67 protein-coding genes and 2 pseudogenes (2 of these 69 running past the window's edge) are annotated in these 51,747 nt (G+C 69.7%); 41 read left to right on the top strand and 28 right to left on the bottom strand.

Annotation, left to right across the window (positions count from 1 at the left end; genetic code table 11):
* Positions 1-666: the 5' portion of an NAD(P)H-binding protein gene (locus tag FVE25_RS50030; protein ID WP_157254454.1), read on the bottom strand. Its footprint begins 192 nt before the window's first position; the window shows 666 of its 858 coding nt (coding positions 1-666); its start codon is at positions 664-666; the stop codon falls past the left edge of the window.
* Between the two features lie 271 nt (positions 667-937).
* A complete protein-coding gene (locus FVE25_RS50025; protein ID WP_157254453.1) occupies positions 938-1,243 on the bottom strand; it encodes a hypothetical protein in 306 nt (101 codons plus the stop codon).
* 118 nt (positions 1,244-1,361) lie between these two features.
* On the opposite strand from FVE25_RS50025, the gene FVE25_RS57280 reads away from it, so the two are divergent.
* A complete protein-coding gene (locus FVE25_RS57280) occupies positions 1,362-1,733 on the top strand; it encodes a GrpB family protein (RefSeq protein ID WP_425489534.1) in 372 nt (123 codons plus the stop codon).
* Here FVE25_RS57280 and FVE25_RS50015 read toward each other — a convergent pair.
* Positions 1,618-2,199, bottom strand: a complete 582-nt coding sequence (locus tag FVE25_RS50015) for a hypothetical protein (RefSeq protein WP_219825998.1) — start codon at positions 2,197-2,199, stop codon at positions 1,618-1,620. The two genes, FVE25_RS57280 and FVE25_RS50015, sit on opposite strands and share 116 nt — an antisense overlap.
* A 53-nt stretch (positions 2,200-2,252) precedes the next feature.
* On the opposite strand from FVE25_RS50015, the gene FVE25_RS50010 reads away from it, so the two are divergent.
* On the top strand, positions 2,253-2,810 hold the full coding sequence (locus FVE25_RS50010) for a TetR/AcrR family transcriptional regulator (RefSeq protein WP_246268702.1): 558 nt from the start codon (positions 2,253-2,255) through the stop codon (positions 2,808-2,810).
* 105 nt (positions 2,811-2,915) lie between these two features.
* Here the strand turns inward: FVE25_RS50010 and FVE25_RS50005 are convergent, their stop codons facing one another.
* The gene (locus FVE25_RS50005) at positions 2,916-3,581 is read right to left on the bottom strand and encodes a LysR substrate-binding domain-containing protein (protein WP_157254451.1); all 666 of its coding nucleotides are present in this window, start codon (positions 3,579-3,581) and stop codon (positions 2,916-2,918) included.
* 24 nt (positions 3,582-3,605) lie between these two features.
* On the opposite strand from FVE25_RS50005, the gene FVE25_RS50000 reads away from it, so the two are divergent.
* Both FVE25_RS50000 and FVE25_RS49995 read left to right on the top strand, forming a co-directional pair.
* Positions 3,606-4,049 carry a 2-oxoadipate dioxygenase/decarboxylase family protein gene (locus FVE25_RS50000; RefSeq protein ID WP_157254450.1) on the top strand — a complete coding sequence of 148 codons (444 nt, stop codon included), beginning with the start codon at positions 3,606-3,608 and terminating at the stop codon, positions 4,047-4,049.
* Between the two features lie 39 nt (positions 4,050-4,088).
* Positions 4,089-4,868, top strand: a complete 780-nt coding sequence (locus tag FVE25_RS49995) for a helix-turn-helix transcriptional regulator (protein ID WP_157254449.1) — start codon at positions 4,089-4,091, stop codon at positions 4,866-4,868.
* A 5-nt stretch (positions 4,869-4,873) separates the two neighbouring features.
* On the opposite strand, the gene FVE25_RS49990 is transcribed toward FVE25_RS49995, so the two are convergent.
* Complete coding sequence (locus tag FVE25_RS49990; RefSeq protein ID WP_157254448.1) at positions 4,874-6,412, bottom strand: long-chain-fatty-acid--CoA ligase; 1,539 nt, start codon at positions 6,410-6,412, stop codon at positions 4,874-4,876.
* Positions 6,413-6,438: 26 nt separating this feature from the next.
* Between FVE25_RS49990 and FVE25_RS57275 the strand changes: the two are divergent.
* The 6 genes and pseudogenes from FVE25_RS57275 to FVE25_RS49965 all read left to right on the top strand — a co-directional run.
* Positions 6,439-6,666, top strand: a pseudogene (locus tag FVE25_RS57275) (FAD-dependent oxidoreductase); the annotation flags it as partial.
* Between the two features lie 31 nt (positions 6,667-6,697).
* Positions 6,698-7,162, top strand: a pseudogene (locus FVE25_RS57270) (FAD-dependent monooxygenase); the annotation flags it as partial.
* On the top strand, positions 7,051-7,368 hold the full coding sequence (locus tag FVE25_RS49980; RefSeq protein ID WP_425489536.1) for an aromatic-ring hydroxylase C-terminal domain-containing protein: 318 nt from the start codon (positions 7,051-7,053) through the stop codon (positions 7,366-7,368). The pseudogene FVE25_RS57270 and the gene FVE25_RS49980, both read left to right, overlap by 112 nt.
* Positions 7,369-7,408: 40 nt before the next feature.
* Positions 7,409-8,017 (top strand): TetR/AcrR family transcriptional regulator, encoded by a 609-nt coding sequence (locus FVE25_RS49975; RefSeq protein WP_157254446.1) that lies wholly within the window; start codon positions 7,409-7,411, stop codon positions 8,015-8,017.
* Between the two features lie 42 nt (positions 8,018-8,059).
* On the top strand, positions 8,060-9,514 hold the full coding sequence (locus tag FVE25_RS49970; RefSeq protein WP_157254445.1) for a hypothetical protein: 1,455 nt from the start codon (positions 8,060-8,062) through the stop codon (positions 9,512-9,514).
* A 33-nt stretch (positions 9,515-9,547) separates the two neighbouring features.
* Positions 9,548-10,783, top strand: a complete 1,236-nt coding sequence (locus tag FVE25_RS49965; protein WP_157254444.1) for an RICIN domain-containing protein — start codon at positions 9,548-9,550, stop codon at positions 10,781-10,783.
* A gap of 93 nt (positions 10,784-10,876) precedes the next feature.
* Here the strand turns inward: FVE25_RS49965 and FVE25_RS49960 are convergent, their stop codons facing one another.
* Positions 10,877-11,047 carry a hypothetical protein gene (locus tag FVE25_RS49960; RefSeq protein ID WP_157254443.1) on the bottom strand — a complete coding sequence of 57 codons (171 nt, stop codon included), beginning with the start codon at positions 11,045-11,047 and terminating at the stop codon, positions 10,877-10,879.
* 206 nt (positions 11,048-11,253) lie between these two features.
* Here FVE25_RS49960 and FVE25_RS49955 point away from each other — a divergent pair, with 206 nt between their 5' ends.
* The gene (locus tag FVE25_RS49955; protein ID WP_157254442.1) at positions 11,254-11,601 is read left to right on the top strand and encodes a hypothetical protein; all 348 of its coding nucleotides are present in this window, start codon (positions 11,254-11,256) and stop codon (positions 11,599-11,601) included.
* 103 nt (positions 11,602-11,704) lie between these two features.
* On the opposite strand, the gene FVE25_RS49950 is transcribed toward FVE25_RS49955, so the two are convergent.
* On the bottom strand, positions 11,705-12,082 hold the full coding sequence (locus tag FVE25_RS49950) for an STAS domain-containing protein (RefSeq protein WP_157254441.1): 378 nt from the start codon (positions 12,080-12,082) through the stop codon (positions 11,705-11,707).
* Positions 12,083-12,236: 154 nt separating this feature from the next.
* Between FVE25_RS49950 and FVE25_RS49945 the strand changes: the two genes are divergently transcribed.
* Complete coding sequence (locus FVE25_RS49945) at positions 12,237-12,542, top strand: helix-turn-helix transcriptional regulator (protein WP_219825997.1); 306 nt, start codon at positions 12,237-12,239, stop codon at positions 12,540-12,542.
* A 10-nt stretch (positions 12,543-12,552) separates the two neighbouring features.
* Here the strand turns inward: FVE25_RS49945 and FVE25_RS49940 are convergent, their stop codons facing one another.
* Positions 12,553-14,049 carry a BTAD domain-containing putative transcriptional regulator gene (locus FVE25_RS49940; protein WP_157254439.1) on the bottom strand — a complete coding sequence of 499 codons (1,497 nt, stop codon included), beginning with the start codon at positions 14,047-14,049 and terminating at the stop codon, positions 12,553-12,555.
* Positions 14,046-14,210 carry a hypothetical protein gene (locus FVE25_RS49935; protein ID WP_157254438.1) on the bottom strand — a complete coding sequence of 55 codons (165 nt, stop codon included), beginning with the start codon at positions 14,208-14,210 and terminating at the stop codon, positions 14,046-14,048. Before FVE25_RS49935 ends, FVE25_RS49940 begins: the two co-directional genes overlap by 4 nt.
* 499 nt (positions 14,211-14,709) lie before the next feature.
* On the opposite strand from FVE25_RS49935, the gene FVE25_RS49930 reads away from it, so the two are divergent.
* The 7 genes from FVE25_RS49930 to FVE25_RS49900 all read left to right on the top strand — a co-directional run bounded on the left by FVE25_RS49930 (position 14,710) and on the right by FVE25_RS49900 (position 18,378).
* Positions 14,710-15,132: a hypothetical protein gene (locus tag FVE25_RS49930; protein WP_157254437.1), complete on the top strand. Its 423-nt coding sequence runs from the start codon at positions 14,710-14,712 to the stop codon at positions 15,130-15,132.
* Between the two features lie 422 nt (positions 15,133-15,554).
* On the top strand, positions 15,555-16,043 hold the full coding sequence (locus tag FVE25_RS49925; protein WP_157254436.1) for a peroxiredoxin family protein: 489 nt from the start codon (positions 15,555-15,557) through the stop codon (positions 16,041-16,043).
* A 5-nt stretch (positions 16,044-16,048) separates the two neighbouring features.
* Entirely contained in the window at positions 16,049-16,579 is a 531-nt protein-coding gene (locus tag FVE25_RS49920) for a MauE/DoxX family redox-associated membrane protein (RefSeq protein ID WP_343046192.1), read from the top strand.
* Entirely contained in the window at positions 16,576-17,148 is a 573-nt protein-coding gene (locus FVE25_RS49915; protein ID WP_157254434.1) for a TlpA family protein disulfide reductase, read from the top strand. The genes FVE25_RS49920 and FVE25_RS49915 overlap by 4 nt, the downstream gene beginning before the upstream one ends.
* The gene (locus FVE25_RS49910; protein WP_157254433.1) at positions 17,126-17,620 is read left to right on the top strand and encodes a hypothetical protein; all 495 of its coding nucleotides are present in this window, start codon (positions 17,126-17,128) and stop codon (positions 17,618-17,620) included. Before FVE25_RS49915 ends, FVE25_RS49910 begins: the two co-directional genes overlap by 23 nt.
* Complete coding sequence (locus FVE25_RS49905) at positions 17,620-17,796, top strand: hypothetical protein (RefSeq protein WP_157254432.1); 177 nt, start codon at positions 17,620-17,622, stop codon at positions 17,794-17,796. Before FVE25_RS49910 ends, FVE25_RS49905 begins: the two co-directional genes overlap by 1 nt.
* A gap of 78 nt (positions 17,797-17,874) precedes the next feature.
* Entirely contained in the window at positions 17,875-18,378 is a 504-nt protein-coding gene (locus FVE25_RS49900; protein ID WP_157254431.1) for a hypothetical protein, read from the top strand.
* A 35-nt stretch (positions 18,379-18,413) separates the two neighbouring features.
* Here FVE25_RS49900 and FVE25_RS49895 read toward each other — a convergent pair whose 3' ends face one another.
* Complete coding sequence (locus FVE25_RS49895) at positions 18,414-18,887, bottom strand: hypothetical protein (RefSeq protein ID WP_157254430.1); 474 nt, start codon at positions 18,885-18,887, stop codon at positions 18,414-18,416.
* 390 nt (positions 18,888-19,277) lie between these two features.
* Complete coding sequence (locus FVE25_RS49890) at positions 19,278-20,483, bottom strand: serine hydrolase domain-containing protein (RefSeq protein ID WP_219825996.1); 1,206 nt, start codon at positions 20,481-20,483, stop codon at positions 19,278-19,280.
* Between the two features lie 150 nt (positions 20,484-20,633).
* On the opposite strand from FVE25_RS49890, the gene FVE25_RS49885 reads away from it, so the two are divergent.
* The 3 genes from FVE25_RS49885 (at position 20,634) to FVE25_RS49875 (ending at position 24,042) form a co-directional block, all read left to right on the top strand.
* Positions 20,634-22,106 (top strand): FAD-binding oxidoreductase, encoded by a 1,473-nt coding sequence (locus tag FVE25_RS49885; RefSeq protein WP_157254429.1) that lies wholly within the window; start codon positions 20,634-20,636, stop codon positions 22,104-22,106.
* 239 nt (positions 22,107-22,345) lie between these two features.
* A complete protein-coding gene (locus FVE25_RS49880; protein ID WP_181019964.1) occupies positions 22,346-23,344 on the top strand; it encodes an NAD-dependent epimerase/dehydratase family protein in 999 nt (332 codons plus the stop codon).
* A gap of 71 nt (positions 23,345-23,415) precedes the next feature.
* Positions 23,416-24,042 carry a hypothetical protein gene (locus FVE25_RS49875; protein WP_157254428.1) on the top strand — a complete coding sequence of 209 codons (627 nt, stop codon included), beginning with the start codon at positions 23,416-23,418 and terminating at the stop codon, positions 24,040-24,042.
* A 6-nt stretch (positions 24,043-24,048) separates the two neighbouring features.
* On the opposite strand, the gene FVE25_RS49870 is transcribed toward FVE25_RS49875, so the two are convergent.
* Positions 24,049-25,119: an MBL fold metallo-hydrolase gene (locus tag FVE25_RS49870; protein WP_157254427.1), complete on the bottom strand. Its 1,071-nt coding sequence runs from the start codon at positions 25,117-25,119 to the stop codon at positions 24,049-24,051.
* Between the two features lie 87 nt (positions 25,120-25,206).
* Positions 25,207-26,109, bottom strand: coding sequence for an NmrA family NAD(P)-binding protein (locus FVE25_RS49865; RefSeq protein WP_157254426.1), 903 nt, complete (start codon positions 26,107-26,109; stop codon positions 25,207-25,209).
* 101 nt (positions 26,110-26,210) lie between these two features.
* On the opposite strand from FVE25_RS49865, the gene FVE25_RS49860 reads away from it, so the two are divergent.
* Entirely contained in the window at positions 26,211-26,768 is a 558-nt protein-coding gene (locus tag FVE25_RS49860; protein ID WP_157254425.1) for a TetR/AcrR family transcriptional regulator, read from the top strand.
* Here FVE25_RS49860 and FVE25_RS49855 read toward each other — a convergent pair.
* The gene (locus tag FVE25_RS49855) at positions 26,765-27,193 is read right to left on the bottom strand and encodes a VOC family protein (RefSeq protein ID WP_157254424.1); all 429 of its coding nucleotides are present in this window, start codon (positions 27,191-27,193) and stop codon (positions 26,765-26,767) included. The genes FVE25_RS49860 and FVE25_RS49855 overlap by 4 nt on opposite strands.
* An 83-nt stretch (positions 27,194-27,276) precedes the next feature.
* Entirely contained in the window at positions 27,277-28,548 is a 1,272-nt protein-coding gene (locus FVE25_RS49850; RefSeq protein WP_157254423.1) for a DUF6585 family protein, read from the bottom strand.
* 216 nt (positions 28,549-28,764) lie between these two features.
* Between FVE25_RS49850 and FVE25_RS49845 the strand changes: the two genes are divergently transcribed.
* A complete protein-coding gene (locus tag FVE25_RS49845) occupies positions 28,765-29,502 on the top strand; it encodes a phosphotransferase family protein (protein WP_157254422.1) in 738 nt (245 codons plus the stop codon).
* Between the two features lie 83 nt (positions 29,503-29,585).
* Here the strand turns inward: FVE25_RS49845 and FVE25_RS49840 are convergent, their stop codons facing one another.
* The 3 genes from FVE25_RS49840 to FVE25_RS49830 all read right to left on the bottom strand — a co-directional run bounded on the left by FVE25_RS49840 (position 29,586) and on the right by FVE25_RS49830 (position 31,117).
* A complete protein-coding gene (locus FVE25_RS49840) occupies positions 29,586-29,822 on the bottom strand; it encodes a hypothetical protein (protein WP_157254421.1) in 237 nt (78 codons plus the stop codon).
* A gap of 130 nt (positions 29,823-29,952) precedes the next feature.
* Entirely contained in the window at positions 29,953-30,435 is a 483-nt protein-coding gene (locus FVE25_RS49835) for a GbsR/MarR family transcriptional regulator (protein WP_157254420.1), read from the bottom strand.
* A gap of 52 nt (positions 30,436-30,487) precedes the next feature.
* The gene (locus FVE25_RS49830; protein ID WP_219825995.1) at positions 30,488-31,117 is read right to left on the bottom strand and encodes a TetR/AcrR family transcriptional regulator; all 630 of its coding nucleotides are present in this window, start codon (positions 31,115-31,117) and stop codon (positions 30,488-30,490) included.
* Positions 31,118-31,363: 246 nt separating this feature from the next.
* On the opposite strand from FVE25_RS49830, the gene FVE25_RS54165 reads away from it, so the two are divergent.
* From FVE25_RS54165 to FVE25_RS49805, 6 genes are all read left to right on the top strand, one after another.
* Positions 31,364-31,510 carry a hypothetical protein gene (locus FVE25_RS54165; protein ID WP_181019968.1) on the top strand — a complete coding sequence of 49 codons (147 nt, stop codon included), beginning with the start codon at positions 31,364-31,366 and terminating at the stop codon, positions 31,508-31,510.
* Positions 31,507-32,085, top strand: a complete 579-nt coding sequence (locus tag FVE25_RS49825; RefSeq protein WP_219825994.1) for a TetR/AcrR family transcriptional regulator C-terminal domain-containing protein — start codon at positions 31,507-31,509, stop codon at positions 32,083-32,085. Before FVE25_RS54165 ends, FVE25_RS49825 begins: the two co-directional genes overlap by 4 nt.
* Before the next feature lie 9 nt (positions 32,086-32,094).
* Positions 32,095-32,421, top strand: a complete 327-nt coding sequence (locus tag FVE25_RS54765) for an FAD-dependent monooxygenase (protein ID WP_343046191.1) — start codon at positions 32,095-32,097, stop codon at positions 32,419-32,421.
* Positions 32,418-33,587, top strand: a complete 1,170-nt coding sequence (locus FVE25_RS49815) for an SGNH/GDSL hydrolase family protein (protein WP_157254419.1) — start codon at positions 32,418-32,420, stop codon at positions 33,585-33,587. Before FVE25_RS54765 ends, FVE25_RS49815 begins: the two co-directional genes overlap by 4 nt.
* Before the next feature lie 27 nt (positions 33,588-33,614).
* Positions 33,615-34,493 (top strand): aldo/keto reductase, encoded by an 879-nt coding sequence (locus tag FVE25_RS49810; protein WP_157254418.1) that lies wholly within the window; start codon positions 33,615-33,617, stop codon positions 34,491-34,493.
* A 110-nt stretch (positions 34,494-34,603) separates the two neighbouring features.
* Positions 34,604-35,398 (top strand): alpha/beta fold hydrolase, encoded by a 795-nt coding sequence (locus tag FVE25_RS49805; protein WP_157254417.1) that lies wholly within the window; start codon positions 34,604-34,606, stop codon positions 35,396-35,398.
* A gap of 224 nt (positions 35,399-35,622) precedes the next feature.
* On the opposite strand, the gene FVE25_RS49800 is transcribed toward FVE25_RS49805, so the two are convergent.
* Both FVE25_RS49800 and FVE25_RS49795 read right to left on the bottom strand, forming a co-directional pair.
* The gene (locus tag FVE25_RS49800) at positions 35,623-35,970 is read right to left on the bottom strand and encodes a PRC-barrel domain containing protein (protein WP_157254416.1); all 348 of its coding nucleotides are present in this window, start codon (positions 35,968-35,970) and stop codon (positions 35,623-35,625) included.
* A gap of 54 nt (positions 35,971-36,024) precedes the next feature.
* The gene (locus FVE25_RS49795; RefSeq protein WP_157254415.1) at positions 36,025-36,582 is read right to left on the bottom strand and encodes an SRPBCC family protein; all 558 of its coding nucleotides are present in this window, start codon (positions 36,580-36,582) and stop codon (positions 36,025-36,027) included.
* A 97-nt stretch (positions 36,583-36,679) separates the two neighbouring features.
* Here FVE25_RS49795 and FVE25_RS49790 point away from each other — a divergent pair, with 97 nt between their 5' ends.
* Together FVE25_RS49790 and FVE25_RS49785 are read left to right on the top strand one after the other, a co-directional pair.
* Positions 36,680-37,555, top strand: a complete 876-nt coding sequence (locus FVE25_RS49790) for a glycosyltransferase family 9 protein (protein ID WP_157254414.1) — start codon at positions 36,680-36,682, stop codon at positions 37,553-37,555.
* A 49-nt stretch (positions 37,556-37,604) separates the two neighbouring features.
* Complete coding sequence (locus tag FVE25_RS49785) at positions 37,605-39,602, top strand: catalase (protein ID WP_157254413.1); 1,998 nt, start codon at positions 37,605-37,607, stop codon at positions 39,600-39,602.
* 29 nt (positions 39,603-39,631) lie between these two features.
* Here FVE25_RS49785 and FVE25_RS49780 read toward each other — a convergent pair whose 3' ends face one another.
* On the bottom strand, positions 39,632-41,176 hold the full coding sequence (locus FVE25_RS49780; RefSeq protein ID WP_157254412.1) for an FAD-dependent oxidoreductase: 1,545 nt from the start codon (positions 41,174-41,176) through the stop codon (positions 39,632-39,634).
* 74 nt (positions 41,177-41,250) lie between these two features.
* On the opposite strand from FVE25_RS49780, the gene FVE25_RS49775 reads away from it, so the two are divergent.
* Positions 41,251-42,108, top strand: coding sequence for an SDR family oxidoreductase (locus FVE25_RS49775; RefSeq protein ID WP_246268700.1), 858 nt, complete (start codon positions 41,251-41,253; stop codon positions 42,106-42,108).
* 57 nt (positions 42,109-42,165) lie between these two features.
* Here FVE25_RS49775 and FVE25_RS49770 read toward each other — a convergent pair whose 3' ends face one another.
* On the bottom strand, positions 42,166-43,263 hold the full coding sequence (locus FVE25_RS49770; RefSeq protein WP_157254411.1) for a carboxylate-amine ligase: 1,098 nt from the start codon (positions 43,261-43,263) through the stop codon (positions 42,166-42,168).
* A gap of 113 nt (positions 43,264-43,376) precedes the next feature.
* Between FVE25_RS49770 and FVE25_RS49765 the strand changes: the two genes are divergently transcribed.
* Together FVE25_RS49765 and FVE25_RS49760 are read left to right on the top strand one after the other, a co-directional pair.
* Positions 43,377-43,802: an EF-hand domain-containing protein gene (locus FVE25_RS49765; protein WP_157254410.1), complete on the top strand. Its 426-nt coding sequence runs from the start codon at positions 43,377-43,379 to the stop codon at positions 43,800-43,802.
* Between the two features lie 178 nt (positions 43,803-43,980).
* A complete protein-coding gene (locus FVE25_RS49760) occupies positions 43,981-44,409 on the top strand; it encodes a cytochrome P450 (protein WP_219825992.1) in 429 nt (142 codons plus the stop codon).
* On the opposite strand, the gene FVE25_RS49755 is transcribed toward FVE25_RS49760, so the two are convergent.
* The gene (locus tag FVE25_RS49755) at positions 44,399-44,953 is read right to left on the bottom strand and encodes a hemerythrin domain-containing protein (protein ID WP_157254409.1); all 555 of its coding nucleotides are present in this window, start codon (positions 44,951-44,953) and stop codon (positions 44,399-44,401) included. The two genes, FVE25_RS49760 and FVE25_RS49755, sit on opposite strands and share 11 nt — an antisense overlap.
* A gap of 126 nt (positions 44,954-45,079) precedes the next feature.
* Between FVE25_RS49755 and FVE25_RS49750 the strand changes: the two genes are divergently transcribed.
* A complete protein-coding gene (locus FVE25_RS49750; RefSeq protein WP_157254408.1) occupies positions 45,080-45,313 on the top strand; it encodes a DUF4235 domain-containing protein in 234 nt (77 codons plus the stop codon).
* Between the two features lie 39 nt (positions 45,314-45,352).
* On the opposite strand, the gene FVE25_RS49745 is transcribed toward FVE25_RS49750, so the two are convergent.
* Positions 45,353-45,826 carry a pyridoxamine 5'-phosphate oxidase family protein gene (locus FVE25_RS49745; RefSeq protein WP_219825991.1) on the bottom strand — a complete coding sequence of 158 codons (474 nt, stop codon included), beginning with the start codon at positions 45,824-45,826 and terminating at the stop codon, positions 45,353-45,355.
* 320 nt (positions 45,827-46,146) lie between these two features.
* Between FVE25_RS49745 and FVE25_RS49740 the strand changes: the two genes are divergently transcribed.
* A complete protein-coding gene (locus FVE25_RS49740) occupies positions 46,147-46,497 on the top strand; it encodes a helix-turn-helix transcriptional regulator (RefSeq protein ID WP_157254407.1) in 351 nt (116 codons plus the stop codon).
* Between the two features lie 12 nt (positions 46,498-46,509).
* Here the strand turns inward: FVE25_RS49740 and FVE25_RS49735 are convergent, their stop codons facing one another.
* Positions 46,510-46,878 carry an STAS domain-containing protein gene (locus tag FVE25_RS49735; protein ID WP_157254406.1) on the bottom strand — a complete coding sequence of 123 codons (369 nt, stop codon included), beginning with the start codon at positions 46,876-46,878 and terminating at the stop codon, positions 46,510-46,512.
* 343 nt (positions 46,879-47,221) lie between these two features.
* Entirely contained in the window at positions 47,222-47,797 is a 576-nt protein-coding gene (locus tag FVE25_RS49730) for a TetR/AcrR family transcriptional regulator (protein ID WP_219825990.1), read from the bottom strand.
* 111 nt (positions 47,798-47,908) lie between these two features.
* On the opposite strand from FVE25_RS49730, the gene FVE25_RS49725 reads away from it, so the two are divergent.
* The 3 genes from FVE25_RS49725 (at position 47,909) to FVE25_RS49715 (ending at position 49,954) form a co-directional block, all read left to right on the top strand.
* The gene (locus tag FVE25_RS49725) at positions 47,909-48,664 is read left to right on the top strand and encodes an SDR family oxidoreductase (RefSeq protein WP_246268699.1); all 756 of its coding nucleotides are present in this window, start codon (positions 47,909-47,911) and stop codon (positions 48,662-48,664) included.
* A gap of 20 nt (positions 48,665-48,684) precedes the next feature.
* Positions 48,685-49,530: an SDR family NAD(P)-dependent oxidoreductase gene (locus FVE25_RS49720; protein WP_157254405.1), complete on the top strand. Its 846-nt coding sequence runs from the start codon at positions 48,685-48,687 to the stop codon at positions 49,528-49,530.
* A gap of 163 nt (positions 49,531-49,693) precedes the next feature.
* Complete coding sequence (locus FVE25_RS49715; RefSeq protein ID WP_157254404.1) at positions 49,694-49,954, top strand: hypothetical protein; 261 nt, start codon at positions 49,694-49,696, stop codon at positions 49,952-49,954.
* Between the two features lie 80 nt (positions 49,955-50,034).
* Here the strand turns inward: FVE25_RS49715 and FVE25_RS49710 are convergent, their stop codons facing one another.
* A complete protein-coding gene (locus FVE25_RS49710; protein WP_157254403.1) occupies positions 50,035-50,787 on the bottom strand; it encodes an SDR family oxidoreductase in 753 nt (250 codons plus the stop codon).
* Between the two features lie 15 nt (positions 50,788-50,802).
* Complete coding sequence (locus FVE25_RS49705; RefSeq protein ID WP_246268696.1) at positions 50,803-51,321, bottom strand: carboxymuconolactone decarboxylase family protein; 519 nt, start codon at positions 51,319-51,321, stop codon at positions 50,803-50,805.
* A gap of 187 nt (positions 51,322-51,508) precedes the next feature.
* Between FVE25_RS49705 and FVE25_RS49700 the strand changes: the two genes are divergently transcribed.
* On the top strand, positions 51,509-51,747 hold the 5' end (the start) of the coding sequence (locus FVE25_RS49700) for an RNA polymerase sigma-70 factor (protein WP_157254402.1). It continues 700 nt past the right edge of the window; only the first 239 of its 939 coding nucleotides appear in the window; its start codon is at positions 51,509-51,511; the stop codon falls past the right edge of the window.

Below are 51,747 nucleotides of genomic sequence, written 5' to 3'. Positions count from 1 at the left end.
CCCGTAGGTCAGCGCCTCGAATGCGATGGCACGGCCGAGCCCGGTGCCGATCGCCTCCGCCTGCTGCCGGTGGGTGAGCGGCTGCGGCCCGGTCAGGTCGTAGGCCCGGCCCGCGTGACCGTCCTGAAGGAGCGCGATCGCGGCGACGTCGGCGATGTCGGCCTCGTGGATCGGCACGCCGATGCCGTCGGGGTAGGCGTTGCGGACCAGGTTCTCGGCCCGGATGGACGCGCCCCACACGTCGAGCTTGTTGACGGCGAACTCGCCGGGCCGTATGTGGGTCCAGGCCGCCCCGGACTTCTCCACGAGGTGTTCCACCGCGCGCAGCGTCTTGTAGAAGCCGGCCCGCCGGCCCGTGACGCCGGAACTGGTCAGGGACACGATCCGGGCGGCGCCGGCCGCCGTGGCGCGGCCGGTGAAGGTTTGTGCGAGGTCGCTGGCGTGCTCGGGGTCGAAGAGGCCGGGGATGAGGAACACGGCCGTGACCCCGTCGAACGACAGCTCGCCCGGCCGGTTCAGGTCACCTGAGACGACGTCGACGCCGTCGGGCAGGCCGGCGGCGTCCGGGTTGCGGGTGAGCGCCCGCACGGGCTGTCCGGCCGCGAGGAGCCGATCGACCACGTGCCTGCCCACGGTGCCGGTCGCTCCGGTCACGAGGATGGTCATGGAGAACCTCTCTGTGGAAACGAACGATGGGTGCGGGCCCGCTGCCGAAGACGGTAGGACAGGTCTGGCAGACCTCGCACATGGAACGTTCCCGCCTGGGCGTTTGCAGCCGTTCGATCAGAGGCTCAACCGGCGGGAAACCATCTCGTCGCCGGGGCTGCACGGCACAGCCCAACCCGCCCAAGCAAGCAAGGGTGCAGGTCCGGCCGTACCGGCCGGCGCACATCCGGGTGTGCGCCGGCGGCCTCATCGGCTTGCCCTACGTGCTTCGTCAGAACGGCTCCGCCCACGTGTGCATGACCTGGCCGCCCCTGCAGTAGACGTAGGAGGTCTCGCCGGTCGCCTTCCTGATCTGCCCGTAGGAGGTCCAGTAGAAGTTGCTCGCATCCCGGCACTTCGCCGCCGCGGCGAACCAGACGTCCCCGCCGAAGCACCGCCAGGCGGCGCTGCCGCTGTTGCCCGTGTCCACGCGCGAGCACGGCTCGATTCCGGCCGCCGACGCCTGGGCGGCCGGGGCGCCCGTGAGCACGGCCGACGCGAGCGCGATCCCGGCCAAGAGCGCAGAAGTCCTGGTCATGGAGTTCCTCCTCGGGTGAGTCACCGCAGTTCGAACTCGTCCAGGGTCGTGAGCGGGGGCGGCCGCGATCAAGGTCTTTCGACCGTGGTGCAAATTCACAGCTCAACGCTCTGGCAGGATGACGGCCATGCCCGAGCAGAGCATCCAGATCGTTCCTTACGACCCGGTTTGGCCGACGCTCGCCGGTGCCGCTGTCCGGGACCTCCGGGAGACGCTGCCTGACGTGCTCCCGGAGATCGAGCGCATCGGCTCGACTGCGGTCCCGGGACTTGCGGCCAAGCCGATCATCGACCTGATGGCCGCGGCGGAGGACTACCTGCGCGCACGCCCGCGGGACGCGGCACGGTACGCCGAGCTCAAGCGGGCGCTCGCCGCTACCGGGATGGACGCGGGCGACTACGCACGGGCGAAGACGGACCTGGTTCAGGAGTTGACGGACCGTGCTCGCGGCGAGCTCGGGCTGCCCCCGGTTCCCGTCTGGGAGAAATGACGGCCGCGGCCTTGCGGAGCACCCCGGGCGTGAGGCACCGGTGGACGGCGGACAGCGGCGGCCACACGATCCGGCCCCACAGCCGCCTGTAGTGCAGGAACGTCCCCAGCGACACCTTCCCGGCGGCCGTCTGGACGAGGAGGTTGCAGGTCAGGAACCACGAGGCGGTCTCGAGCAGGATCCAGTCGTCGCCACGGCCGGCGATCCGCCATCCGGCCACGGTGGCCGGCGAACGTCCTCGGCTGAGCCGGAGCCCGAGGAGCCCGCGCCAGATGAACCGCTCGCCGGGGCTGGGGACGTCGCCGAACATCGCCCTGGCCCACCGCTCCGGGACGGCGTCCGCGCCGGTGGTGAGGGCGAAGTGGTCGGCGTAGTCGATCGCGGGCAACGAGCTGAGCGTGAGCACGGATTCGGGGAGGTTGCGTGCGCCGACGCGGCTGGTGATCATCTCGCTGTTTCCCTTCATGTATACGCTACCGTATAACAGCAGGCTAGCCTAAGTTATACGGAGGCGTATAGATGATGGGCGCGATTCGGACGACCCGTGACAGGTGGATCGAGGAGGGCTTGCGGGCCCTGGCCGCCGGCGGCCCCGATGCCGTCCGCGTCGAGGCGCTGGCCAAGGGGCTCGGCGTCACGAAGGGCGGCTTCTACGGGTACTTCGCCGACCGCGACGCGCTGCTGGAGGCCATGCTCGACACCTGGGAGCGCGAGAGCACCGACGAGGTGATCGAACGCATCGAGCGCGAGGGCGGCGACCCGAAGAGCAAGATCCAGCGCGCGGGCGTGCTGACGTTCTCCGGCGGGCGCCTGCTGCCGATCGATCTCGCGATCCGCGACTGGGCCCGGCGCGACGAGGCGGTCGCCGAACGCCTGCGACGGGTGGACAACCGGCGCATGGCGCTCCTGCGCCAGATGATCGGCACCTTCTGCGACGACCCCGACGAGGTCGAGGCTCGCAGCCTGCTCGCCTTCTGCGCGGCGATCGGGCACCACTCGCTCGCCGCCGACCACGAGGGCCGCACCCGGGCCCAGGTCCTCGCCCGCGCCACCGACCTGCTGCTCAACCGCCCCTGAACCCGCCGCTCAACCGCTGCGAAAGCTTCTGCTCAACCGCCTGACCCTGCCGTCTCCACCGCTCCTGATGAGGGTACGGCGCCGCCGTACGCTCATCAGGAGGACTCACAGGGCCAGGCGGCCGGCGGTGTGGCGGACCATGGCCAGCATGTCGCCGAGCAACGGGTTGCTGTTGCCGTCCCGGTGGAGCGCGACCACGTGCCGGCGCGCGGACGGCAGGTCCAGCCGGGTGGCCAGGATCCGGTCGTCCGGCACGTGGCCGAGGGCGGGGACGAGCGCCACGCCGAGTGCCGCGGCGACCAGTTGCCGGACCACGTCGTAGTTGTTGCTGCGGAAGCTCACCGCCGGCGTGAACCCGGCCGCCGCGCAGAGCCGGGTGAGGGATCGCGCGCCGCCGGTCCCTTCGCCGCTGGTGATCCACCGCGCGCCCGCGAGTTCCGGCAGCGTCGCCTTGCCCTGCTGGAGCAGGAACAGGTCCTCTTCGAGAAGGCGGTGTACGGCCAGCCCGTCCGGCCAGCGGCGCGGGGTGAGCGCGTATTCGTAGGCCAGCGCCAGATCCAGGGTCCCGTCGACGACCATGGGGAGCAGGTCGTCCGGTTCGCCCTCGTCCAGGAGGATCTCCGCCCGGGGGTGGCGGTGGACGAAGGCCGACAGGGTGTCGGGCACCAACCGGACGCTGGCGGTCGGGAAGCTGCCCAGCCGGAGCCGCCCGGTGCTGCCGGTGGCCAGGTCGCGGACGTCCTGGCCGAGGTCTTCGAGCGTGGTCAGCATCCGCTTGCTCAGTTCGACGAGGCGATGGGCGGCGGCGGTGGCCCTGACGCCGCGGGCCGCGCGCTCGAACAGCGCGCCGGCGCCGCGGAGTGGGCGCGGGAGTTCCCGGGCACCGAGCGCGAGCTGGCGGTCGGGCGGCTGGGCTTCTTCACCTACCGGCCCGTGCCGGAGCGGGCCCGCGACGGGCGCCTGCCGGGCGGCGGCCTGGCCGGTCTGCTCGAGGACGGCTGGGTGCGCGCCGAGCCGATCGTCTACGAGGACTTCCTGCCGCGTTCGGCGGCCGGGATCTTCCAGTCCAACCTCAGCGGGGAAGGCCGCAAGGACGGCAGCCGCGCCGCCGCCGGCTACGACGGCGCCTGGTTGTCGGGCGCGATGGGGCGCGAGGTGCTGGATCCGTTCGCCCTGTACGAGGCCCAGCAGGATCGATCGCTGCGCGAGGTCGCCGGGACCTTCGGCCCGCTGGTCTAGTCTTCAGGGGAGCCATGCGGCGAGCGGAAGGACCGTGTGATGTGGCGGGGCTGGTGTTTACTCCGCCCCGGCCTCCTGCTGTACGGCGGGACGGTCGGGACCAACGCCCTGCACGCGCATCACGCGGTGCAGTTGATCGTTTCCTCCGAGCCCTTCACCATGGCCGACGCCCGGGGCGGGCGGGTGACCGCCAAGATCACCGTCGTTCCCCCCGGCGCCCGCCACACGGTGCTCACCGGAGCCCGCGTGGCCCTGCTGGCGCTCCTGGATCCCCGCAGCTCACCGGGGCGTTCCCTGCTCGCGCGCCTGGGCCGGGGGTCCAGGGCCGCGGATTGGGCGACGCCCGCGCCTTCGGCGCAGACGGCGACGCGGGCCCGGCCGCTCATGTTCGCCGCGCCGCCGATGGGCCATGCGCGCTCGGCCGAGGCGGCGTCCGCGCTCCGGACCGTCGAGGAGTGGACCGGCCATGGCGGCGCCGGAGCCGTACCCCTCCATCCGGCGGTGGAGGGGGCGATCGCCGTGATCCCCGCGCTCCTGAAACGCGGGCCGGTGCGCCTGCACGCGGTGGCGGACGCCGTGCATCTGTCGCCGAGCTGGCTGGCGCACCTGTTCAGCGCGCACGTGGGCATCCCGCTGCGGCCCTACGTGCGGTGGCTGCGCCTGCAGCACGCCATTCACCAGGTCGCCGGGGGCGCGACGTTGACGGCGGCCGCGCACAGCGCCGGGTTCACCGACAGCCCGCACTTCACCCGCGTCTTCCGGGAGAGCTTCGGGACCGCGCCCTCCGAGCTGGCCGCCGCGATCGACTGGGTGCCCTGAACCGGCTACGGGCGTAGCTCGCGCTTGAGGATCTTCCCGGTGGCCGTCATCGGCAGGCTCTCGCGGAACTCGACGACGCGCGGGTACTTGTAGGCCGCCATGTTCTCCTTACCCCAGGCGACCAGCTCCTCCTCGCCGATCGTCGCGCCGGGCGCGGGGATGACGTACGCCTTGACCTCCTCGCCGTGCGAGGGGTGCGGCACGCCGACGACCGCCACCAGCGAGACCGCGGGATGCGTCATCAGCACCTCCTCCAGCTCGCGCGGGTAGACGTTGAAGCCGCCCCGGATGATCATGTCCTTGGTCCGGTCGATGACGGAGTAGTAGCCGTCCTCGTCCCGCGTGGCGATGTCGCCGGTGCGGAACCACCCGTCCCGCAGGACCTCCGCGGTGTCCTCGGGCCGCCCGTAGTAGCCCTTCATGACGTTGTGCCCGCGGATGGCGATCTCGCCGGGCCCTTCGCCCTCGACAGTGTTCCACTCGTCGTCCACCAGCCGCATCTGCACGCCCCAGACCGGGAAGCCGATGGTGCCGGGCTTCGTGGGCCGGCTGAGCTGGTTGAAGCTGGCCACCGGTGAGGTCTCCGACAGCCCGTACCCCTCCAGGATCGCGATCCCGAAGGTGGACTCGAAGTCCTTGAGCACCTCGACCGGGCAGGCGGCGCCGCCCGACACCGCCACCCGGAGTGTTCTGGGCGCTTCGCCCCCGTCAGCATGGATCTTCGACAGAAGCGCCCAGAACATCGTCGGCACCCCGGCGAACATGGTCACCTTCTCCTCGCGCATGAGCTCCAGCGCCTGGCCGGGCTCGAAGCGCGGCTGGAGCACGAGGGTGGCGCGGCGGCGCACGCTCACGTTCATGACCGCGGTCTGGCCGAAGGAGTGGAAGAGCGGCAGTACGGCCAGCGACACGTCGCCTTCGGGATCGGCGGGGAACATCTGGTCGGCGACCAGGGTGTTGGTCAGCATGTTCATGTGGGTCAGCTCGGCGCCTTTGGGCAGGCCGGTGGTGCCGGAGGTGTACAGGATGGCCGCGACGTCGTCCGGCGACGTCTGCACCGTCTCGAACTCCCCGGACATCCCGTCCAGCGCCGCCCACAGGGCTTCGCCGTACTCCGACTCGGTCGCCAGCGGGGTGGCGGGCAGCACGAAGAAGTGCTCGCAGCCGGGGACGGCGTCGACGCCCTCCCGCCCCCGCGCGCCCATGGGCAGCTCGGGGGAGCCCTCGAAGCAGAACAACGCCTTGGCGTCGCTGTCGGTCAGGTGGTAGGCGATCTCGCGCGGAGTCAGCAGCACGTTGAGCGGCACCACGGTCGCTCCGGCCTTGAGGATCCCGAAGTAGACGAAGGGGAAGTACGGCACGTTCGGGCACAGCAGCGCCACCTTGTCCCCTCTGCCGATCCCCCGGGCCGCCAGAAGGTTCGCCACCTGGTTCGCGATCGAGTTCACCATGCTGTACGGCAGGCGCAGCGCACCGAAGACCAGGGCGGTGCGGTCCGGCGCATGGTGGGCGCTGTCTTCCAGGACGATCGACAGATTGAGCATCGCGGCCCCTTTCTCGTGCTCCCAGGATGCGGCAGGCGATCAAGGCGGGACTTGTACGAACGTGTCGAACACCATGCCAGAAGATACGCTACTGTCTCTTAATAAGAGATACAATCGCATCTAAAGGAGTCGGCATGGAAGTCCCGGTCCTGATCGTGGGCGGTGGAATGAGCGGCCTGTCCGCGGCCCTGTTCCTCGCCGGCCACGGCGTGCCCTGCCTGCTGGTCGAGCGGCACGCCGACCACTCCCCGCACCCCGGCGCGGTCTGCGACCAGGACCAGGTCGAACCCCCTGCTCCGGGCGCGGGCGAGCGAACTCGGCGCAGACATCAGGTTCTACACCGAACTGGTCGGCTTCCAGCAGGACGACGACGGCGTGACCGCGGTGATCCGCGACGGCTCCAGCGGCGCCACCGCCACGGTTCACGCCGCGTACCTGCTGGCCTGCGACGGCGACCGCAGCCCGATCCGGGAAAGCCTCGGCATCGACCGGCAGGGCCCGGGCAAGCCGGTGGACCGGCTCGGCATCCTGTTCCGCGCCGACCTCAGCGCGGCCCTGCGCGGGCGGCACGTCCGGATCTTCCTCCTCGGCGACGCCGCCCACGTCTGGCCCGCCACCGGCGGGTTCGCCGGCCAGGCGTGCGTGCTCGACGCGCACAACCTCGCCTGGAAGCTCGCCGCCACCCTGGACGGCACCGCCGGACCCGGTCTGCTCGACTCCTACGCCGACGAACGCCTGCCGATCGCCCGGATCAGCATGGACGATTCGCTGCGCCGTATGGCCTGGTTCCACACGGCGGCGGGCGGCGCCGACAAGCCCCGCGACCACACAGGTACGGTGTGCGCCCCGGCGGGGCGGTCCTGGTCCGGCCCGACGGGCACATCGCCTGGCGGGCGGCCGACGACCGGGTTCCGGCCGATACGCTGAAGCCCGTCCTGGCCCGGCTGCTGCGATGAACCGCCTCCGGGCACTGACGGCCTGATGGGGGAGTTCCGCGTGTCCGAGCAGGTGAAGAAGGCCAGGCGGCGCGGCCAGGCCCTGCTGGACGCGATCTACCAGGCGGTCCTCGCCGAACTGGCCGAGGTGGGTTTCCGCAGGCTCACGATGGAGGGCATCGCGGCCCGCGCTGGGACCGGCCGCATGCCGTTGTACCGCCGCTGGGACACGCCGGAGGCGCTGGTGCTCGACGCGCTGGCCGCCGCGCTGGCGGCCACCCGCGCCCCCGTGGACACCGGCGACGTGCGCGAGGACCTGCTGGCCCACTTCAGGACGATGACCGGGCAGATCATGGCCGGCGATCTCGGCGCCGCGCTCGGCGCGGTGATGGGGGAGCGCCTGCACCACCCCGAGCTCGTCGCGACCGTGCGCGACCGGCTGCTGCGGCCGCACCTGGACGCGATCGAGGCGAGCCTGCGCCGCGCCGTGGCCCGCGGCCGGCTCGCCGAGGGCGTCGTCTCCGCCGAGGTCTGCGCCGCGGGACCCGCGTTGATCACCGTGCACCACCTGATCAACGGGACGCCACCGGGGGAGGCGGAACTCGCCGCCATCGTGGACAACCTGGTCCTGCCCGCCCTGGGAATGACCTCCGCGCGATCTTCCGGCTAGGGTGAGGCGCTCGAATCCCTGCAAGATCCCTGGAACGGTGCCGTGCGTCGCCATCGGTTAGGCATTCCCGCCCTCCTCCTCGCGGCCGGATACATGGTGACGCTCGTGGTCGCCGCGGTGTCCGCGCTGGTCGGTGATGACATCCGCCTTCTGCTGCGGCTGACGCTCTTCTACGAGCTGGAGACGGACACCGAGCCGACGCTGCGGCAGCTCCTGTCGGGCGCGGCGACGGCGACGGCCACCTGGCCGAAGGTGATCGTCCTGCTCGCGGCGGGAGGCATGTGGGCCTGGGCGCTGTGGCAGGGCCTGCGGGGCCCGGTGAAGGGAGCCCGCCCGGCGCCTGACCGGGACGTGCGCCTGCTGCGGGTGGCGCTGTACACGTCGGTGGCGATCTGGCTGGTGTACATCGGCGTGCCGGAATGGCCGTGGTGGGCCGCGGCGCTGGAGTACCTGGTGATGCTCGGGGTCGCCGTCGCCTTCTACCCGCTGATGCGGCCGACTACGGGCCTGGCCGGGCTCGCGCTCTTCGCGGGCGTCACGGCCAACGTGGTCCTGATCGTCACGGAGGTGTTCTACGCGCTCGGCTGGCGCGCCGCCGAGCGGATGCTCGACTCCACCGCCCTGGCCGCCATCGCGCAGGTGCTCTGGACGGTCCTGGTGCTCGTGGCGCAATGGCGAGCCGGCCGCTGGCGCCCCGCCACCGTCCGGTACGGCGTCGCCGCCCTGCTCGTGCCCCCCGCCCTCATCCTTGTCGGGATCCTTCCGCTCGCCGTCCTGGGCATCAGGGGCGTGTACGGCGATGCGGTCAGCTCGGTCGAAGGCGCCCTGATGATGATCTGGCTGGCCAGGTCCGCCCACGACCTCGCCGATCCGGACAGCCGCCCGGCCCCGCCGCGCCCGCTGCCGTTGCCCCTGCCGGCTCGGCCGTACACGCACGCCATGACGGTCCGGCTGGTCGTGGCGGCCAGGGTGGCGGCGTGCGCGGTCCTGCTCGTCCCGGTGCTGGTCAACCTGAGCAACGGCTACCTGCTGTGGATCACTGCCCACGTGCCCATGAGCTTGGTGAAGCGCCTGGGGGACGTTCCGCCGATGATCTGGTGGATCTTCGAGGCGGCTGTCGGAGCGGGCGGGCTGGCCGTCCTGGTCCTGGTCGCGGCGCACCGGGGGACCCTTCGGGCCTTCCGGGTGGCCATGACCGCCCTGTTCCTGACCGCGGGGGCCGGGTCCGCCGCCGTCGTGGGCGTGGTCGCCATGCCCTTGCTGCGCAGCGACCCCTTCCTCCGCGGCGGAGACGTTTACTCCGCGGTCCGCTTCTTCAGCCGGGGGTGGGACGTGGTGCCGGCCGTGTCCCCGCTCTGGTTCACCGTCGTCTGCCTCGTCTCGGCCGTGCTGCTGTCGTGGGCCCGCATCATGAAGGAGGCGTATTCCGCGGACATGCTTCTGTGGAGAGAGCGCTCTCTTGACAGCGACATGACAATGCTGGACAGTCGCGGTTAATCCACACCCTGTGAATTCGGTGAGGTAACCCGAATGGATCGCACCCCCCGTTCCAGACTGTTACTCGCTTTCGCCGCCGCCATCGCGATGCTGATCCCGATGACCGGCCCCGCCCAAGCCGCCCACGCCGCTCCGCCGCCCGGCCCCCTGGTCTGGTCCGACGAGTTCAACGGGCCCTCCGGCGGTGCCGTCGACCCGTCGAAGTGGCGCTTCGACATCGGCGGCAGCGGCTGGGGCAACAACGAGCAGCAGTACTACACCGGCAGCACCCGCAACGCCGCCCTGGACGGCAGCGGAAACCTGGTCATCACCGCACGCCGGGAGAACCCCGCCAACTACCAGTGCCACTACGGCACCTGCCAGTACACCTCGGCCCGGCTGCTCACCGCCGCCACCTTCACCCGCGCGTACGGGCGGTTCGAGGCCCGCCTGAAAATACCCCGCGGCCAGGGCATCTGGCCGGCGTTCTGGATGCTCGGCGACGACATCGGCTCCGTCGGCTGGCCCAACAGCGGCGAGATCGACATCATGGAGAACATCGGCCGCGAGCCCAGCACCGTGCACGGAACCATCCACGGCCCGGGCTACTCCGGCGCCGGCGGCATCGGCGCCGCGTACTCGATCAACGGCGCCTTCGCCGACGCCTTCCACACCTTCGCCGTCGACTGGTCGCCGAACCTGATCGTCTGGTACGTCGACGGCAACGAGTACCAGCGCCGCACCCCGGCCGCCCTCGGCGGCAACCGGTGGGTCTTCGACCACCCCTTCTTCATGATCACGAATGTGGCCGTGGGCGGGCACTGGCCCGGCTACCCCGACGCCACCACCACCTTCCCGCAGACGCTGACCGTCGACTACGTCCGCGTCTACGCCCCGCCCACCGGCGGAGGCGGGCAGATCACCGGTATCGGCGGCAAGTGCGCCGACGTGGCCGGCGCCAGCCCCGCCAACGGCACCGCCGTACAACTGTGGGACTGCAACGGCTCCGGCGCGCAGAGCTGGACGTGGAACGGCGACGGCTCCGTGCGCGCCCTCGGCACGTGCATGGACGTCACCGCCGCCGGCACCGCCAACGGCACGAAGGTGCAACTGTACGAGTGCAACGGCACCGGCGCCCAACGGTGGACGTTCACCTCCGGCACCGGCCAGATCGTCAACCCGCAGTCCGGCAAATGCCTCGACGCGACCGGGGCGAGTTCCGCCAACGGCACCCGGCTGCAGATCTGGGACTGCACCGGAGGCGCGAATCAGCGGTGGAACAGAACCTGAATTCCAGCAAGTGAGAACGCGCTCTCTCATGCTATGTGAATAGGGCCGGAACGCCTGCTGGAGTTCCGGCCCTGGTCTGCTTGCGCGACGTGGCTACCCGGCGGGCGTCAGGGACCCCGTGGCCCCCTGCGGAATGCTGACGAGCAGGGTGATGATCTGACCCAGCGCGGAGGAGGGCTGCAGCGAATCGGCGTAAACCGGTCCGGCCATGGTGACGACGAGCGACGCGGAGGCCAGCAGGACACCGAGGCGGGCAAGACGCATGGAATGTGCTCCTTTCCAGGAATGAGGAGTCCATCCATAACGCGTCAGGGGTGCCGGGCCTGCGCATCCGGGGCCGGGACAACGGCGATCTTGGTGCAGATTTGAGCGTCCGAACAGGCACGTGCGGGTCTGGGTTTCGGGGAGTAGGTGACCCCCGTCCAGCTCACGTCGATCGTTCGTCAAGATCGACTCCCTAGCCTGTCGCCATGATCAAGAGCATTCTGCTGGCCGCGGTCCTGGTCGCTGCGGGCGGGCCCGCGGGCGGCGACCAGAACGCCGGCCACGTCTGCCTCACCAACACCAACTGGATCGCGGCCGAGGAGACGGCGGACCCCGAGCGGGACGGTGACGCGGCGGCCTACTACGCCGGCATCGGACGGCGGCTGGGCGTCCTGGCGGGCATCACCACCTCGAGGAGCCTGGCGGCCGACCTGGCCAAGGGGCGCGAGCTCAGCCGGAAGGCCGCCGCGCTGTCCTCGGCGGGGAAGAGCACCACGGCGATCGACAAGCGGCTCGGCGACATCGAGACAAGGCTGCTGGCTTACTGCGCGTAAGGCTTAAGGCTTTTCGGGCGTGCGGGCTTTTCGGGCGTGCGGGCTTTTCGGGCGTGCGGGCTTTTCGGGCGTGCGGGCTTTCGGGCTTCAGGCTTTCGGGCTTTCAGGCGACGCGGTCGGCAGTCGCGGGGGCGGTCAGGCCGGTGGCGGCCAGCGCCTGGTCGAGTGTGGGGTGGGTGTGCAGCAGGCGGTCGGTGCCGGTGATCTGGAGTACCCGGCTCACCCGCTCGTGCGGCGCGGCCAAGTGCAGGCTGCCGCCGCCGGCCTCCGTGCGGTGGTGCAGGTCGATGAGCAGGTGCAGGCCGGAGCTGTCCATGAAGGTGACCGCACTCAGGTGCAGCACCAAGGGGAGGGCGGCATCGGGGTGTTCACCGATGATGTACGCCTCCAGCTCGGCGGCATTGGTGCAGTCCAGCTCGCCGGCAACACCGATCAGAGTGCCCCCGTCCAGGGGGCGGCGGATCAGATGCAGCGCCGTCATAATGCCCTCGTCCCTGGGAGTCTCTGTCCCTCCAACACGGTAAACCCTGAAGTGCATTACATGAAAGACCTTTCTCTCCAAAACCAGGACGGAAGCCCTCCAAGCCCACCCAAGCCCGGTACGGCCCGCCGCCGGAACCGATAGCGTGAAGAGTGTGAGCTCAGACAGCCCCAGCTGGACCTTTCTCACCCACCACGCCCGGGTGCTGCTGGAGATCGCCCGCGACCCCGAGGCGCGGCTGCGCGACATCGCCGCCAGCATCGGCATCACCGAGCGCACCGTGCAGACGATCGTCAACGATCTGCACGAGGCCGGCTATCTCTCCCGCGAGCGTGTCGGCCGCCACAACCGCTACCAGCTCAACGCCGACCTGACCTTCCGCTATCCCACCGAAGCCGGGATGCCGGTACGCCGCCTGATCGACATGTTCGCCGAACGCGACCTGCCCACTCGCTCGTAGCCGGTCGTGGCTAGCTGAGGGTGATGGCATCGAGCGCCGGGTCGCACCCGAGAATCAGGGTGTAGAGCTCCTGAAGCCCCATCCCGGGAAACAGTCCCAATTCCTTGTCCAGGGTGTCTCTTATCTCGTGATAGGCGGCCAATGCCTCCGCGGTGCGGCCGGCACGGTGGTAGGCGAGCATCAGCCGTTGCGTGAGCGCCTCGTTGAGCGGCTCCTTTCCCCTGATGTGCCGGACGAGCCGAGGTATCAGCTCACGATGATGGCCCAGGCGCAGTTTCACATCACAGAAGCTCAGGAAGGCGGCGTTGTGCTCCTCCTCGAGTTGGCGGCGCCGTCCAGCGGCCCATTTGCCCGCCACTCCGGCGAGGACGGTTCCCTCCCCCCACAGCCGCAGCGCGCTGTCGAGAAGCTGCGCCGCGCGAATGTGATCACTGAGGCCGTTCGACGCGGCCACAAGCCCGCGGAACCGGACCACGTCCACCTGCTCGTCGGCCACCTGGAGCACGTAGGCATGATGCAGGTAGTCGATCGAGACGGGGAAGTCGGCGCCCGACTCCAGGGAACGGCGTAGTCCGCTGACGTAGGAGTACAACATGGTGGTGGCCGAGCCGGGGATGTTGCCGCCCCAGAGGTGTTCCATCAGCCGCTCATGGCTGACCGGGCTGCCTTCGGCGAGGATGAGTATCGCGAGAATGAGTTTGGACTTGGGCGGCCCGAGATCGATCTCCGTGCCGTCCATGTGCGCGCGGAACTGGCCGAGCACCTCGAACTGAAGAGTGCCGTACGGCAGGCCGCGCTGCGGCTCCTCGGCGGGTGACCGTGATGGCGGCGGAGGTGCGACATGAACGAGGGCGGCCGCCTTCCGGGCGAGTTTCTCCGGCATGAGGACGGTGAGCCGGCGGCCGGCGCCGATGATTCCCTTCCGCCTGAGGCTGCTCAGGGCGCGCCCGACGGTGGCCCTGGAGGTCCCGCTCCAGGAGACGAGGTTCTGCTGGGTGACGGGGAAGGGGAAGCTCACGGAGCGGTCCGGATGCGTGATGCCGGTCCGCTCCGCCAGGTCGTTCAGGAGCCGGATGATCCGCTGGTTTCCATCACCGTTCGACAGGTTCAGCACGCGCTGTTCCATGTTGTGCTCACGCGTCCTGAGATCGGCGACCATGGCGGTGGTCACTCTGCTGCTCAGGGCCGAGGTGCCGAACAGATCGCAGTCCACCAGGAGCGCCCTGATGGGCGACAACGCGACGACGGTGTGCGTGTGGAGCACCGGATCCGCTGACGGGAACCCGATGAGGCTGTGCGGGCCGTAGATGTGCAGGAGCGGCTCGGTGTCCTGAGTCCGGAGCACCGCCTTCGCCCAGCCCTCGAGCAGAACCAGGACATGTTCGCTACGCCGCCCGGCTGTCACCAGGATCTGCCCCGGGTCGTAGGAACGCGTTTCCGCCAGCAGCATCAGCCGGCGCCGATCCTCTGTGCTCAACGCGCTCCAGAAGCCGGTTCCCGTGTTCACGGCGTCGGAACCTGAACGCCCTGGAGGGCGAAGATGACGGCGGTCAGCGCGATGAGCAGGCCGGCGATGGCACCCAGGGTGCCGACGAGACGCTTGTCCGCCTTCGCGTGGGACAGCGTGCGCACCACATAGGCGAGGAGCGCGAAGAATGCCAGAGTCACGATGACTCCGGCTGCCACCGATAAGGGGGCAGGCACGGCGGTTCTCCTTCGGGAGTCATCTGGCTGGGGACGTGGACTTGTTGCGCACTCCGGTCCGCGAGAAGGGGAGAAACCCTCGCAAGAGGGGGTGGAAGCCTCGCCCTCAAGCTCGCCGACAGCGCGATGCTTCCAAACGCTACCAGCGACCTCGAAGGCTAGAAGGGCCTCATTTGAGGCATGGAAAGGCGGCCCCTCGGGCTTCCACCTCCGAAGGGCCGCCTATGGGTGGCGCCACGTCCCCAGCCAGAGGAGACTCACGCCGTGTGCCCCACTCCATCACTCGAGCAGGACCGAGGGAGGAAGCCGAGCGGGAGGACCACCAAGACCAGCAACGCGTCCTCGACGGCTTGACCAGCGGCCAGGCCCGCGATCCCGCGGCGCTTCGGGGAGGTTCTCCCTCTCCCGCCCTCATGGTTGTTAGCATCCGCGCTGCGACTGGAGAAAACCTGGGAGAAGTCCTATGGGTCTGGCGGCAGCGTCGCAGTATGTAGATTTCTCCCTTGTCGGCCTGAAGGCGGAAGCGGGTGGAGCGATGACCCCCATCGCCGGTCAACTCCGCGACCTGCGGCGGTGGATCTGGTGCGGGTGGGCGGGCTGGATCGCGGAACGCATCGAAACGGGCGACGACCTGGCGGCGCAGCTACGAGCCGTCTGGGATCAGCCGGACCGCCACGCCGCCTTGCGATGCTTCCTGAACCCGGTGCCGATCGGTCTGATCGGCGAGTATCTGGCCGGTGACGAACCGGCCAGATACTCGCCCCTCACGGCCGCGGTGCAGGAGGCCCTCCTCCTGATCGCCGCCTGCCGAAGCGCACTCCCATCGGTGATATCCAGTGGGAGGGGTTCGCCGAGGCGTTCGACGACCAGGGGTTCCGCTACCTGATGCACCGCGCATCCGAGGACGCGCAGCTGAGTCCTGTCGCCCAGTTTCGCCGGGAAGGGATCCTGAGCAGGAGCCACCGGCAATACCTGCGGCAAAACGTCTACCCGTGCCCGCCGGAGGGAACCGCGGCCCTGACGCTCGTCTCTCGCGGACACTCCCGAGCCGAATACTCAGGGCCGGAGATGATCCTGCACGCGGAACCGGATCCGGCCGAGGTCACGATTCCCGTCATCGGATAATACGCCTTGCCCATTTCTATATGGACAAGCAGCAAGGCATATGCGACTCTCACACAAGATTGATCAACTTCGCCCAGCCATTCCGTGACGTATTGACTCCATGGCGTCCCCATTCGGGCAGTGAGAGCGAGACCCGTGGTATCCAGCTGGTTATTTGTCGTATGCGCATCGGTCCTAGTCTTCATGGCGCTACTGGCCATCATCGAAATCGGTAAGCAGGGGATGCTCGGCCATCAGGGTGTCGAGCGTGACGGTCTCAGATCCGGCACCAGGGCGCCGGCCTGGCAGGCCGTTGATCTGGACGGGCGGGTCCATGTTTCACCGGCGCCGGGCCGCTGGCAGGTTCTGGTTTTCGCCGACCATTCGCTCAGGGAATTCACCGAGGTCGTCGAGGGGCTGCGCGCACTGGACGCGAGAGGCGGTGTCGAGCTGCTCATCCTGGCCAGGAGGTATGCCGCGGCCATGGTGGGCGTGCTGCCGGAACTCGGCGTGCCGTGCCCGGTGGTGCTCGTGGATCCCGCGATCTACCACCGTTACAACGTGCGGGTCATGCCTTTCGTGGTCATCGTCGATCCCGCCGGCCGTATCGCGGTGTCGAGCCTGGTCAATCAGCAATGGCAATTGGCGCGGCTGTGCCAGTTGGCCGGCGTCCATGAAAGGACGGACGCGTGACGGAAATGTTCGGCGCGGCGGCGGCCGTGGTTGTGGCCGTGGTGTTACTGGCGGCCGGTTGTGCCAAGCTGGCGACCGCCGGTGAATTCGCGACCACAGTTCAGGTGTTCATTCCCGTGCCGCGGCGCGCGGCGAAAGTCCTGGCCTGGTTCCTGGCGTTCTGGGAAGCCGGGCTGGGGGCGTCGACACTGCTGCGGCCCGGCCTGGTCTGGCTGGCGTTCACCGTGCTGGCGTTCTGCGGAGGACTTCTGCTCGTGGCGATTCTGGGGCTCCTTCGCCATCGCGGCCGTGAGTGCAATTGTTTCGGTGGACTCAGCCGAGGGCGTTTCGGCGGGTGGGGCGCGGGACGAGCGCTCGCGCTGTTTCTCGCCGCTGCTCTTCACACGTGGTACGTGAATGGCTCGGCCGGGTCGCCGGGCCTCGGGGATTCCGCTTACTCCATGGCGCTGGTTCCCGTCGTCGTCCTCGTGGGGTTCGCGGTGATGCAGGCCGCGGACACCTTGACGGCGATACGCACATCGGGGGTGCTCGAATGATTCAGGTTCCTGTCTTTCTCGCCGTGACCCAGTGGGTGCTGCTGTTCCTTCTCGGCCTGCTGGTGATCATCATGTACCGGCAGCTCGCCAGGGTGCTCGGGGTGACCAAACGCGACCGGGAACACGCGCACGGTCTGCCGGCGGGCACGACCCCGCCGCGCTTCGCTTACACGGACGCCACCGATGCCGCGCGCACGTCGGCTTTCGAGCCGGGCAACGGGCGCGCCGCACTGGTGGTCTTCGCCGACCCGTCCTGCTACGCCTGCGAGGAGGCGATGGGCAGGCTGCAGACGGTCATTGGCCAGAAGGCGTGGGACGCGCAGATTCTCGTCGTCACCAGCGAGCCCGCACAGTATGTGGCCCGTGTTCCCGCATTCGCCCGACTCGGCGCCGGCGTCGCTGTCATCGGTCATCACGTGAAAGCCGACTGGCAGGTGGACGCCACGCCGTACTTCTTCTTGCTCGGACGCGACGGAAAGGTTCTCACGTCGGGCACAGCATGGTCAGCCGACCAGATCGCCACCGCTCTCGAGGAAGGACAGCCGCGTGTGGTTCAAACGCACCAGTAGCAAGATCGAGAAGTATACGACGGACGCAACAGACCAACTGGCTCGCCAGGTGAGCCGACGTGAAGGGCTCAAGCGGGCTCTGGCCGGCGCCACCACGCTGATCGCGGGAGTCGCGGTTGGCCAGTTCGCCGGGGCGAAGTCCGCGGCGGCCGCGGTGGATTGCCCCTGCGCCCCGCCGCGGGGCGTTTACTGCTCTGGCTGCCCGACGAACGGGTGCCCGTCGGGACATGTGATCTGCAAAACCAGCCACGGCTGCGACCCCTGCATCTACTCCGACGGTTACTGGGTTTCCTGCACCGGTCTCGGATCCTGCGGAGGCGGCTTCCGGCTCTGCTACGACTGCAAGAAGAGCAGCGGCACCTGCAGCACCACCTGCGGGTGCAGAACGGGCATTCTGTGCTCCGGATGCTGCACCGCCGACGAGGTCAAGGCGGAGATGGCGCGCGTCCAGCAGGAAGCCGCCGCCGCCTGATGCCGATCCCGCCGGCTCGCCGGGCGGCCGGGAGACCGCTGGTCATCGCGGCGGCGCTGGTTCTCGGGGCCTGCGCCGCCGTGCTGACCCGGCTGGGCCTGGGGCCCCTCTTGGTGCTCCTCGCCGCTCCGGTCCTCGCCGCGACCAGCGGTTACGGCAAGAGCGACTCCCCTTGAGGCGTCAACGCGGCCGCCACCCTGGCGGTCCCCTCCTCCGGGCGAGGAGCTCTGGTGGTACGGCGGGCGTGGATGCTTGTGGCGTTCACCGTGCCTGCCGCCGTTTTCTGGGGATCGGTCACCATGGGTGTCGCCTTCTTGGTGCCGCGCCCGGTCATCGTCTGGGCGGCGGTGATCTACACGGTCGCGTACGCGGTGGCCCAGGTACTGGCGCTCCCGCTCCGCGCGCCGGGACGGTCCTGGCAGGTGCCGTCGCAGTGGCTGGTGGGGCGGTCATTCGCCGTCCGCACGGCGATCTGGGGAATGACGCTCGGGCCCGGAGTGATGACGAGAAACGCCTTCGCGGGCAGTTGGCTCTTTCCCTTGCTCGCCGCGGCCTCGGCAGAGCCACTCGTCATGGGTGCGGCAAGCGGCGCCCTGCACGCCGCGGGCAGAGTGGCCGGCATCATGCGGCAGATGGACAGGAAGAACGCCGGCGGTTTCTTTGACGCGATGGCGCGGACAATGCGCTGGCGCACCGTGGACGGCGTTCTGTTGTCCTTCCTCGCGGGGCTTCTCATCGTGTTCGCGGGGTACTCCTGAATTCCGCCCCGGCCATTTTCCGGGCGGGGCGGAATTCAGCCGCCCGGCGCCCGCACCTCGACGACGATCGAAACACTGAAATTCAGCCCGTCGGCCTGCAGGCCATAACAGCCCGGCGATCGCACCCACGTCGAACCCGGCCAATGCCGGTATCCGCCGCTGTTGTTCACCCCCGGCCCCGGTGGGATCTGAACCGCCAGGGAGCGGGGCTCCTCACCGAAGGCCACCTCGCCCGGCTTGTCCAGGCGCGTGCCGCGAAGGAGCACGGGGCCCTGGTAGGACGGTTCGGCGAACCACAGGGACTTCTTGCCGTACCAGCCGTCGCGGCGCACCGGATCGACGGTGATGCGCGCTCCTGCCTTGGCGCCGACCAGCACCACACGCACCCGCCCCTCGCCGAAGGCCGTTCCGCCGAAGGGCAGGCCGGGCGGCAGGCGTCTGCCCTTGGTCACCGGGCAGGACGACGACGCCGCCGGATGACGCAGGGGCCGCCAGAGCTCCGCGGGCACGGCTCCCTGTTGCGGCTGGCAGATCTGCGCGTGCTTGGCGCAGGACTGGGCGTAGTCGGCAGGCGTGGCCAGACCGGTGGGCGCGGGAGTCGACGGTGCCGGGGTCGACGGTGCCGGAGTCGGGGGGCTCGGGGCGGATGCCGTACTGCCCGTTGTGCACCCGCTTGCGGCGAGCAAGGTGAGCAAGGTGAGCGCCGTCATCGGGACGATTCTGGTATCCATATCCCCTCGAGAGGTTGGCAGGATAACCGCGTGAAAAATGTAGCGAGAAAAGGATGGTAGTTCAAGGAATCCCTCGATTATCGGAATCGAGAGGTGCCGGACTATCGTTTCCCGATAACGCCGTGAACGGCTCTCGTCCTGGGTGACGAACGCCATCGCCCGCAAGGTTCAGCCGGCGACCGCGGTGATCGCCTCCCGTTCCTTGCCGAGGATCTCCATGAGCAGCTTCGTCTCCAGGTCGTAGTTGCTGAGGACCACGCCGGTCCAGTCGTGCCCCATGTAGACGTTCCAGTTGGCGTTGCCGCCGCCCACGCCGCCACCGTGCCCGATCACCCGGAAGTCACCCATGATGGTGGAGTTCAGGCCGTACGCCTGGAACGCCGCACGCCGGGCCCCGCCGGGCGACGGCGCCCCCGGCGGAGGAGGGGAGGGGAACTTGGGGCCGACGTACAGCTCGGTGTACGGGGCGGTCAGGAGGGTGTGGTTCTCCAGGGCCTGCCCGAGCCGGATGAGATCGGGTGCGCTGGCGAAGGCGTGGCCGCTGGGCATGCCGATGAACGGCCGCCCCGGATTGGTGCCGGGTCCGCCGATGACCGCGCTGGCCTTCAGATCGCGCAGGGCGTCCACCCGCGAGCCGTCGGCCTGCAGCATGTACGGGTGGGCGATGCCGCTGTCGGCCAGCCACTCCGTCCTGGTGTAGTACCGCGAACCGGTCATGCCGGCGGCGTCGAAGATGTGCTCGTGCACGTAGTCCCAGTACGACATGCCGGTCACCTTGGTCACGATCTCGCCGAGCGCGTCGAGCCCGGCCCCGCCGTACTGGCTCTGAGTCCCGGGCGTGAACTGGAGCTCGCCCCCGCGCAGCGCCTTCGCGTTGATCTCCAGGAGCTCTTCCTTGCTGTAGGTGATCAGCTTGGGATCCAACGGCAGGCTGCTCATGCCGGAGGTGTGGGTGAGCATCTGGTGCATGGTGACCTTGTCGGCCACTTCCGGGCGGAAGCCGGTCAGATACTTTCCGAGCTTGTCGTAGAACTCGACCTTGCCCTGCTCGGCCAGCTGGACGATCGCCAGCGTGCTGAACGGCTTGGACGCCGACCCCAGGTTGAACCGCGTGTTGAGACGGTTGCGGATGCCGCGCTTCTTGTCCGCCATGCCGAACGCCTCGGCCACGACCGGCCTGCCGCGATGGGCGATCATGATGACGCCGGAAAACTGATCCTTCTTCGCCAGCTCGCTGACGTACTCCTTGTACGCGCGCAACGGCTCGCTCTGCCGCGCGTGCGCGGCACCGCCCGAGGCGGCTACCAGCCCTGAGGCGGCCAGCGGTGTGACGGCAAGCATGCCGAGCACGGATCTCCTGGATGCCTTGGACATGTCGTCTCCCTTCGATGCTGAGGCCAGAGGGTTCCAGCGGGGGAGTTAAATCTCTGTTCGAGGCTTCCTCGAAGACCGGATGCCGTCACGGCCGGGACGCGGGCCGCTGCCTACCGTGGCGCTGCAGGTCATCGAGGGTGAGGGAACGATATGGCGGTCAGCCGACGAGATCTTCTACGGGCCGGAGCCGGGGTTGCGGCGGGGGCCGCGCTGGCGCCGGAGTGGTTCACCCGGCCGGAGCCCGCCGCCTGGCGGCAGCTGCGCGCGAGGCTGAGCCCCGCCGCCCGGCTGTATCGGCCGGGCGAGCGCGAATATCCCTCCCTGGCCACGGTCGACAACCAGCGCTACGCGGCGGTACGGCCGGCCGGGGTGCTGGCCTGTGCCACCGAGCACGATGTGCGGGCCGCGCTGGGCTGGTGTGCCGAGCACCGGATACCGTTCGCGGCCCGTTCCGGCGGCCACAACTACGCCGGGCACTCGGCCACCACCGGGCTGGTCATCAGCGTGCGGCCGCTGAACCAGGTGGCCGCGCGCGGGCGGCGGCTGCATCTCGGCGGCGGCGCCACCAACTCCGACGTGTACGCCGCCCGCGAGGCGGGCCTGTACTTCCCCGGCGGGCGTTGCCCCGGCGTCGGGGTGGCCGGTCTCACGCTGGGCGGAGGACTCGGTTTCAACGACCGCAAATGGGGCCTGACCTGCGATCATCTGGTCGAGACCCGGCTGGTGCTGGCCGACGGCAGCATCGTGCGGGCCGCCGAGGACGAAAACCCGGATCTGCTGTGGGCCTGCCGCGGCGGCGGGGGCGGCAACTTCGGGATCAACACCGCCTTCGTCTTCGACGCCGTACGCGTGGACCGCCAGCGCGTCACCGTCTTCGACCTGGTCTTCCCCCTAGCCTCCGGGGTGCGCGTGGCCGAGGAACTGCAGCACGTCCTGCACGCCGACGAGTCGGGCGAGTTCGACGTGCGCATCGGCGTCAAGCAGACCGGCGTGGGGGTGCTCGGCCAGCGCCTCGGCGACGAGCCCGGCCTGCGACGGCTGCTGGCCCCGCTGCTGGAGCTGCGCCCGAGCGTCGCCCGCATCCAGGAGTCCGGCTTCTGGGCCGGGCAGGACTACCTCATGGAGCGTCCCGGCCAGAAGGACTGTTACGCCAGCAGGTCGCTGGTACCCGACAGGTGGCTGGACGCCGAAACGCTCACTCACATCGTCGAATGGGCGCGCACCTTCCGGCCCGGCCCCGCCCGCGCCTCCGGCTACCTCACCCTGTTCGCCATGGGCGCCGCCGGTGCCGCTCCCCGCCCGGACGAAAGCGCCTACCCCCATCGAGCGGCCACCTACGTCATCGACATCGGCACCCACTGGAGCCCCGGCACGCCCACCGGCCAGGTGCACGCCCTGCTGGCCCAGACCGGCGCCCTGCACCAGCTCCTGCGCGGCCGGTTGGGCACCGACGCCGCCTACGTCAACTTCCCCGATCCCGACCTGCCCGGCTGGCAGCACGCCTACTACGGGGCCAACTACGCACGCCTGGCCGAGATCAAGGATCGCTACGACCCCACCGGGCGCTTCCGCCACGCCCAGGCGATCGGCAGTCAGAATCGTGCAATGCAGGCGTTGCATTAACAGTCATGATCGTGCAACAAACTCGTGGTCTGGAGCTGCATATTTGCACGTTGGTTCGTGTATTGGCAATTGACGATCTCATGTATGCAACGTAACTTCTGAGATGTCGCGAACACTCCGACGGCGGGGGCACAGGGCATGAAAGACCGTTGCGGGTTCTGGTACGCCAAGCGGCCCGACGGATCCGCCGCGCAGCTCGCCCCCGTCCCCTTCAACCCCGCCCTCGTCTAAGGAAACGCATGAAACTGCTCGTCCTGGGCGGCACGCATCATGTAGGCCGTGCCGTCGTCGAATCCGCGCTGGCGCGCGGGGACGAAGTGACCACCCTCAACCGCGGCGTCAGCCGCCCACCGGCTCCCGGCGTCCGGGCGCTCATCGCCGACCGCACCGACCCGGCGGCGATGAAGGCCGCGCTCGACGGCGGCGCATGGGACGTGGTGATCGACACCTGGTACCTGGCGCCGCGCGTCGTGCGTGACAGCGCCCGCCTGCTGGCCGACCGCGCGCGGCACTACGTTTACGTCTCCACGCGTGGCGTGTACAGCTGGCCATGGGCACCGGGCGACGACGAGAGCGCCGCGCTGGTCGATGGCGACCCCGACAGCGAGGACGGCTCGGACTACGCCGCGGCCAAGCGCGGCGGCGAACTGGCCGTGCTGGAGTCATTCGGCGAGCGCTCCCTGCTGGCCAGGGCCGGGATGATCCTCGGCCCCTACGAGAACGTCGGCCGCATCCCGTGGTGGCTGCGCCGCCTGGAGAAGGGCGGCCGCGTGCTGGCCCCCGATCCGCGCGACACACCGCTGCAGTACCTTGACGTTCGCGACATGGCCGACTGGCTGGTGGGCTCGGCCGAGCGCCGGCTCGGCGGCAGCTACATCGTCACCGGACGCCCCGATGACATCACCGTGGAGGAACTGCTGACCACCGCGATGGAGGTGACCGGCTCCACCGCCGAACTGGTCTGGACCCCCTACGACGTGCTGGCCGGCGAGGGTCTGGGGCTCGGCAGGGAACTGTCGATGTACATGCCCGACGGCTCGCGGCCTGTCGGCATCAACGACGCCGACACCAGCGCCGTCTTCGACGCCGGACTGACCGTCCGTCCCCTGCGCGACACCCTCGCCGACACGTGGGCCTGGCTCCAGGCCGAAGGCGACCCGCCGCCGCACCCGCTCGGCACCGACCCCTCGAACTGGACCGACCCCGTCGCGGAGCAGCGCCTCCTGGCCAGGCTCTGACGCCACTGGTGATGCGGTTAGAGTGATGCCCGCCGTACCATCTGTCCGTCTTTGAGAGGAATTGCGGGATCGTGTCTGACCCTTCGATCATCGAGCCCCGGGATCTTGAGCAACTGCTGCTCGCAGCCGCCGATCTGACCGGGGCCGGGCTCGGCGACTTCACCCAGATGGCCGCGCCCTCCTCGGATGAGGACCCGCCACCGATGACCGGGCCGACGCCGGAAAGCACCGCGTTGCTGAACAGGACGTTCACCGACAAGGCCGCGAAAGAGGTCAGGACCTCCTTCGTGAACTCCGACTCCACGATCGTCATCGACGAGGGCGCCTCCGAGCGGGTGCCGGGGGCGGCCGAGGCGTGGATGGCCGACATGCGGCAGATCTACGCCGAGTGCGACTCCTGGACGATCAACATCGGCGGTGAGGAGATCGCCATCCAGGTGGTAGACCCGGCCGACGACCCCATCGAGCCGCTCCGGATCGAGCAGAAGTTCGCCGGCGGCGCGTTGATGCGGACGATGCTCGCCGGGCCGGACGGGCAGCTCGGCCAGATCAGCACCCTTCTGATGCGCGATGGCGACCGGGTCCTGGAGCTCACGTTCCGCAGCGGGACGGTCGTGCCGGGCAGCCCGGAGGCCGCCCGGCTGCGGGCGGCGATGACGGCGTTCCTCGAACTGGCGCCGGCGAAGTTCCTGGGGTGAGCTCGCTCAGCGCCGGACGCTGAGGCGCATGAGGTCCTTTCCCACGATCATCCTGCCCCGGTAACCGGCCTCGAGCGCGCCGGTCCGGGCGCGGCGCTGCCACTGCGCGTGCGACTGGAAATCGCCGATGTGACTGAGCACCAGGGATTCGACGCCCGACTGCCGGGCCACCGTACCCAGCTCGAGAACGTCCGTGTGTGTGGCGCGCATGTGTTCCACGAAGTGCTCCGAGGCTCCGTGCTCGTGCCACCACTGCGGATCGCCGGCCTCGTGGACGAGGATGTCCGCGCCGTCGGCGAGGGTGGGGATGTTCGGCGTCACGGTGGTGTCCCCGGAGAAGACCACGCTTCCGTGTTCCGTCTCGAACCTGTAGGCCAGGCTCGGGAAGACGACGCCGTGGGAGACCAGGATGGCCGTCACCTCGACGTCGTCGTTGCTCATCACGGGGAAGGGCTTCATGACCGGCGCCGTGTCGCCGGTCGGGGACGCGCCCACGTCCGGCAGCCTGATCTCGTTGACGCGGAGGGCGGCGGCCGGGTCGAATCCGATCCTCTCGGCGATGAAGGTGTTGCTGGAGTAGGCCATGGCCTCGTTGGAGAGCCTGGTCAGGTCGGCGAGGCCGGGGGTCGGGCGGTGCGGGGCGACCCATTTCGCGCCGGGGACGTCGGGCAGGGCGCCGGCGCTGGGCGGGCCGTACACGTCGATGCGCGGGATGGCGCCGGTCTGCGACAGGATCGCCGGCGCCATGTACATCGCGATGTTGACGTAGTCGGCGATGTGGTCGGCATGGAGGTGGGTGACGAAGACGCCCTTGAGCCGCACCGGGTCCAGGCCGGCACGCATGTACTGCGACACCGCGCCGCGACCGCAGTCGACCATGTAGACGTTGCCGCGGACGACCAGCGCGCTGGCGATGCCGAAGCGCCCGCTCGACGGCACCGGGCCGGCCGCCGTTCCCAGCAGGACCAGGTCGGTTCCGCCGGAGGGCGTAGCCGCCAGGGCGGGCGCCGGCTGGGCTCCGGCCGCGGCGATGCCGGCGGCGATGGCACTCGAACGCAGAAGTGTTCGCCTGGTCACCTGACCTGACGCGTGGGCATTCACGGATTCGCTCCCCTCGACGAGATGACGCTTCCACGACGACGGGTGCCCTCGCGTCGGCGACAACTACGTAGTCATGTACGCCCGCGCCCACGCCTCGAAGGCGGTGAGCGGGATGCCCAGGTCCCTGGCGTACCGCGGGCGGGCCGGCTGGGCGGTCACGTTCAGCCCCAGGAGCGAGAGGCCCATCGCCGGCATGCCGGCGGCGACGGCCTCCTCCCCGGACAGGTCGGGAGCGGGCAGGTCCCGGCCCAGGACGTGGGAGAGGACCGCCGCGATCTCGGTCATCGGCAGGTAGTCGCCCGCCAGCTCCAGCTCGACCCGGTCGAACCGTTCGGGCGCGGCGAAGGCCGCGGCGGCGGCCGCGCCGATGTCGTCCACGGCGATCAGGGGCAGCCGGGTCCCGGGCCGCAGGGCGGTGATCAGGCCGCCGTCGATGCCGTGCGGGAACATGTACCGCATCGAGGGCAGGAAGTTCTCCATGAAGAAGCCCGGCTTGAGAAGCGTCCAGGAGGGAAACCCGGCCGCACGGACCCGATCCTGGATCGCGGTCTTGGCGCCCATGGCCGGTTGCATCGTCTCCCAGCCGGGCGTGTCCGCGTGCCGGTCCGCGCCGGAGACGGAGGTGTGCACGAACTGCCGCACTCCGGCGGCCCTCGCGCCCTCGACGAGGTTGACGCCCTGGGTCACCTCGCTGCCGAAGTCGGGGCCGTCGGCGGTGAAGGCGGGCATCTGCACCGAGAAGACGGCGCGGACGCCCGCGGCGGCCCGGACCACGGACGCACGGTCGTAAAGGTCGCCGGTGACCAGCTCGGCGCCGAGCGCCGCAACGGCCCTGGCCCGATCGGTGGCCGCATCGCGCACCAAGGCGCGTACGGGCACACCCGCCGCCAGCAGAGCACGGGCGGTCGCCCCGCCCTGCCGGCCGGTGGCGCCGGTGACCAGAACGGGCGCGGGAACTGTGGACATGACGCTCCTCAGGGCACACTTATGAAAACGGCGGGGCCCGCCGTTTCTGTACGAGTACGATATGGCGGGGTCCGCCGTTTAGTAAAGCCGGAGGTGACGTCGTGCCCGAGACCCGTCGCGCGGACGCGAGGCGCAACTACGCGCGCATCCTCGCCGTGGCTGAGGAGGAGGTGGCCACTCATGGGGCCGACGCCTCCCTGGAACAGATCGCCCGCACCGCGCAGGTCGGCTCGGCGACCGTGCGCCGGCACTTCCCCACCCGCCGCGACCTGCTGGAGGCGGTCTCACGCAAGCGGATCGAGGAACTGCGGGCCCGCGCCCACCACCTGTCCGGCCAGGAGGACGGCCGGTCCGTACTCCTGCAATGGCTGAGCGAGGTCGTCGCCTTCTGCGTCACCGCCCGGGGGCTGGCGGCCACGCTGGCCTACGACGGCGCGGCTCACGAGAACTCCTGCTCGGCGACGCTGGAAGAGGCGGCGGGCCCCCTGCTTCGGCGTGCCCAGTACGACGGCGTGGTGGCCGCGGAGGTCACCGCCACCGACCTGATCACCCTGGCCGCCGGCCTGGCCCTGGCCACGGAACACCACCCCGACCCCGCCGCCGCGGCGCAGCGATTGTTCCGGCTCGTCGTGGCGGGATTGAGCTCCTCGCCGGCTTAGCAGACGCAGAACTCGTTGCCTTCGACGTCCGCCATCACGACCCAGCGCTCCGGCGGCGTGCGCCGCTCCACCACCGTGGCCCCGAGCTTCGTCAGGCGAGCCACTTCCTCTTCGACCCGGTCCGTGCGCTCCTCGCCCGAGAGCCCGCGGGAGACCGTGATGTCGAGGTGGAGACGGTTCTTGGCCGCCTTGGTCTCGGGAACCTGCTGGAAGTAGAGGTTGGGCCGCTTGCCGGACCGGTCGATCAGCACGCGCATCGTGTTGCGTTCGGCTTCGGGGATGTTCTCGCCATCGGCCCAGCTCTCCCAGGTGGCATAGCCGTCGGGCGGGGGCGGGAAGGCGTAGCCGGCGATCGCCTCCGCCCAGAACTCGGCCAGCTTCTGCGGGTCGGCGCAGTCGAACGCCACCTGTACTTCTACGTCCATGGTCCGCCTTTCGAGGTCCGGGTCGGCACCCGGATGCTATGCCGCGCGACTGACAGTTTTCGTAGCCGGCCTCCGGGGTTCGATCAGTTGGTGCCGTCGTGGTAGACCATGGGCCCGCCGGCCTCCAGCGCCGCTTTCGAGGCGTCACTGAGCCAGGGCTTGGCGCTCCTGCCGGTGGCGAGGTTCTCGTACAGCGCCAGGGACGCGATGACGTACCGATGGCTCTGCCGGGTCCATCCGTAGAGATACGCCGAGGACCAGCTACCGGCCCCGTTCGCGCACAGGTGGGAGCCGGGGCCTTTCATGGGGCACATGAAGCCCCAGTCGGTCGAACCGGGCCGGAGTTTCTTCCACGCGGTTTCGGCGGTGTTCGCGTTCCTGAGCGGAATCACCCGGATGACGACCATGATGCGATTGCTCTTGGTGGAATTCGCGCTGGCGTAGATGCCGGAGATCATCTCACCGCATCGCGCCTTGCGAAGAATCTGCCGGACATGTCCTGACTGGAACCATGCGGGACAGTCGTCCGACCTGGTTGCTTTGAGGGTGTAGCGCACGCCCTTGCGGCTCGTGAAGGAGCTCGCGAGAAGCGCGTCCGGCGTGATCGGGGTCTGATCGGTGTCCTCGTCGCCGAGAACGACCGGATCGAACGGCTCCTCGGAGGGGGAGGGGGTCGGCGTGTACGTGTCCGAGGGCTGTAGTGGGGTGGAGGGAGTGTCCGACGGCGACGCCGAAGGCGTGGCGGTCTCCCGCGCAGCGGTCACGCCCTGGCTGACGCCCGACCTGACCAGGCGCTTGACCACGACGATCCCCCCGGTGACCAGGGCGACGACCAGGACGCTCGCGACACCGCCGATCACCCAGCCCATCCGGGAGGCCGGTGCGCCGCCCCCGCCCTTGAGCTCCTCGATCAGCGTGAACAGGACCAGGAAATTCTGGATGTCCCGGGCATGAGTGGTCGTCACCGGCCGCCACTGCTCCCGTACCCTGACCGAGACGGCGCCGTTCTCGACCTTGACCGCGCCGATCTGCGGCCACGGCACCGCGCCGGTCGGCGTGATCAGTGCCTGCGGGGTGGCCGCGAGCTCGCCGAACGTGACGGTACGGCCGGCCTGCAGCGCCGCCCGAGCCTGCGGAAGATGCGCCTGCAGGACGGCGCCGTGAATGGCGGGGCCCCATTCCTCCGGCCGGTCGAACCCATCGATCACCACGGGCGGCGCGACCCCGTCGTTCAGCGAGTACACGCTTCTGAACGGGTCGATGACATCCTTCAGCACGGTCACCGAATCCCAGCGGAAGCCCTGCACCCTGCCATCCGCCGACCGGACGACCACGCCCTGCTCGAAGAGGTGCATCTCCCGATCCCAGGGCGTAGCTCCACCCGCAGGCCCGTAGACCGGCCCCGGCTGGCCAAGTCTATTTTGGGCTGCTATGTCGCTAATCTGATCATTCACGCGCCCATGATCTAACATCTCCGCTCAACATGTCAGTCATGTAGGAAGTCCGTTGCGTGGGCGTAGCCCGCGATAAATCCGGCGACGTCGGTGAATATCCCCGCGATAATGGCCGGCGTGGAGCAGGTCGAGGTCGTCGTCGCCCATCACGAGTGCGCCACCCTGCGCGTCGGCGAGGTGTTCCTGAAGATCGACGCCGATCAGGGGCGCACCGACGTCGAGGTCGAGGCGATGGCCATGGCGCCGGTCCCGACTCCGGAGGTCCTGTGGCGCGAGCCGCCGGTGCTCGCGCTCGCCGCCCTCCCCGGGACGGCTCTCGCCCGCCTCGGAAAGCCGTCGACCGCCTCGCCCGCGGCATGGGCCTCGGCCGGCGCCGCCGTACGGATGCTGCACGACGCGCCGCTGCCGCCATGGCCCGGCCGGAGCGTCGACGAGATCGCGTCGGACCTCGACGGCGAATGCGCGTGGCTCATCACCAACGACGTCCTTCCCGCCGACCTGGTCACGCGCAACCGCCAGGTCGCCGAGGCCGCGCTCCGGCCGTGGACGCCGGTGTTCACGCACGGCGATCTGCAGGTCGCCCACGTGTTCACCGACGGCGACAAGATCACCGGCGTGCTCGACTGGTCCGAGGCGGGCCCGGGTGACGCCCTGTTCGACCTCGCCATCCTGACGCTCGGACACCGGGAGCACCTCGGCGACGTCCTCGCCGGCTACGGCGCCGACGTCGACCTCGACGTGATCCGCGCGTGGTGGTCGCTGCGCAGCCTGCTGGCGGTCCGCTGGCTGATCGAGCACGGCTTCGACCCCTCCTCGCCAGGGTGCGAGGTCGACGTGCTGAGATCCCAGATGTGAGGCCGCGACGGGGCTACGATCGCCGTTCCGCCGCGTCGATCCGCTGGGCGGACGCCGACCGGGCCTTGGCACGGGTGCGCCGGTCAGGCGCGGCTTCGTACGGCCGCGGCGACCGCCTCGATGGCGGCGGCCACCGTACCCGCATCCTTGGCCAGGATCCGGACGTGGTTGGCCGGTGAGGTCGCGAAGACGGAGACCAGCTCGTTGCGCTCCACGGCGAGTTGAACGGCGGCCCGCATGGTGCGCACCTCCGCCTCCGTGGCGCCCGAGTGTTTGCCGGTGCCGACCACGAAGACGGTCGGCACCCTCAGCGCCGCCAAGCCTGCGCAGGACGGGCTGCCAATGCCCGGTGGTGGCGAAGCCGCCGTTGAGGAAGAGCAGCTCGGGCTTCCGGCCGGGGTGGTCGGCGACGTGCAGGTGGGTGTCGGCGGCGGGGACGTTCATCGCGGGTCAGCCCTTCTGGGGGAAACCGAGCTCCTCGCGCTTGGACTGCCATTCGGCCAGCAGCGCGGCCATGCGATCGGCGAGAAAGTCGTGGTAGGCGGCGGCTTCGGCGAGGATCGCCTGGCGCTCGGAGTCGCCGTCGTCGAGCAGGGCCAGCGCCTCCCGGGCGAGGACGGCTTGCTGCTGGTAGATCTCCGCGGCGAAGCCGGTGGGGTCGAGGGCGCGGGAGTCGACGGTGACGTGATCCATGCGCTGGCCCGCACTGCGGGAGCGGCGCACGGCCCGGTGGTCGGCGAGCAGGGCGACCGCTCCGGTGACCGCGCTGCGGCTGGCCATCAGGGCCTCGGCCAGCTCGGCGATGCTTTGCTGGGGCGGCCGGCAGATGAGCAGGTAGCCCAGCACTCGGCCGGCCACGGGCGGGAAACCGTACTCCCGTGCGTAGAAGTGGGCCATGCGATCGGTGAAGGCCAGCTGCTCCGGCGTCGTCATGAGACGAAGGTAGCGCAGATAACTGAGATAACACAAATAAGTGTCATCTCGGTTATCTTGGTGGACGGACCGCGGCCGCGATGCCGTCCAGAAGCATCCTCAGCCCGAACTCGAATTCCTCATCGCTGCCCACCCCGGCGATGTCGGTGGCATGCCGCACCATCCGGGGATGGGTCTGCGGATCGAGACGTTCGTACAGTGCTTGACGTGCCTGCTGTTCCCCCGGATCGGTGGCGTCGAGGTATAGGTTGAACTGCACGGAGCCGATGATCAAGGTGGCCAGCGCGCCGGCGGCAGCCGCTGCGTGCCGCGGGCTCAGCCCCGCGCCGATGAACCGATCGACCGCGACCTCCACTCCCCGAAGCGAATTCGGCCCGAGGCGCTCGGTGCCGCGCAGGAGCAGGGCGACGGAGGGATGAGCGAGAAGGAAGCCGCGGAAGGCGCGTGCCAGCCACTCCGCCTCCGACCGCCAGTCCAGGCCAGGGGGTGGTGGCTGCATCCCCAGCCGGATGGCCTGGTCGGCCACGACGATCGTCAGCTCGTCCCGGCTGCGGACGTGCCGATAGAGCGAAGACTGGCTGCAGCCCAGTTCCTCGGCGAGTCGCCGCATGGTCATCGCCTCGATGCCGTGCTCGTCCAGCAGGCGCAGCGCGGTGTCGGCGATCGCCTCCAGGGAAAGCATCCGATTCCGCCGCCTGCGCGTGGGCGGCTCGCCGCGCGCGAGCCACCAGGACGCGGAGCCCGGCCGATCCGGCGACGAGATACGGGCGCGCTCCGCTGAGCTGGGCTTCTCTCGTGTCATGTCGGAGTCCAGCCTCCCATGCCTTGCACAAGCGAAACGAGATCGCCAAACTTAAGCGAACGTCGTTTGCTTAAGAGGTGTGGGTCGCGTCTGGCAACCGGACGGAGCCACGGGGGAGGAAACAGAGTGCTGGCTGTCAGGAACACCGGCGATGGGATCCAGGTGCAGGACGTGGTCGCCCCGGAGGGGCCGGGCGTCCGGCTGGACATCGCGTCGGCGGGGGTCTGCGGCACGGATGTCGCGCTCGTCGCGAGCGGGCCGTCCGGGCGTTGACCGAGCGCCTCGCCACCGGGTCCGGGGCGATCTACTACCACGTGGGCACCCGGGATGAGCTGTTGGACACCGCGACGGAAACCGTCATCACCGCGGCTCTGGCGACCAAGCCCGGCCGGGCTTCGGCTGCGCCGGAAGACGAGATCCGCACCGTCGCGCTGGCTCTGTTCGACGCGATCGCCGAGCACCAGTGGCTTGCCACGCGGCTGACCCTCCAGATCATCCGAAACTCGGCCGGGCCGGTGACGGTGGGGATCTTCGAGAGGATCGGCCGGCAGGTGGGCGCCTTGGGCGTGCCCGAGGCCGCCTGGTTCTACGCGACCTCGACGCTGGTGCACTACATCCTCGGCGCCGTCAGCCAGAACGCCCGCATCGACGGGGACACCTCGGGCATCAGGCCCGACGCGGACCGCGAAGAGGTCTTCGACGCAACCTCGACGGCCTGGCGGGAACTCGATCCCGATGAGTACCCGTTCATGCACGCCATCGCCGGCCAGATGCGCGAACACGACGACCGCGAGCAGTTCCTCGCCGGCATCGCCCTCGTCCTCGCCGGCATCGCCAACCTCCGCTGACCGGAAGGAATGTTCATGCACCACGTCGTGATCGCGGGTGCCGGCCCAGTCGGCCTGTTCCTGGCGGGCGAGCTTGCTCTGGCCGGATGTTCCGTCCTGGTACTCGAGCGGGACCAGGACCACAACCCGCCCTTGACGGCGCTTCCGCTCGGCATGCGGCCGAGGGCCTGCTCGACAGTTACACCAGCGAGCGCCATCCCGTCGGCGCCGCGGTGCTCGACTGGTCCCGAGCCCAGGTGGCGACCAGTGGTTCGGCACTCCGGAACACCAGCGCCACAACACCGCCGACCTTCACCATCGGCCGTGACACCGACGACCAAAGGACAACGCCCATGACCGCTTTCGCGTGGGTCCGCACCTGGGGCGCCTCGCCGCAGTCTCCGGACAACTCCGTCGCCTTCGTCGAGCCCTTCGAGAACGCGACGCTGCGGCAAGTCGTCCGCGTCAGCGGCGGCGGGCACAGCGTCCGCATCCGCATCAGCAATGAGTACGGCACCGCCCCACTGACCATCGGCGCCGCCCGCGTCGCGATCGCGGGCTCCGGCGGCGGGATCCACGAGGGAAGCGACCATGCGGTGACCTTCGGCGGCCAGCCGACCGCCACGGTACCGGCGGGCGCGCCGATCCTCAGTGACCCCATCGATCTGCGCATCCCCGCTCTGTCGCGGCTGACGATCAGCCTCTACCTGCCCGGCAGCGTCGCCGCCCCCACCTGCCACGGGACCTTCCATGCGCTCGGCTGGATCATCCCCGGCGACGCGACCGCACTCGCGTCACCGCCCGCGGACGCGGCCCCGTTGCTGGCGCAAGCCCTGATCGCGGCGGTGGAGGTGCGGCCCGACGCGCCGGCCAAGGCCATCGTCGTCATCGGTGACTCGCGCGCCGACGGCATCGGCTCCACCCCCGGCGCGGATCGGCGCTGGCCCGACCTGCTCGCCACGCGCCTGGCCGCCCGCGGCGGGCAGACGCTCTGCGTGGTCAACCAGGGCATCGGCGGCAACCGCATGCTCGCCGACGGCATCGGCGCCGCCGCTCTGGCCCGCTTCGACCGCGACGTCCTCGCCACGCCGGGCCTCGGTCACGTGGTGATCGCAGTGGGCAACGACCTCGTCTTCTCCTTCGCCCCGCGTACCGAGGAGACCGCCGGATTCCTCGAGATGTTTCCCGGCGCGCCCGTCACCGTGGACGACGTCATCGCGGCCCACCTCCAGCTGGCGGCTCGGGCCCGCGCGCACGGTGCGAGGGCCTACGCCGCGACCATCGCTCCGTACGGCGGCTCGGACATGTACTCACCCGAGGGCGACAAGGCGCGCGAGCAGGTCAACACGTGGATCCGCACGAGCGGCGCCTTCGACGGCGTGCTCGACTTCGACGCCGTGTGGCGCGACCCCGCCGACCCCACCCGCATCCGCGGCGACCTCCACATGGGCGACCACCTCCACGGCAGCGACGCGGGCTATGAGGCCCTCGCGGAATCCATCGACCTCTCCCTCTTCGACTGATCCATCCTTCACGGCGCCGGCCGCACAATGAGATCAACAAGCAACGAAGGAGCTCGATTGTCCACCTATCTCTTGGGCGGGGATCTGCCCGTCGAACGGCTCGGCCTGGGCACGATGCGGCTGACCGGGCCCGGCGTCTGGGGCCCGCCGTACGACCGGGAAGAGGCGCTGCGTGTGCTACGGCGGGCGGTCGAGCTGGGGGTGAACCTGATCGACACGGCCGACTCCTACGGCCCGTTCGTGAGCGAGGACCTCATCGCCGAGGCGCTGTACCCCTACCCGGAGGACGTGGTCATCGCGACCAAGGGCGGCTTCACCCGCCAGGGCCCCAATGCGTGGGCCCCGGTGGGACGTCCGGAGTACCTGCGCCAGTGTGTCGAGATGAGCCTACGCAGGCTGAAGGTGGAGCGCATCGACCTGTACCAGCTTCACCGGATCGACCCGCAGGTCCCGCTCGCCGACCAGCTCGGTGAACTGACGGCTCTGCGGCAGGAGGGCAAGATCCGGCACATCGGGCTGTCCGCGGTCGAGGTGGCCGAGATCGAGCAGGCCCGCGTGCTGGCCGAGGTGGTCAGCGTGCAGAACATCTACAACCTCACCAGGCAGCGCCATCGTGACGTGCTCGAGTACTGTGCGCGTGAGTCGCTCGCCTTCATCCCCTACTTCCCGCTGCAGGCCGGATCGCTGGCCGGGACCGGTGGTGACCTGGCGGAACTGGCCAAGGGGTACGGAGCGACGCCGTCGCAGATCGCGCTGGCCTGGCTCCTGGCCCTGTCGCCGGTCACGCTGCCGATCCCGGGCACCTCACGGACGGTCCACCTGGAGGAGAACCTCGCCGCTATAGACGTCCGGCTCACCAGCGAGGACGTCGCTCGCCTCACCCGACAGTGGTCGGACGAACCCTGAAGGAGCCGGTCGCGATTTAGGTGAGCGCTCATTGAATTGACACTCGCGCAAGCGCTGATTATCTTAGCGCTCACCTTCTGAGAGATGACTCAACGACTGGCGGTTTCGTCATGCCCTTCACCACAGCCCGCGGCACCCGCGTCCACTACGAACTCGACGGCCAGGGCCCCGGCCTCGTGCTGGTCCACGGCACCGGCGGCGACGCCGAGAAGGTCTTCGGCAACGTCGTCGGCCACTTCACGCAGAGCAGGACCGTCGTGCGGCCCAACTTCAGCGGCAGCGGCCAGACCACCGACGACGACGGCGAGCTGACCGTCGAACTGATCGCCGACCAGGTCACCGCGGCCACCCGCGCCGCGCTCGACGGCCCGGTGGACCTGCTCGGCTTCTCCCTCGGCGCCGTCGCCGCGGCCGCCGTCGCAGCCACCCGGCCCGACCTGGTGCGCAGCCTCATCCTGGTCGGTGGCTGGGCCCATTCCGCCGGCCCGCGCGACCGGTACTACTTCGAGACCTGGGCCAAGCTGCTGCGGACCGATCGCGAGCTGTTCAAGCGCTTCTCCGCCCTGACCGGCTTCAGCGCCGCCGCCCTGGACCGCTTCGGCCACGACGGGCTCGCCTACTCCCTGGCCGACGCGTGGCCGCCGGCGGGCATCGGCCGCCAGATCGACCTCGGTCTCCACGTGGACCTCCGGCCGCTGCTGCCCAGGATCACCGCGCCCACCCTGGTGATCGGCTTCGCCGAAGACGCCATGATCCCCATCGAAGGCTCCCGGCACCTGCACGCCGCGATCCCCGGCAGCCGCCTGGTGGAGGTCGAAGGCGAGGGCCACATGGACTGGTTCGCCGACCCCAGCGGCCTGGTCAAGCTGATCCGCGACTTCATCGACAACCCCGCACAGAGCTGACCGCGGTCGTGACGGGCCATGCTCCGCGGTCCAGCAGGTCCAGCAGGTCCAGCAGGTCCAGCAGGTCCAGGACGAGAGCCGCGATGTTCGCGTTCGGCGGCTGTCCATCCCAGCAGGTGGCTTCCACATCGATGACGCCCCCTGACGTGATGACGAAACAGCGAGCGCAGCCCCCGGGCATCGGTCTGCCCGGGGGCCGAGGGCACGTAGGGGACGGCGCGCTGCTAGATGGTCGGGTAGCGGCTGTAGTAGTCGCCGAGCGCGTCGCGATACGGGCCGTCGCGGTAGGTGTCCTTGTCGTACTTGGGCGCGTCCTTGATCTCGTCCTTGGTCCGCGCCAGGTAGACCTTGCGTTCCTGCGGGTCGATCCGGATGACGGTGCCGGCCGGTAGCACGTGCTTGGAACCGAAGATCCACGGGCCGGTGTCGACCACGATGCAGCGTGAGCCGGTCTCGTGCTGGGCTTCGTCCACTGACCCGATCGACCCGTCGGTGGCCTCGACGTCGAAGCCGACGATGTCGAGAGTGTCGTCGTCGTGGACGCCAGGTCGATAGCTCCACATGTCGTACATGAAAACCTCCTGTTGTGGATTTGGAGATGGGCGGCCCGGCCGCGAGCGCGCGGGTCAGCCGCCCGATGCCGGAGGCGCCGGGTAGCCGGTGCCCGGCAGCGGCGCCTCGTGGCTTTGTGCGGACCGGGTGTGCGGTGAGGTATCGGCACCGGGAGCGTTCGGGCGCGGCACGTCCCCGCGCCAGGCGCCGGTCTCCCGGTCGCGGGATTCGATGAAGTCCTTGAAACGGCGCAGATCGCCCTGCACGCGCATCCTGACGACTTGAAGCCAGTCGCCGGCGGTCTCGACGAACCCCTCGGGGTCGTATTCCATCTGGAGCATGACGCGGGTGGTGGTGTCGTCGAGCCGATGGAACGTGACAACGCCTGCGTGTCTGGGCGGGCCGTGGCTGCGCCAGGCCACGCGCTCGTCGGGATGCTGCTCGGTGATCTCGCTCTCGAACTCCCGCTTGACCCCGGCGATCTCGGCCAGCCAGGCGGCGCGCGTGTCGGTGAGCTGCCTGACCGACTCCACCCCCTGCATGAACTCGGGGAAGCTCTCGAACTGCGTCCACTGGTTATAGGCGACGCTCACGGGGACACGGACGTCCGCGGAATACTCGATGGTGCTCATGGCCATCTCCTCTGCCCGTCAGGTCGCGGAGGTAACCGTTTGGATCACCGTGCCCGTCCGACGCCTGAGCGGGGTCCGTCGGGGTAGTCCCACTGCCATGGCTCTCGACGTGCTGGTCCTGCGGGGCCGCGGTCTGGAAGGTCTCCTCACGATCGTTCCCGCCCTGAGGGCGCTGCGCCGGGCGCATCCGCTGCGGCGCATAGTCCTCGCCGCCCCCGCCCGGCTGGCCGGGCTCCTGCCGCGGATCGACGCCGGCACCGACCTGCTGGACGTGTCGGGCCCCGGCCCCATCCCCTACGAGCAGCCGGACATCGGGGTGAACTTCCACGGCAAGGGGCCGAACAGCGTCCGGGCGCTGCGTGACACGCAGCCGGGCGATCTCCTGTCTTATGGTCCCGACGGTCCGTGCTGGCTGCTGGACGTGCCCGAGGTGCAGCGCTGGTGCGATCTGCTCAACTGGTACGGCATGGCCACCGACCCGGGCGATCTGCTCCTGGGCACGCATCAGCCGAAAGCGCATGTCATCGTGCATCCGGGAGCATCCTCTCGGGCCCACCGGTGGCGGCCCAAACGTTTCGCCCACATCGCCAGGAAGCTCGGCCGCCAAGGGTTGCGCGTGGTGGTGACCGGCTCGTCCGCAGACCGTTCGCTGGCCGCCCGGGTCGCCGCCGCGGCGGCGTTGCCGCCTGACCAGGTGGCGGCCGGCCGTACCGAGGTGGCGGAACTCGCGGAACTGGTGCGCACGGCCAGGCTCGTCATCACGGGCGAGACCGGCATCGCCCGCCTGGCCGGCGCGTTCGCCACCCCGGCGGTCGTTCTGTCCGGTCATGGCTCGCCCGTGCAGCCGGATTCGTCACCGCGTGGGCGGCACATCGTGTTGTGCAGGGGACTCTCGCGCGACCCGGGCGGCGAGGGGGTTCTCGCGATCAAGAAGTCGGAGGTTCTGGCGGCGGCTCAGTGCCTCTTGGACTGACGGCGGCGGGCGGCTGTTTGACGCCCCGGGTGTGGGTATGCGGCGGCGCATGACCAAAGACGCCAAGAACCGCCAGCTCGACCAGCATCGCGTCCGTTCCGCGGACGCCGCGATGACCACCGATCAGGGCATCCGGGTCGACGACACCGACAACTCGCTGCGCGCGGGCACGCGTGGCCCCACCTTGATGGAGGATTTCCACGTCCGCGAGAAGCTCACCCGTTTCGACCATGAGCGCATCCCGGAGCGGGTCGTGCATGCGCGGGGCGCGGGAGCTTACGGCCACTTCCAGGTCTATGAGCCGCTGGCCGAGTGGACGGCGGCGCAGTTCCTGAACGATCCGTCGGCGCGGACGCCGGTGTTCGTGCGGTTCTCGACCGTGGCGGGTTCACGCGGCTCGGCCGACACGGTGCGGGACGTGCGCGGCTTCGCCACCAAGTTCTTCACCCCGCAGGGCAACTTCGACCTGGTCGGCAACAACATGCCGGTCTTCTTCATCCAGGACGGCGCCAAGTTCCCCGACTTCGTGCACGCCGTCAAGCCGGAGCCGCACAACGAGATCCCGCAGGCCCAGTCGGCCCACGACACCTTCTGGGACTTCGTCCAGCTGCAGCCGGAGACGCTGCACATGGTCATGTGGCTGATGTCGGACCGGGCGATCCCGCGCAGCTACCGCATGATGCAGGGCTTCGGCGTGCACACCTTCCGCTTCGTCAACGCCGCCGGGCAGGGGACGTTCGTGAAGTTCCACTGGAAGCCGCTGCTCGGCTCCCACTCGCTGGTGTGGGACGAGGTGCTGCGCATCCAGGGCAACGATCCCGACTTCAACCGCCGCGACCTGTGGGAGGCGATCGAACAGGGCGCCTTCCCGGAGTGGGAGCTGGGGGTCCAGCTCGTGCCGGAGGAGCGGGAGCACGAGTTCGGCGTCGACCTGCTCGACCCGACCAAGATCATCCCTGAGGAAGTGGTTCCGGTGCGCCCGGTCGGCCGCCTGGTTCTGGACCGGAATCCGGACAACTTCTTCGCCGAGACCGAGCAGGTGGCCTTCCACGTGGCCAACGTCGTGCCCGGCATCGACTTCAGCAACGACCCGTTGCTGCAGGCCAGGCTCTTCTCCTACCTCGACACTCAGCTGATCCGGCTGGGCGGGCCCAACTTCGCGCAGCTTCCGGTCAACCGGCCTCTCACCGGCGTGCACAACGACCAGCGCGATGGGTACGGCCAGCACCTCGTGCACACCTCGCGGACCAGCTACGCGCCGAACTCACTGTCCGGCGGCTGCCCTGCGGCGGGCGACGGCTACCGGCACTTCCAGGAGAGGGTGGATGGCCGCAAGGTCCGCGAGCGCAGCCCGAGCTTCGCCGACCACTACAGCCAGGCGACCTTGTTCTGGAACAGCATGAGCGACTGGGAGAAGCAGCACATCGCCGAGGCGTTCCTGTTCGAGCTCGGGCATGTGACGCAAGGGCCGATCAAGCAAGGCGTGCTCGCTCACCTGGGCGCGATTCACCCGGACCTGGCGGCCTTGGTGGCCGCGGGCCTGGGGCTGGCCGTACCGGAGCGAACCGAGGTGCATGACCGCACCTCGCCCGCGCTCAGCCTGGCCGGCCGGCCGGGCACGCCGGCCACCAGGAAGGTCGCGGTGCTGATGGCCGACGGCGCCGACGCCGACGCGGTGCTGGCCGTACGCCGGCGGCTGGAAGAGCTCGGAGCCGTCTGCGAGGTCCTGGCGCCGCGCGAGGGGATGGCGGGCGAGGTGGCGGTGGACAAGCGGCTCGGCACCGCCGCCTCGGTCCTGTACGACGCCGTGCTGCTCGCCGACGGCAAGCAGCTCGCCCAGCTCGGGCAGGCGGTGCACTTCATCCGGGAGGCGTACAAGCACGGCAAGCCCATCGCGGCAGTCGGCACCGGCCTCGAACTGCTGCACGCCGCCGCGCTGCCCGGCGACCGCGGTGTCATCACCGGCGACCCGGTCGCCGACGCGTTCGCCGAGGCGATCGGCGCGCACCGCTTCTACGACCGCGACATCTCCACCCTGGCCGCCTGAGCGGTGTGGTCAGGAGCTGGGCCGGCACGTCAGGCCGGGGACATGTCCGGCGGCTCGGGTCGCACGCCGGTCAGGGGCTTGGTGGCGGGGCCGTTGAGGACGTTGCCGTCGATATCGAAGCGGGAGCCGTGGCAGGGGCATTCCCAGGTGGTCTCGGCCTCGTTGAAGGCCACCAGGCAGCCCAGGTGGGTGCAGGTGGCCGACACGTTGTGCACGGTGCCGTCCTTCTGGCGGTAGATCGCGCGGTGCTCGCCCTCCAGCCGGACCACCGCCGCGCAGCCGGGCGCGATGTCCTCGACCCGGTCGAGGTGCGGGCGGCGTAGCCGGTCGCCGATGAAGTGGCGGGCGACCTCGGCCTGCTGCCTGGCCACGGAGAGGGCTTCGCGCATCGGGTGGAGGCGCCGTGGGTCGTACAGCTTGGCCCATGGCTCTTCCCGGCCGGTCAGCGAGGCCGCGAGCAGGCTGCCGGCCATCACCCCGTTGCTCATGCCCCATCCGGCGAACCCGGTGGCCACGTAGACGTGCCGGGCGCCGGGGTGGAAGAGGCCGACGTGCGGGAGGTGGTCGGTGGTGTCGTTGTCCTGTGCCGCCCAGTGGCAGGCGATCTCGGCGCCGGGAAAGTGGGTCCGTGTCCAGCCGGCGAGGCGTTCGAAGCGTTCGGCGGTGTCGTCCGCGCCGAGTTTGGCCGACTCGCCGGTGACGATGAGCAGCCGCCGGTCGTCGCCGTAGGGGGCCGTGCGGATCGAGCGGATGCGGTGTTCCCGGGTGAGGTACATGCCGGCCGGGTCCTGGGAGGCGGGGATGGGGGCGGCCACGACCAGTTCACGGCGTGGCAGGAGGCGGGAGAACAGCAGCGCCCGGTCGAAGACCGGATAGTGCGTGGCGATCACGACGTCGGCGGCGGTGACCGTGTGCCCGTTCTCGCAGGTGATCTGGCATGGCTTGCCCTCTTTCAGGCCGGTGATGCGGCTGCGTTCGTAGATCGCGGCCTTGCGGCGCGTCAGGTCATCGGCCAGCGCGAGCAGGTATTTGCGCGGATGGAACTGGGCCTGGCCGTCCACCTTCAGGGCGGCCGCGACCTCGAACGGCAGCCCGGTCACGTCGGCGAGACAGGCGGCAAGGCCCGCACGTCCGGCGGCCTCGGCCTCGGCGCGCACGTGGCCGGCCTCGTCCGGCGACTCGGCGTAGATGTAGGCGGGCAGGCGTTCCAGTTCACAGTCGACCCCCAGCTCCGCGGCCACGTCCCAGACATGGTCCACGGCGTCCTGCTGGGATGAGGCGTACAAACGGGCCGCTTCCGCGCCGTAGGCTTCGGCCAGCCGCTGATAGATCAGGCCGTGCTGGGCGGACAGCTTGGCCGTGGTGTAGCCGCTCACTCCGGCGGCGATCCGGTCGGCCTCCACGACCACCACCGACATGCCCGCGCGCGCCAGTTCCCAGGCGGTGCTCAGGCCGGCGATCCCGGCCCCGACCACCGCGACGTCGGCGACGACGTCCTGTTCCAGCGGCGGATACGACGTGGCGGGCGTCGTCTGCATCCAATACGACTCGGCGACTGCGGGAATCGATGTCATACCTGCTCACCTGCCCCCGCCGCGCGCCGGGTCACCTGACGTTTGACTTCGCGTTGTGTGGAAAGCCGGGAGGAATGCCAGGTAACGACACCCCGCCACCCCAGCAACAGAGCTATCCAGGCGACAGCGACCAGATGGTTCCGGACCCGCACGACGAAATGCGCGACTACCTCGGGCGCGACCTGCTGGCGGGCAAACGGGCCCTGATCACCGGCGGCGACTCCGGCATCGGCCGCGCGGTCGCCATCGCCTTCGCCAAGGAGGGCGCCGACCTCGCCATCGCCTACCTGTCGGAGCACCAGGACGCCGCCCACACCCGGGCCCTGGTCGAGAAGGCCGGGCGAAAGTGCGTGCTCATGGCCGGAGACCTGGCCGAGGCCACCCACTGCCGGCACGTCGTCGAACAGAGCGTCGCCGAGCTCGGCGGCCTGGACATCCTGGTCAACAACATCGCCTATCAAAAGCCGGTCGACGCCCTGGACGAACTGACCGACGAGCAGTGGCTGCGCACCTTCGCGGTCAACATCCACAGCTACTACCGGGTGACCAAGGCGGCGCTGCCGTACCTGGGAGAAGGGGCGGCGATCGTCAACACCTCCTCGGTCAACGGGCTGCGCGGCAACAAGACGCTCCTGGACTACTCGGCCACCAAGGGCGCGGTCAACGCCTTCACCCAGGCGATGGCGCAGAACCTCCTGGAACGCGGCATCCGCGTCAACGCGGTCGCGCCCGGTCCGGTCTGGACGCCGCTCATCCCGGCCACCTTCCCCAAGGAGCGGGTCGAGGACTTCGGCGAACAGACGCCCATGGGCCGACCGGCGCATCCCGACGAGATCGCGCCCTCGTACGTGTTCTTCGCCGCCAACCGCCTGTCGTCCTACTACAGCGGCGAAATCCTGGCCCCGATCGGCGGCGAGACCCTGCCCGGTTGACCAGGTCCCGGCGGGATTCGACGATGCTCACGCACCCTCAGCCCTACCGCGTCTGGTTCACGACGGTGTCCGTTCCCCGTGGGTGAGCGCCTCCAGCAGCGCCCTGGGTCCATGTCGTACGGCGCGGCGTTGCCGTACCGCACCCGTGCCGTGCCGATCCACGGCCCGCAGCAAGGCGCGGACCGCCGGCAGGTCGCCCAGCTCCTCCAGCGCGGGGGCGACGAAGGCGATCAGGCGGGCGAGCTGGTCGGCGGCGGCTTCCCGGTCTCCGGTGACCGGGTCCACCAATGGGCCGTCCAGGCCGTGCCGGGCGGCGTTCCACACGGCGGCCACGCAGCTGTCCGCCCGCACCGCCTCCCTGCCGTGGTCCAGCTCCGACAAGGCGGTGGCGACCAGCGCACGGGTGAGCGCGGCCTGCAGGACCGCGTCGTCCACCGTCATGGCGGTGTCCGCGACGCGGATCTCGACGGTCGGCCAGCGCGGCGAGCGGCGGGCGAGCCAGAACGACATCGCCAGGTCGGCCACCAGCCCCTGCTCCAGCAGCTGGGTGAGGCGTTGGTTGTAGTCGGCCGCGGAGCGGAACCACGGTTGTACTCCCGAGCCGGGGAAACGGGCCTGCTCCAGCATGCGCCAGCTCGCGAACCCGGTGTCGCGGCCGTGGTGGATGGGGGAGTTGGCCGACAATGCCAGCAGCGTCGCCAGCCAGGGGCGCAGGTGGTTGAGCACGCCCACGGCCAGATCGGGGTCGGCCACCCCCACGTGCACGTGCAGCCCGCACGCCTGATAGCCGGCGACCACCTGGCCGTGGATCCGGGTGATCAGCCTGAACCGCTCGCCGGAGGTCAGACGGGGCGCCGGTCCGGGCATCGGCGGCGTACCCGAGGCCAGCAGGCGTACCCCCTCGGCCTCCGCGTGCCCGGACAGCGTCGCGCGGGCCCGGTCCACCTGCTCGCGCACGTCCTCCAAGGTGTCGCACACCCCGGTGGCGGCCTCGATCTGCGTCTGGAAGAGCTCCTGCTGGTAGGAGCCGCCGAAGGGGTGCTCTCCGACCCGCAGCAGGACGTCGTCCGCACGGGAGCGTGGCCTGCCCGCGGCGTCGACGAGCAGGAACTCCTCCTCCACGCCGACGGTGCACGGGCTGAGATCGGCTGTCATGACCGGCCCGCTACCCGCGCCGATCCACCTCAACCGAACATGCCTGAAGACGGCTTGCCGGGGTAGCTGAGAGGTCGGCTCAGCTCGCCGGCTGAGCGAAAGGAGTCCTTCCCATGGCACCGCCCGGAGTCCGCGAACCCCTCGAACGAGACGCCTTCGAGTTGTTCGACAGCAACGGCGACGGCCGGCTCTCGGCCGAGGAGATCCTTCTGGGACTGGCTCTGATGCACCCGGTCAGCGGCGAGGACGTCGACTTCCTGATCACTCTTGCCGGTAGCGACGACGACGGGCTGGTCAGCCGCAAGGGGTTCGACCGGCTCCGCGAGCGCGCTCCGGCCCCCTTCTACGGCGAACTCCTGCACACCCGCTTCGCCGCCCGCATCGACGCTCGGTCGTTGCGCCAGTGGCTGGCCTTTCGCGGCCTGGACTTCCCTCGTGCGCAGATCGTCGCCTTTCTGCGCAACATCAACCCCACCGGCCGCCCGGTCCTGCCCCGTCCCCTGTACGAGTCGTTCGTCCGCGCCTACCGCGCCTGCTGACGGCGACCGCTGGAGGGCGCGCTTGACCGGCTGTTTCGTCGGCGGCCTCAGGGGCAAGCGGCATAGATGACTGTGGCGCCGCAGCGGCGGCCGGGTGGTCCGCCGCGACCGAGCTGCTCAACATCATCAGGACCACGGTCGCGGTCGCCTGGTACGTCGCCTTCGCGGCGCCCCCTTCGTGGGCGCCTTCGCCGTCAAGGATCTGACCTGGCAGGGTGAGCAGATGTCCGAAGGCGCCCTGGTGCTGCTCGACCTCTACGGCCAAAACCATGACGGGGAACTGTGGGAGCGTCCCTACGTCTTCGATCCCGGCAGGTTCGTCGGCGTCTCCGTCGGACGCGACGATCTCGTGCCTCAGGGGGGTGGCGATCCGCACACCGGTCACCGTTGTGCCGGCGAAGCGGTGACTATGGCGATACTTCGTACGCTGGCCGTACAACTGGCGCAGCTCGACTACACGGTGCCGCGCCAAGACCTGACCATCTCCCTGCGCAGGGTGCCGACCCGGCCCCGCAGCGGCTTCATCATCTCCGACGTGCGCCTCCGCGCAGAGCGGGCTGATCTTCGGAGCGGTGGGCCAAAGGGCCAGGGTGCCGCTAGTCGCTGAGCGCGTCGATCAATTCGTCCTTGGTCATCGAGCTGAAGCCAGTGATGCCCTTCTCCTTCGCCTGGTCCACGAGTTCCTGCTTGGTCCGCCCGACGGGCTTGGGCGGGGTGGCCAGCTCGTCGGCCTTGGCCTGGCTGAAGACACGGCCCAGCTTGACGAGCTTGTCGGCGGGGATGGCCTTGGCCATGGCCGGGAGGATCTCGGTCTCCTCCTCCTCGACGTGGTGGCCGACCGCCTTGATCAGCTGCTCCAGGGTCCGCATGAACTCGGGCTTGTCGGGGTCGGCATCCATCAGCTTGGCCAGTAGCTCCTCGGCCTCGTGGTGCTCCTCGACGCCGTGGTGGACCTCGCCGCGCTCCGACGGCTTGGCCTTGGCCAGCTCGGGGTAGACCTTCGTTTCCTCCGCGCGCGCGTGCGCGACGAACTTGGCGGCCAGCTCGGCCACCAGCGCGGGCCGGTTCTCCGGCTGGCGCTTGAGCTTCTCGAAGATCATCTCAACGTCGCGGTGGTCCGCCTCGATGAGATCGATAACAGTCTGTGACATCATTCCTCCTGATCGTGACGTGCGTCCTGCTACCCGGCGGAGCGCGACATACGCGCCTGCCTCGCGCGGGAATTCCGGTACGGCAGGGCGGACTAGGCAGGATCTGGCTGGGTAAGCGTGACCCCCATGAAACAGGTCATCGCGAAGCCGGCACGTATGGCCGGTGGCGTGCTCGGCGGTCTGATCGCCGGCACGGTGTTCAAACACGTGTGGAAGCTCGCCTCCGGCAAGGACGAACCACCTGAGGCGGACTCGACCCGATACGGCTGGGGCGAGGTGCTGGTGGCCGCGGCGCTGCAGGGAGCGATCTTCGGAGTGGTGAAGGCGGCCATCGAGCGCGCCGCGGCGGGGGAGGACTGAACCCCGCACGACGAGCCGACCCGTTCGCCACGAGGCTGCTCAGTCAACGGGGGTATCAAGCCAGGAGCCGTCGAGCATGAGGGTACGGCCGCTGAACTCTGCCAGAGAGTTCCATGCGAGGATCCGCTTGGGGACGAGGCGGATGTACACGAACGTGTCTGGGGCGTTGCGTGGATCTGTCGATACCTTCGCGAACGCCTCGGCTGAGGCGACGTCGATGGTGGGCACGTCGAGCAGAACCGGGTAGGCGTCGATCAGGACGACGTCCGCGGTGTCCCCGATCGCCAACCGCGCCGCTGGCCTGGCCCGCAGGTTCGAGACCGTGCGGCTGCGGCGGAAGGTCGCGGTGGTCAAGGCCGAGCCGTTCCAGACGTAGGCGACGGGGATCAGGTGTGCCCCGTGGCCGTCGCTGCCGGTGGCCAGCCACATGTGGAATCCGCCGCTCAGACGGTCAAGGGTGTCGGCTCGTCGCCGTGAGAGGTCACGTGCCGGCGGCAGGGTCGCTGAGGACATGGCTACTCCTTCATGACGGTTCACATCCTGAAGACGAACGGGCGAGGGACGGATTCGACGCTGCCGATGAAATGCGCGGTGCCGGGCCCTCCGAGGGAGCACGCGCGGTCGTCATGGCCGGGGCGGAGTGGGCGGTGGGCTTTCGGGCAGGGGTGAAACGTATCGCTGTGCCGTCCGAGTCGACGTTCGGGCGGGAGCGGGCCATCTCCACCTGGAAGGGGCGTGACCTGGAAGGTCGTTCACCCTGAACACCGGTGAGCGTCACCAAGACGACACCGTCCGCAACGGCTGTCACCCGGCGGGCCGAAAGTGTGAGCATCGTGAGCCCTGCCCCGCCTGACCCGTCCGGCCGGCCCGAGACCCCGCCCTGGACCTTCCTGACCCACCATGCCCGGGTGCTGCTGGAGATCGCCCACGACCCCGACGTACGGCTGCGCGCGATCGCCGCATGGATCGGGATCACCGAGCGCACGGTGCAGAACGTCGTCAACGACCTGCACGAGGCCGGCTACCTGACCCGCCGGCGCGTCGGCCGCCACAACCACTACACCCTCAACACCGAGCTGCGCCTGCGCTACCCGACCGAGGCCGACCTGCCGGTGCGGTGCCTGATCGACATGTTCGCCGAGCGTGACCCGCCCGGCCCGCCACCGGGCCGCCGAGCCCGGTAGCCCGCTCTGGGGTCAGCCGGCGGGATGCAGCGCTATCAGGTGGGCGGCGGCCAGCGCGTCCTCGAGGCTGCGGTAGGTGTGCAGGAGCTGGTCGGTGCCGGTGATCTGCAGCACCCGCATCACCCGCTGGTGCGGCGCGGCCAGGTGCAGGCTGCCGCCGCGCTGGTCCTCATGATGATGGAGATCGATGAGCAGGTGCAGGCCGGTTGAGTCCATGAAGGTGACCGCGGCCAGGTCCAGCACCAGCGGGCGGGCGGCGTCCGGGTGCGCCTGCGCGATGTAGGTGCACAGTGCGGTGGCGTTGGTGATGTCGAGCTCGCCGGCCACCCCGATCAGGGTGCCGCCGGGCAGCGCGCGGCGAGTCAGATGGAGCGGCGTCACGATGAGCCTCGTCCCTGTCCGGGAAGCTGAGCCTGCCGGACATGTCGGGAGACAGGGCCTCGGGCGTGCCCTGGCCGGGGCGCCCCTCTCTGCCGCCGGGATGAATCATCCCTGTCCTCCCCTCACGGTAACCCCTGAACGGTCTTACCTGAAAGGCTTTTCAGTATTAATCTTGGAAGAGGGGTGGCGAGCCTGCATTGACCTGCGGGATCGCGTGAGCTCGCTCTTCCCCATCCCGCCCAGCCCGACCTGCCGCAAGGCCACGGGGCGGATCCTTCGCCCATGGCCCGGTGTCGGTCTGCTGTGCTCCGAAGCCCGGCTCCTGCGAGGTGGGAGGATGTGGTCAGGGTCTCAGGACGGCGTCGATCACCCGGTCGGCGTAGTCCGGGCCGAGGGGCTGGTCGATCACCAGCAGCCGGTACCACAGGGGCGCGATGAGGAGGTCCTCCAGCAGGTGCGGATCGAGCCCCGCCCCTTGCCCTCGCTCCTGTCCCCGCCGGATTCGTTCGCGGTTGTGCCCCGACAGAGGGCCGTAGACCTCCTGTTTGAGGATGGCGGCGAGCTGGGGGTCATGCTGGGCCGTGCCCGCGACCCCCGCGAGCAGCCCCCGCACCTGCTGGTCGGTGAACACCTCGACCATGGTGTGCAGCCAGGCGCGCAGGTCTGCGGCGAGGTCGCCGGTGTCGGGGATGAGGAAGTACGGCTGGCCGTAGCGTCGCTCGAGGCATTCGCGCAACGCGTCCAGCATCAGCGCCCCTTTGGAGGGCCACCAGCGATACAGCGTCGGCTTGCCGACCCGTGCGCGGGTGGCGATGGCCTCCATGGTCACCGCCGCGTAGGACTGCTCGGTGCACATGTCGAGCGCCGTCTGGAGTATGGCCGCCCGCGACCGCGCGGTACGGCCGCCCGTATCACTCACGCGATCACCCTACCTCCAAACCGTAACGTTTCGTTCTTGACGCTTCCGGGACGCCCTACCCTAGACTCTGCGAACGTTACGTAACGTTTTGTTGGCTCGAAGGGATGTGCGATGGCGGTGAACGTGACGAGCGCCGGGCAGACCTCGGTGTTGATCACCGGTGGCAACAAGGGGCTCGGCTTCGAGGCGGCCCGCCGGCTCGGGGCGCAGGGCTGGACGGTCTTCCTCGGCTCGCGGGATGAGGATCGGGGCCGGGCGGCCGCCGCCGAGCTGACCGCGGGCGGCGCCGATGTGGTCCTGGTCCCGCTGGACGTGACCTCGCAGAAGTCGGTGACCGAGGCCGTCCGGCTGGTCCGGGAGCACACCGACCGGCTGGATGTGTTGATCAACAACGCCGGCGCGCCGGGCAACGCCGTCGCACCGGCGGACGCGACGGCCGAGGAGGTCCATTCGGTCTACGACACCAACGTGTACGGGCCGATCAGGGTCACCCACGCCTTCCTGCCGCTGCTGCGCGCGGCGGACAACCCGCGGGTGGTGATGGTCTCCAGCGGCGTCGGCTCCTTCGCGGTCGTGACCGATCCCGGCCAGCCCTCCTCCCAGATGCACGAGCTCGCCTACAGCTCCTCCAAGGCGGCGCTGAACATGATCACCGTCCGGTACGCCCAGGCGCTGCCGGAGATCAAGTTCAACCTCGCCACCCCCGGAGAGGTCGCCAACCGCAAGTTCGCCGCCACCGACATGAACCGTCACACCGGTCAGCTGACGGTCACCGAGGGCACCGACTCGATCATCAAGCTCGCGACGATCGACGCCGATGGCCCGACCGGGACCTTCATCGACCGCCTCGGCCCCATCTCCTGGTAAACGAAGAACGGAAACCCATCATGAGCAAGGTCTGGTTCGTCACCGGTTCCTCCCGCGGCCTGGGCCGCCACTTCGTCGAGGCGGCCCTGTCGCGCGGCGACCAGGTGGCCGCGACCGCCCGCACCACCGAAAGCCTGGACGATTTGGTCACCGCCTACGGCGACGCGGTGCTCCCACTGGCGATGGACGTGACCGACAGGGCCGCCGTCTTCGAGAGTGTCGAGCGGGCCAAGCAGCACTTCGGCCGCCTGGACGTCATCGTGAACAACGCCGGCTACGCCCAGGTCGGCGCGATCGAGGAGCTGACCGAACAGCAGCTGCGCGACCAGCTGGAGACCAACCTGTTCGGCGCGGTGTGGGTGATCCAGGCAGTCCTGCCTCACCTGCGCGAACAGGGCGCCGGGCACATCATCCAGCTGTCCTCGGCGGCCGGCCTGATCGCGGTACCGCTCGGCGGCGCCTACCACGCCTCCAAATGGGCGCTGGAAGGGCTGAACGAAGCCCTGGCCGGCGAGGTCGCCGACTTCGGCGTCAAGGTGACCGTGATCGAGCCCGGCGGCTTCGCCACCCGCTCGGGCAAGAACCCGGACCCGCTGGCCAACGGCCACGTGGCCCAGCCCGACCCGATCTACGACGGGCTGCGGCAGCGCCTGGCCGGGTTCGCGGGCAAGCAGCCCGCCGGCGACCCGGCCGCCGCGGCCCAGGCGCTCCTCACGCTCGTCGACTCCGCCAACCCGCCGCTGAGGGTGCTGTTCGGCCTGGGCTTCTACCCGATGCTCCAGCAGGCATACGCCGACCGGCTGCAGACCTGGGCCGACTGGCAGGACCTGTCGGCCCGGGCTCAAGGTGAGCACAGCGTGGCCTGACCCTGCAACCCACCCCGGCCGATGCCGTACATGCCGACCCTGCCTCGACATTCACCTCGGAGCTGGGCGGGTGACCGTACAGCTGTCTGGCCGTCGAGGGCGATAACCGGGGTGAAGGAACACCAAGGGCGCCCCCCGCCCGCAACCGGCGAGAGGGGCGAGGATGGACGTGCTCGGGCCTGGCTACGACGCGGCCGACCTACCGCTGGGCGCGGATGAGGAGGGCGAACTCCTCGCCACGCTCATCACCCGCAGGGCCTCGCGCCCGCAGAACCGGGCCGTGCTGTATCTGCACGGTTTCTCCGATTACTTGGTGGGGAGGCCGACGACGAGGTTCTGCAGGTCGATGAGGACGAGTGCGGTCGTGGTGACGGGCTTGAGTGAGCCCCTTTCTGAGGATGTCGTTCGAAGAGGCAGCCGCTGAGTCGCCGGGGGGTGCGGCTCGGGGGAGCCCTTGTTCTCGGCCCCGGGAGGGGGAGTTCCGAGGACAAGGGCAAGGTCGGCTCAGGGCTGGGTGCCGAGCCACTCCTGGAAGGTGGGGCCGGCGAGCTTGGCGTGCGGGCCGGGCAGGAAGGCGCCGTTGGCGGCGATCTCGGCGTCGGGCATGCCGGACCCGTCGACGCCGACGACCTTGATGCCTCGGCGGGCGCCGAGGAGCTGGGCCGCCTCGGCCAGGATCTCCCTGCGAGGGCCGGCGATCTCGGGGATCGGTGGTGCGGGGGCCGAGGGGGCGGAGGCCAGGTCCACCAGTTCCTCGGCCACGGTACGGCAGGCCACGAGCTGGGCGGGCAGGGCCGGGAGGTAGGCGACGTCGCCCTGCTGCCAGTCCAGGAGCTGGCCGACGAACTCGTGGAACTGCGCGGCCCGCAGGATGCGGACGGGGATCGGGCCGGACAGCAGGAGTTCCTCGTGCACCTTCTTGGCGGCGAGGAAGCCGGCGGTGGCCTTGTCCGCACCGATGATGGAGGCCATGGCGATCTGGGCGACCCCGGCCTTGCGGCCGGCCTCGTGCAGATTGCGGGCCGACGTACGGAAGAACTCCGTCGCGGCGTCCTGGTCGGAGGAGTGCCAGGATGCGACGTCGATGATGACCTCGACCCCGGTGAGGGCTTCGGCAAGGCGCTCACCGGTGATGATGTCCACCCCGGTGGCGCGGGACATCGGCACGACCCGGTGTCCCCGCTCGGTCAGGACGTCGACGACGTGGCGGCCCAGCCGCCCGGTCGCTCCCGCCACCGCGAACGTGGTGCTGCTCATGCTGGTGCTCCTTCCTTACTCGCTGTAGTTCCGGCCGGGTGGCATGCCGGGGATCGGCTTGGCGATGAGAGCGGCGGGGGTGAAGAAGCCGATGTGGGCGATGACCATGATGAGCGACCACATCGCCTGGTCGTCGTAGTGCGCCGACGCCCTGCCGTACAGCTCGTCGGGGACGCGCTCCCCGGACGGGTTCGGGGTGAGGACCGCCTCCACCAGCTCCAGCGCGACTCGTTCGGCGTCGGTGAAGTAGGTGGCGTCCCGCCAGGTGGCCACGGCGGTGATGCGCTCCTCCGATTCCCCCAACCGGCGGAGGTTGCCGGTCTCCCGGATGGCGAAGTACGTGCTGCCGAGGATTTGCCCGGCGCGCAACTGCAGCAGGTGGATGGTGGTCTGCGGAATCGCGCCGTTCTGGAGGGCTTTGTGTAGACCTTGGCTGACTTCCGCCATCTCGGGGAGGAAGGGGAGGGGATTGGGCATGCGCGACCGCTGGTCGGTCGTCGTGGGCGAGGACATGGGGAAGACTTCCCTTCTCATTCTCAACTCGTCGTGGTGCCGTACGGATCGCTCGCGCGGCGTGCTGACGACCACGAGACGCCGGCGCCCCGATCCCTGTAACAGCGCGGCCATGTGACATAGGCCACCTACGTGGGTGTTACAAAGCGATGGAGACCCACGTCTTATGCGTGTGGCAGTGCTGAGAACGAACAGGCAGGAGCGGGGCATGACCGAGCGGAGGGAACCGAGTCCAGACCCAGCCGAGCCGCTCGATCGTGCCGACCACGTCGACTCCGCCACCCAGGCGTTCGTCGCCCACCGCAACCTGCTGTTCACCGTCGCCTACGAGATGCTCGGCTCGGCCGCCGACGCCGAAGACGTCCTGCAGGAGACCTGGCTGCGCTGGGTGGACGTCGATCTCGGCACCGTGCGGGAGGAGCGCGCCTACCTGGTGCGGATCGTCAC

It is taken from the genome of Nonomuraea typhae, assembly GCF_009760925.1.
GTDB lineage: Bacteria > Actinomycetota > Actinomycetes > Streptosporangiales > Streptosporangiaceae > Nonomuraea > Nonomuraea typhae.
The sequence above is the reverse complement of the archived record's forward strand: the minus strand, read 5'-3'. Positions and strand labels throughout refer to the sequence as shown.

What these genes read in the sequence shown, in the direction of transcription:
- FVE25_RS49995 (WP_157254449.1), top strand. Translation starts at nt 4,089, where the DNA reads ATGTGGCGGGGCTGGTGTTTACTCCGCCCCGGCCTCCTGCTGTACGGC.
- FVE25_RS49990 (WP_157254448.1), bottom strand. Translation starts at nt 6,412, where the DNA reads ATGCTCAATCTGTCGATCGTCCTGGAAGACAGCGCCCACCATGCGCCG.
- FVE25_RS49795 (WP_157254415.1), bottom strand. Translation starts at nt 36,582, where the DNA reads ATGAGCACCATCGAGTATTCCGCGGACGTCCGTGTCCCCGTGAGCGTC.
- FVE25_RS49855 (WP_157254424.1), bottom strand. Translation starts at nt 27,193, where the DNA reads ATGGACGTAGAAGTACAGGTGGCGTTCGACTGCGCCGACCCGCAGAAG.
- FVE25_RS49960 (WP_157254443.1), bottom strand. Translation starts at nt 11,047, where the DNA reads ATGCGTCTTGCCCGCCTCGGTGTCCTGCTGGCCTCCGCGTCGCTCGTC.
- FVE25_RS49810 (WP_157254418.1), top strand. Translation starts at nt 33,615, where the DNA reads ATGAGATCAACAAGCAACGAAGGAGCTCGATTGTCCACCTATCTCTTG.
- FVE25_RS49905 (WP_157254432.1), top strand. Translation starts at nt 17,620, where the DNA reads ATGCCGATCCCGCCGGCTCGCCGGGCGGCCGGGAGACCGCTGGTCATC.
- FVE25_RS54765 (WP_343046191.1), top strand. Translation starts at nt 32,095, where the DNA reads ATGTTCATGCACCACGTCGTGATCGCGGGTGCCGGCCCAGTCGGCCTG.
- FVE25_RS49915 (WP_157254434.1), top strand. Translation starts at nt 16,576, where the DNA reads ATGATTCAGGTTCCTGTCTTTCTCGCCGTGACCCAGTGGGTGCTGCTG.
- FVE25_RS49755 (WP_157254409.1), bottom strand. Translation starts at nt 44,953, where the DNA reads ATGTCACAGACTGTTATCGATCTCATCGAGGCGGACCACCGCGACGTT.
- FVE25_RS49720 (WP_157254405.1), top strand. Translation starts at nt 48,685, where the DNA reads ATGAGCAAGGTCTGGTTCGTCACCGGTTCCTCCCGCGGCCTGGGCCGC.
- FVE25_RS49815 (WP_157254419.1), top strand. Translation starts at nt 32,418, where the DNA reads ATGACCGCTTTCGCGTGGGTCCGCACCTGGGGCGCCTCGCCGCAGTCT.
- FVE25_RS49955 (WP_157254442.1), top strand. Translation starts at nt 11,254, where the DNA reads ATGATCAAGAGCATTCTGCTGGCCGCGGTCCTGGTCGCTGCGGGCGGG.
- FVE25_RS49775 (WP_246268700.1), top strand. Translation starts at nt 41,251, where the DNA reads ATGCCAGGTAACGACACCCCGCCACCCCAGCAACAGAGCTATCCAGGC.
- FVE25_RS49765 (WP_157254410.1), top strand. Translation starts at nt 43,377, where the DNA reads ATGGCACCGCCCGGAGTCCGCGAACCCCTCGAACGAGACGCCTTCGAG.
- FVE25_RS49920 (WP_343046192.1), top strand. Translation starts at nt 16,049, where the DNA reads ATGTTCGGCGCGGCGGCGGCCGTGGTTGTGGCCGTGGTGTTACTGGCG.
- FVE25_RS49725 (WP_246268699.1), top strand. Translation starts at nt 47,909, where the DNA reads ATGGCGGTGAACGTGACGAGCGCCGGGCAGACCTCGGTGTTGATCACC.
- FVE25_RS49835 (WP_157254420.1), bottom strand. Translation starts at nt 30,435, where the DNA reads ATGACGACGCCGGAGCAGCTGGCCTTCACCGATCGCATGGCCCACTTC.
- FVE25_RS49865 (WP_157254426.1), bottom strand. Translation starts at nt 26,109, where the DNA reads ATGTCCACAGTTCCCGCGCCCGTTCTGGTCACCGGCGCCACCGGCCGG.
- FVE25_RS50005 (WP_157254451.1), bottom strand. Translation starts at nt 3,581, where the DNA reads ATGCTGACCACGCTCGAAGACCTCGGCCAGGACGTCCGCGACCTGGCC.
- FVE25_RS49800 (WP_157254416.1), bottom strand. Translation starts at nt 35,970, where the DNA reads ATGTACGACATGTGGAGCTATCGACCTGGCGTCCACGACGACGACACT.
- FVE25_RS57280 (WP_425489534.1), top strand. Translation starts at nt 1,362, where the DNA reads ATGACGGCCATGCCCGAGCAGAGCATCCAGATCGTTCCTTACGACCCG.
- FVE25_RS50000 (WP_157254450.1), top strand. Translation starts at nt 3,606, where the DNA reads ATGGGCGGCGGCGGTGGCCCTGACGCCGCGGGCCGCGCGCTCGAACAG.
- FVE25_RS49745 (WP_219825991.1), bottom strand. Translation starts at nt 45,826, where the DNA reads ATGTCCTCAGCGACCCTGCCGCCGGCACGTGACCTCTCACGGCGACGA.
- FVE25_RS50015 (WP_219825998.1), bottom strand. Translation starts at nt 2,199, where the DNA reads ATGAAGGGAAACAGCGAGATGATCACCAGCCGCGTCGGCGCACGCAAC.
- FVE25_RS49770 (WP_157254411.1), bottom strand. Translation starts at nt 43,263, where the DNA reads ATGACAGCCGATCTCAGCCCGTGCACCGTCGGCGTGGAGGAGGAGTTC.
- FVE25_RS50010 (WP_246268702.1), top strand. Translation starts at nt 2,253, where the DNA reads ATGATGGGCGCGATTCGGACGACCCGTGACAGGTGGATCGAGGAGGGC.
- FVE25_RS49965 (WP_157254444.1), top strand. Translation starts at nt 9,548, where the DNA reads ATGGATCGCACCCCCCGTTCCAGACTGTTACTCGCTTTCGCCGCCGCC.
- FVE25_RS50025 (WP_157254453.1), bottom strand. Translation starts at nt 1,243, where the DNA reads ATGACCAGGACTTCTGCGCTCTTGGCCGGGATCGCGCTCGCGTCGGCC.
- FVE25_RS49790 (WP_157254414.1), top strand. Translation starts at nt 36,680, where the DNA reads ATGGCTCTCGACGTGCTGGTCCTGCGGGGCCGCGGTCTGGAAGGTCTC.
- FVE25_RS49785 (WP_157254413.1), top strand. Translation starts at nt 37,605, where the DNA reads ATGACCAAAGACGCCAAGAACCGCCAGCTCGACCAGCATCGCGTCCGT.
- FVE25_RS49925 (WP_157254436.1), top strand. Translation starts at nt 15,555, where the DNA reads ATGGCGCTACTGGCCATCATCGAAATCGGTAAGCAGGGGATGCTCGGC.
- FVE25_RS49850 (WP_157254423.1), bottom strand. Translation starts at nt 28,548, where the DNA reads ATGCACCTCTTCGAGCAGGGCGTGGTCGTCCGGTCGGCGGATGGCAGG.
- FVE25_RS49805 (WP_157254417.1), top strand. Translation starts at nt 34,604, where the DNA reads ATGCCCTTCACCACAGCCCGCGGCACCCGCGTCCACTACGAACTCGAC.
- FVE25_RS49885 (WP_157254429.1), top strand. Translation starts at nt 20,634, where the DNA reads ATGGCGGTCAGCCGACGAGATCTTCTACGGGCCGGAGCCGGGGTTGCG.
- FVE25_RS49890 (WP_219825996.1), bottom strand. Translation starts at nt 20,483, where the DNA reads ATGTCCAAGGCATCCAGGAGATCCGTGCTCGGCATGCTTGCCGTCACA.
- FVE25_RS49950 (WP_157254441.1), bottom strand. Translation starts at nt 12,082, where the DNA reads ATGACGGCGCTGCATCTGATCCGCCGCCCCCTGGACGGGGGCACTCTG.
- FVE25_RS49930 (WP_157254437.1), top strand. Translation starts at nt 14,710, where the DNA reads ATGGGTCTGGCGGCAGCGTCGCAGTATGTAGATTTCTCCCTTGTCGGC.
- FVE25_RS49715 (WP_157254404.1), top strand. Translation starts at nt 49,694, where the DNA reads ATGGACGTGCTCGGGCCTGGCTACGACGCGGCCGACCTACCGCTGGGC.
- FVE25_RS49880 (WP_181019964.1), top strand. Translation starts at nt 22,346, where the DNA reads ATGAAACTGCTCGTCCTGGGCGGCACGCATCATGTAGGCCGTGCCGTC.
- FVE25_RS49780 (WP_157254412.1), bottom strand. Translation starts at nt 41,176, where the DNA reads ATGACATCGATTCCCGCAGTCGCCGAGTCGTATTGGATGCAGACGACG.
- FVE25_RS49830 (WP_219825995.1), bottom strand. Translation starts at nt 31,117, where the DNA reads ATGCTTTCCCTGGAGGCGATCGCCGACACCGCGCTGCGCCTGCTGGAC.
- FVE25_RS49705 (WP_246268696.1), bottom strand. Translation starts at nt 51,321, where the DNA reads ATGAGAAGGGAAGTCTTCCCCATGTCCTCGCCCACGACGACCGACCAG.
- FVE25_RS49750 (WP_157254408.1), top strand. Translation starts at nt 45,080, where the DNA reads ATGAAACAGGTCATCGCGAAGCCGGCACGTATGGCCGGTGGCGTGCTC.
- FVE25_RS49710 (WP_157254403.1), bottom strand. Translation starts at nt 50,787, where the DNA reads ATGAGCAGCACCACGTTCGCGGTGGCGGGAGCGACCGGGCGGCTGGGC.